The sequence below is a fragment of the Nocardiopsis moroccensis genome (assembly GCF_055763695.1).
In genome coordinates this window covers 4,508,057-4,565,455 of the sequence record NZ_CP199747.1, presented here as the reverse complement: position 1 = coordinate 4,565,455, position 57,399 = coordinate 4,508,057, and the positions used below count along the sequence as shown (strand labels likewise).

The following is a 57,399-nucleotide window of genomic DNA, read 5'->3' as shown; positions in this document are numbered from 1 at the left end:
CACTGTTGCCGAGTACCGGGTGGGGATCGAGCTTGCGGACAGCGCGGCCCGCGCAGCCATGCGGTCGAGGGCGCTCGCGGCCATCACGGAGACCGTGGAGGTACTGGTGTACACGGAGGCGACCGCCGCACATCATGCGGCGTTGATCGCCCACGCGAAACGCAGCGGTGTTCCGCGTGGGGCGTACGACCTCGTCATCGCGGCGCACGCGGTCCAGACGGGCCGTACCGTCGTCAGCCGGGACGCCAAGGCCCGCTTCGGTGAGCTTCCCGGGGTCCTGGCCGTGGATATCGGCTAGCGGGCTCAGTGGGAGAACTAGTAGGAGAAGGGGTCCGGCCCGGCCCATCCGTAGGTGTCGCGCCGGCGGACCTGGTCCAGTTCGTCCTCGGAGATCACCCGGGGCTCGCCGAGCTGACGGGCGCGCAGGTAGGCCGTGCTGAGCCAGTCGAGCAGCCGGAGGTTCTCCAGGGCGTGCTCCAGGCCCCGGCCCAGGACGATCCCGCCGTGGTCGGCGAGCAGCGCGGCGTCCCGGCCCTTGAGGGCCTTGACCGCCTGGTCGGCGATGTCCCCGGTGCCGTAGAGGGTGTACGGGGTGACCGTGATCGCCCCGCCCAGGGCCGCCGCGCGGTGGTGGATCGGGGGGAGTTCGGCCAGCACGCTCGACACCGCCACCGTGTCGGCGGTGAAGGCGTTCACCACGGCGGTGGTCTCGCGCCCGTACTCGGCGGCCCGGCGGTGCACGGCCATGTGCAGGGTGGTCTCGGCGGCGGGATCGCGCCTGCCCTCCAGCATCCGGTCGTCCAGGGACATGACCGGGCAGTCGTGCGGCTGGATCTGGTCCATGGGGACACCGTGGGGGGTGACGACCACCAGGTCGCCGTTGCGGACGCTGACGGTTCCGGCCTCGCCGGGGGCGGAACCCGGGTGCTGTGCGATGGCGCGGGCCGTCAGGCAGACATCCCGGCGTTCCTGTTCAAGCAGCATGCGTTCCTCGGTGGGGTTCGCGGGCGGCGGTCCATGGGTGCGTCTCGGAGGGCGCCGGACGAACCGGCTTAGGTACACCTAAATGTACGTCAAAGACTCGTCCCCGTATTCCCCAGGTGGGTGTGTCCTGCCGTCCACGGGTCCGACCGGAACGTAGGAGTGACGCAGCGGCCCTGGTGATGTGGGCCACGGGGAAGGCGTCCCAAGGTGCGTCATTTTCCCTGATCAGTCAGGGTTGTGGGAGCGTTGTGGCGTATGTGTCCTATGAGACGAGGCAGTTTGTGACTAGCGATCTTGGGCAAAAGGGATCCGTGAATCAGCCCTACGTAACCCTGCCGTCCGTGCCGTACCTGTCCGAGCCGGGATCGGCCGAGGCCACCAGCCTGTACATCGACGGCGAATGGCGAGCGGCGAGCAACGGTCGGGTCCGGGAGATCCTGGACCCCGCCGACGCCTCCGTTCTGACCATCGTGAGCGAGGGCGGTAAGGCCGACGCCGAAGCCGCCATCGCCGCCGCACGACGTGCCTTCGACACCGGTGAGTGGCGCCGTACCGAGGCCGGTGAGCGCGGTCAGATCCTCGGACGGATCGCCGACCTGCTCCAGCGCGACCGCGAGGAGATCGCGGTCATGGAGTCGCTGGACACCGGTAAGACCATCGAGGAGGGCGGGATCGACGTCGACGACGTCACCAACGTCTTCCGCTACTACGCCGGTCTGGCCGACAAGGAGGCGGGCCGACTCGTGTCCGCGCCCGAGGGCGTGCACAGCAAGGTGGTCTACGAACCCGTCGGGGTCTGCGGCATGATCACGCCGTGGAACTACCCGCTGCTCCAGCTCGCCTGGAAGATGGCCCCGGCCATCGCCGCGGGCAACACCATGGTGATCAAACCGAGCGAGGTCACCCCGGTGACCACCGCCAAACTGGTGGAGCTCTCCACCGAGGCGGGCATCCCCGCGGGCGTGGTCAACCTGGTCACGGGCAGCGGGCCCGACGCCGGCGCGCCGCTGTCCGAACACCCCGACGTCGACCTGGTCTCCTTCACCGGCGGACTGGTCACCGGTCGGCGGATCATGGCGGCCGCCTCCGAGACGGTCAAGAAGACCGCCCTGGAACTGGGCGGTAAGAACCCGAACATCATCTTCCCCGACGTGGATCTGGACACGGCCGTGGACTACGCGCTCAACGCCGCGTTCTTCCACTCCGGCCAGGTGTGCTCGGCCGGTGCGCGGCTGATCGTGCACAACGACATCCACGACGCCTTCACCACCGAACTCGCCCGCCGGGCCGAGGCCATCCGTATCGGCCGCGGCCAGGACGAGGGTGTGCGCTGCGGCCCCCTGGTCTCGGCCGAGCACCGGGCCAAGGTCGAGAAGGCGGTGGCGCGCGGTGTCGAGGAGGGCGCCAGGATCATCGCGGGCGGCAAGCGCCCCGATGACGAGGCCCTGAAGGACGGCTACTTCTACCGCCCCACCGTGTTCGTGGACTGCGACCGGTCCATGGACATCGTGCAGGCCGAGGTGTTCGGCCCGGTCGTGACCGTCGAGCGCTTCGAGACCGAGGAACAGGCGATCGAGCTCGGCAACGACACCGACTACGGGCTCTCCGGCGGTGTCTGGACCAACGACACCGCACGCGGCGAGCGCGTGGCCGCGGCCCTGCGCCACGGCACCGTGTGGATCAACGACTACGGGCCCTACATCCCGGGCGCCGAGTGGGGCGGCTTCGGCCACAGCGGGGTCGGTCGCGAACTCGGTCTGGCCGGTCTGGACGAGTACCGCGAGGCCAAGCACATCTACCGGAACCTGGCACCGGAGCCGCAGCGCTGGTTCGGGTGACAGACCAGGCGGTCGCGTGCGGCGGGGCCGTCCGCGATCGCGGAGCCGTCCGGCGGCGCGGGTCCGTCCTCCGCGCCGCCGGGCGCTTTCCCCCGAAGGAACATCCACAACCGAAGACATGACAAACGGATACACACAGAACACACAGGTCGGTTTCCCCCCGACATCCCCCCGAGCAAAACAAAACGAGAGGATTCGGGCTGTGTCCATGAACGAAACCACCTACGACTACGTCATCGTTGGCGGAGGTACGGCGGGTTCGGTGATCGCCAATCGGCTCACCGAGGACCCCGACACCACGGTCTGCGTCATCGAGGGCGGTCCCGACGACCGGGACCTGGAGCACGTGCTCCGGCTCCGCGACTGGCTGAGCGTCCTCGACAGCGACCTGGACTACGGGTACACCACGACCGAGCAGCCCAACGGCAACTCGCACATCCTGCACTCGCGCGCCCGGGTGCTGGGCGGCTGCTCCTCGCACAACACGCTCATCAGCTTCCGGCCGTTCGCCGAGGACCTGGACGAATGGGTCGCGGCGGGCGCCGAGGGCTGGGACAACGCCACCGTGCAGTCCTACGCCGACCGGATCAAGTGCAACATCGTCCCGATCGCCGAGAAGGACCGCAACGAGATGGTCAAGGACTGGGTGTCCGCGGCCTCCGAAGCGGCGGGTGTCCCGGTCATCGAGGACTTCAACGCGCTGACCTCGCACGGCGGCGGCTTCGCCGACGGCGCCGGCTTCCTGTCCATCGCCTACGACCCCTACACCGGATACCGCTCCTCCGCCTCGGTCGCCTACCTGCACCCCGTCATGGACGTGCGGAAGAACCTCACCGTGATGCTGGAGACCTGGGTCGGCCGGATCCTCTTCGAGGGTGAGCGCGCCACCGGCGTCAGCGCCACGACCTCCGACGGCGAGCGGGTCACGGTCAACGCCCGCCAGGAGGTCATCCTCGCCGCGGGCGCCGTCGACAGCCCCCGTCTGCTGATGCTGTCCGGTGTCGGCAACGCGGAGGAACTGGGTTCGGTCGGTATCGAGAGCCGCCACGACCTTCCGGGCGTCGGCGAGAACCTCCAGGACCACCCCGAGTCGATCATCATGTGGGAGACCAACGAACGGGTCCCCGAGAACACCGTGATGAACTCCGACGCGGCCCTGTTCGTGCGGCGCGACGAGAGCGACCCGCGCCCGGACCTGATGTTCCACATCTACCAGATCCCCTTCGACGACAACACGAAGCGGCTGGGCTACGACTCCCCCGAGGACGGTTACGCGGTCTGCATGACCCCGAACATCCCCCGGTCCCGTGCGCGCGGCAAGCTCTACCTCACCAGCAGCGACCCCGCGGTCCAGCCGGCACTGGACTTCCGGTACTTCACCGATCCGGACGGCTACGACGAGAGGACCATCGTGGACGGGCTGAAGATCGCCCGCGAGGTCGCCGAGACCGAACCGTTCAAGTCCTGGCTCAAGCGCGAGGTCGCCCCCGGCCCGAAGGTCCGAACGGACGAGGAACTGTCCGAGTACGGCCGCCGCGCCGCGCACACCGTCTACCACCCGGCGGGCACCTGCAGGATGGGCGCCGCCGACGACGACACCGCCGTGGTCGACCCCCGCCTGCGGGTGCGGGGCCTGAAGGGCCTGCGGGTGGCCGACGCCTCGGTCTTCCCGACCCTGCCCACGCCCAACCCCATGGTGATGGTCCTCGCCCTGGGCGAGCGTGCCGCGGACCTGATCCGTCAGGACCGCGCCGCCGACGATGAGGAGACCCGATGAGTACTCAGGCCACCGAGGCGGCCCCCTCCGAGGCCCCCTCCGACGTGACCTTCTCCGTCCGCAACCTGTGGAAGATCTTCGGCAGGAACGCCGACAAGGTCATCGGCACCGAACTGGAACGGGCCGACCGGGACCGCATCAAGGAGGAGACCGGCTGCACCGTGGCGGTGCGCGACGTCTCCTTCGACGTGCGTCCCGGGGAGATCTTCGTGGTCATGGGCCTTTCCGGCTCCGGAAAGTCCACGCTGATCCGCTGCCTGACCCGCCTGATCGAGCCGACCGCGGGGTCGGTCCTGCTCGACGGGGAGGACATCGAGGCAGCCAGTGACCAGCGGCTGCGCGAGCTCCGCAGGCACAAGATGGCCATGGTCTTCCAGCACTTCGGCCTGCTGCCCAACCGGAAGATCATCGACAACGTCGCCTACGGGCTGGAGGTCCGCGGGATGCCGCGGGCCGAACGCTACGCCCGGGCACGGGAGATGATCGACATGGTCGGCCTCTCCGGCAACGAGAACGCCCGTCCCGGTGAGCTGTCCGGCGGTATGCAGCAGCGCGTGGGCCTGGCCCGCGCGCTGGCCGTCGACCCACAGGTGCTGCTGTTCGACGAACCGTTCAGCGCACTGGACCCGCTGATCCGCAGGGACATGCAGAACGAGGTCGCCCGGCTCCAGCGGGAACTGAACAAGACGGCGGTGTTCATTACCCACGACCTCCAGGAGGCGCTCAAGCTGGGCGACCGCATCGCCATCATGCGCGACGGCGAACTCGTCCAGGTCGGCACCCCGGAGGAGGTCGTGGGACGGCCCGCCAACGCCTACGTCGCCGACTTCACCTCCGACGTCGCCCGCACCACCGTGCTCACCGCGCGCTGGCTGGTCCGCGACGCCTACCCCGACGAGCGCACCGACGGCCCGGTCACCGAGCCGGGCACCGTCCTCGCCGAGGTCCTGCCGATGCTCGCCGCGAGCACCGCCCCGGTCCGGGTCGTGGAGGGCGACACCCTCCTCGGCTACGTCGGCCGTGACGACGTGCTGCGCGCCATCGCCGAGGACCAGCTGGAGGGGGCCGACCAGGTCGCCGCCATCGAGGAGGAGACGGTGGACGAGATCTCCGACGAGGCCACCGACCACGGCGGCCCGGCACCGACGGGGGGCAGAGGGTGACATGGCCACAGTGACCGAATCCGCTGGTGCCACGGGCACCGGCACAGGGTCCTCCAAGGGTTCCGGGGGGTTGCTGCGCAGCACGTGGGTCCAGGCCCTGGCCGTGGTCGCCGTGCTGGTCGCGGGCTACTGGCTGACCCGCTGGGCCGGCGGCCCGTCCTGGGCGGGAAGCTTCCCGACCGGGATAGGCGAGTCCTTCATGGCGTGGCTCGACGGCATCTACGCCTGGATCGTCGCGAACCGCAACGACAGCCCGCTGTTCCTTTACTTCTTCAACTACATCTCGGTGGGGCTGGGATCGGCCGTCGTGCTGATCAACCAGTTCCTGACCTTCCTCACCTGGGCCGGGGTGACCGTCCTGGGCGTGCTCGCCGCGTGGCGGATCGCCGGATGGCGGGTCGCCCTGGTGGTACTCGCCACCTTCGCGGTGTTCGCGCTCACCGGGCTGTGGAACGAGTCGATGACGACGCTGTCGCTCATCATCACCGCGGTCTTCATCTCCCTGCTGTTCGGCATCCCGCTCGGTATCCTCGCCGGCCGCAGCGAAGGGTTCTACCGGGGCGTCCGCCCGGTGCTGGACTTCATGCAGATCATGCCGGCCTTCGCCTACCTGCTGCCGTTCGTGCTGCTGTTCGGCATCGGCAACCCGGCGGCGGCCGTGGTCACGGCGGTCTACGCGCTTCCGCCGGTCGTGCGGATCACCGCGCTGGGCATCCGCGAGGTCAACAAGGGCGCCGTCGAGGCGACGACCTCGCTCGGTTCGACGCCGTGGCAGATCCTCACCAAGGTCCAGCTGCCGATGGCCAAGCGCACCATCCTGCTGGGCGTCAACCAGACCATCATGCTCGCGGTCTCCATGGTCGTGATCGCTTCGGTGATCGGTGCGGGCGGTCTGGGTGACGCGATCTTCCAGGCGCTGACCAAGATCAACGTCGGACAGGCCTTCCAGGCCGGCCTGGCGATCGTCATGCTGGCGATCGCGATGGACCGGGTCACCGGTGCGGTCGGTCACGGTGCGCACACCCCCGACATCCCCGAGAAGTACCGGATGCCGCTGCTGGGCGGCGGGCTGGCCCTGGTGATCCTGGTGGTGGCGCTCGCCCGGCTCGCGGACCTGAGCGGCTGGCCGCGTGATTGGTCGATCGAGCTCGACAAGCCGGTCAACGCCCTCAACGACAGCGTCGAGGCGGCGATCGGCCCGGCCTCCGCGGCACTCGGAACGTGGACGCAGACCTGGGTGCTGGGGCCGCTGAACGGCCTGCTCACCGGTTCGCCCTGGTGGCTGGTGGTGCTGGTGGCCGCCGCGCTCGGCATGGTCTTCGCCGGATGGCGGGCCGCACTGGTCTCCGGGATCTCCTTCCTCGCGATCGGTCTGCTGGGCGTGTGGGACAACGCCATGGACACCCTGTCCCAGGTGTTGGTGGCCACCGTGGTCACCATCGCGCTGGGCGTGCTCATCGGCGTGCTGATGTCGCGCAGCGACGTGTTCGCCACGATCCTGCGGCCGGTCCTGGACTTCATGCAGACGCTGCCGCCGTTCGTCTATCTCATCCCGGCGGTGGCGCTGCTCGGCCTCGGCCCCGTCCCCGCACTGGCGGCCGCGGTCATCTTCGCCCTGCCGGCGGTGATCAGGCTGGTCAACGACGGCATCCGCGGTGTCCCGAAGGGCACCCTGGAGGCGGCCCTGTCCCAGGGGTCCACCAGGTGGCAGCTGCTCACCAAGGTGGAACTCCCGATGGCGCGCGGTTCCCTGCTGCTGGCGGTCAACCAGGGCATCATCCTGGTGCTGTCCATGGTCGTCATGGGCGCGCTGGTCGGCGCCGGTGCGCTGGGCAACGACGTCGTGCTCGGCCTGGCGCAGAACGAGCTGGGCCTGGGCCTGGCATCGGGTCTGGCCATCGTGTTCCTGGGGCTGTTCCTGGACCGTGTGACGCAGGGAAGGAGGGCACCCCGTGCCTAGGCTGCTGAGAAGGCGAAACCTGACCCGGTTGTTCGCCGTGGGACTGGCCCTGGTGATGGTGAGCTCCTGCGCGGTGCGCACCGACCAGATCGCCCGGGACCCCAACACCGTCCGGATGGCCGTCAACAACTGGGTGGGGTTCGAGGCCAGCGCCGAGGTGCTGGCGTACATCCTGCGCGAGGAGATGGACTACGAGGTCCAGTTGGTCCGGGTGGACGAACAGCCCTCCTGGCAGGCCCTGGACCAGGGCGTGCTGGACGTGATCCCGGAGAACTGGGGCCACGAGGACCTGTTCGAGCTGTACGGGCCAGAGGGCAACGGCACCGTCGTGGACGGCGGTCCCAACGGCAACGAGGGTGTGATCGGCTGGTACGTCCCCGCCTACCTGGCGGAGGAGTATCCGGAGATCACCACCCTGGAGGGGCTGAAGGAGAACACCGACCTGTTCCGGACGGCCCAGACCGGGGACAGCGGTGAGTTCCTCGCCGGTGCGCCCGGGTTCGTCAGCCAGGACCAGGGGATGATCAACGCCTTCGACCTGGACCTGGAGATCGTCTACGCGGGCTCGGAGGCCTCGCAGATCACCGAGGTGCGGCGGCGCTACGCCGAGGAGGAGCCGGTGCTCTTCTACTTCTACGACCCGCAGTGGTTCCAGGAGGAGGTCGACCTGGTCAAGGTCGACTTCCCCGACTACTACGAGGGCTGCGACGCCGACCCGGAGTACGTGGACTGCGACTACCCGGTCTATGAGCTGAACAAGATCTTCCGGGCCGGGTTCGTGGAGAACAACGACCACGCCTACCGTTTCCTCGACAACTGGCAGTGGACCAACTCCGACCAGAACGCCGTCGCGCAGATGATCGCCGACGAGCAGCTGCCTCCCTCGGAGGCGGCCGAGATCTGGGTGAACGAGAACCGCGACGTCTGGGAGGAGTGGCTCCCGGAGGGCTACGAGGAGCGCCAGAAGGGGTGATGCTCCTCCGGGACTGATCCCGTAGGAGACAGGACCGACTCCCGGGGGGGTCGGCCGGGGGCGGGGGCCGCAGGGCTCCCGCCCCTGCTTTCGTGGGGCGGCCGGGGCGAGGACCCCTCGTGTGCCCACCCGCGCCCGCAGGGCGGAGCTCCGCGCACCCGACGGGGCACGGTGGACCCCGGGCCGGGGGCAGGAACCGGCCCGGGGCTGATCGACCATCCAGATCCAGACGGATGATCACCGTGCGTTACTCTAGCCCTGTTCGGTGCCGCGCACCCGGGCTTTGTGGTGATCGGGGAGCGGAGCACGGTCCGGGCCGTGGCCCGTGCGCTCTCAGCGGCCTGGACGCTCCGCGTGGAGCCGGCGGTTCACCCAGTACACGTTCACGCAGGACGCCACGAATCCGAGCCCCAGGACGACGACCAGCCAGGTCTCGTCGGTCCAGAGCACGGCGGCCACGGTGCCCAACAGGAGCACCAGTGCCCCGAACAGGGCCAGGACCCGTCGGAACCCGAGCGCGCTCGCAGGCCGGTCGTGGCTCCCGAGCGTCCCCTTCAACCTGCCTCGTCTGGCACGTTCCATGTCCTCACACCTCCCTGCCCCCACTCCTACCCCGGCCCGCCGCGTCCAACAGAACGGGGACGTGAGAAGGGGCGCCCCCTTCGTTCCACGTCCACGGGGTGGTCAGCGGGACGGTGGACGGCCGCCTCCGGAGGCGGCCGAGCGGTTTCAGCGACCGATACCGCTGTCCGTCTCCGGAGCTGCCTGACGTGTCCCGGTCCCGGCGGCCGTGCGCTTCCTGACGGCGCCCCGCGGAGACGGCATGCCCCGCCGGGCCTGTGCCGCGGCCTCCTCGACCCCCTGTTCGGTCCAGTTCTTCGGCGTGAGCACCCTGGGCACGGTACCGGATCCGGGCCCCCGCCTCCCGGCGGTGTCGGGGCTGTGGATGATCAGATCACTGGGGTGGAAGTGAACGGAGATGGCACGGCCGAGTCTGGCGGTGTTGGCGGGGCCGCTGGACTCGAAGACGCCCAGGGACAACGGTCTCCCCAGGGTGCGCTCCCATTTTTCGGCCCAGGAGTTGAGGGCGGGGAAGGCACCTTTCACCGTCCCCTTGTCGAGATATCCGTGCCCTCCCATGAAATCACCGGAGTAGCGTTCGGGATGCTCCTGTTTCCAGAACTCGCTGGCCCTTCTGACCAATGCGGTACTGCTGATGTTGAGGTCGGCGTCGCTGGGTTCGGGGTCCAGGCCCAGTTTCCACATGGCGTCGTAGGGGCGGCGCAGAGGTCTGTCCTCGGCATCGCCGAGCCACTCGCGCAGGCGCTGGCGGGCTTCCGGGAGGTGTTCCAGCTCGGACTCGGTCGGCAGCGTCTTGTGGAGCCCGGAGAAGAAATCGGCCCCGCTCCCCTTGAGCCGGACGTCGACCTGGGACGGTTGCGCCCCGTCGTGTCCGAGGGCCTCCAACATCTCGCCGCGGAAGCGCTGATAGAGCTCGGGCGTCATCCCCATGGGTGCCTCCCCGGTGGCCAGCCACCTGACCTGGACCGGTTGGATACCGAGGAAGTCGAGGTCCCGTTTGGTGACGGTGTATCCGGAGTCGTCGCGCGGCCACCAGTCCGGGAACCTCTCCTTTCCGGCGAGGGCGCGCATCAGGTGCGCGTCGAGCGGGTTACCGGGATCGAGCCGACCGGTGATCTCCATCGGCCGCCACTGCGAATCGGCGGTCCGCAGCATGGCGAGGGGCTGCTGCTCCGCCTCGCCTGCGGCTCCGGGCCCCGGCCCGTTCTCCCGGTCGGCGCTCCGGACAAAACCGATGGTCGCGCTGCGCTTCCACGCCCTTGAGTCGTAGACCCCGTCCAGGGCGACGGGCGAGTCACCGTGGCGCGCGACCCACTCCTGCCGGTCGAAGGAGCCCATACCCGTGGTGGGCAGGGAGAGGATGTCCTTCGCGGACAGGCGGCCGACCAGGACCACGCCCTGGCCACCGTTGCGCTCCACCGACTCCACGGCCGTCCGGCGGTCCGCGAACCAGCTCTCCAGCGGGCGGTGACGGGCCTCGACGGTCGAATCAGCCCCCAGGTCCACCCGGGCGGACCGTGCCGCGCCCTCCGGCCATGACTGTGCCCAGTAGCCGACGAGCTCGGAGATCCCGCGCGCGTCGAGTTTTTCCTGGGTCAGCTCGTACTGGACGCGTACGAGTTCCTGCAGGGCGTCCCTGTTGTAGCCGAGCTCCATGTCCACGTTCGCCCGGGTGGCCGGACTCATCTCCTGCTGCTGTGCGCCCGTGAGGCCGAACACCTCCTTCGTCGCCTCCTGAAGCGCGAGTGCACGGATGTTGTCGCCGCCGTGGGACCAGGCGCCCAGCACCTCGCGCACGGAGATCCGCCTCACCAGGTCCTTCGCCTGGTCGCCGTCCATCGGGTGGACGTTCTCCGGGGAGTGCCGGGGGTCGTCCGGGTCCAGCTCGCCGACATGCAGGACCCTGGCGCCCCTCGACGGGTACCGGCTGCTGTGGGGCACCAGGACGTACTCCCCGTCGCCCAGGCGGTTGTCCATGTCCGACCCCACCACCAGGCCGAACGCCGCGAGGGTGAGTGCGGTCGTGGACAGGCTCGTTCGTTCGGCCACCGCCCGGGCGGCTTCCTACCTGGCCTCCTCCTCTCCGGTGACGCTGCCGTCGTCATTGATCAGTGCCTCGGCTGCTCGCTGGTGCTCGGTTCGTTCTCCCGATTCCTGTGCGGGGGGGCGGGGTGCGGTTCTGCCGGGGCATGGGCGTCGACGTCACGCTGTGGGCATCGGGTTCCGTGGACAACGGTGACTCCGTACCGGTTGTGTGCGCGGCCGGACGGCCGCGCCTGGCCATGACTGCTTCGTACTGTTCGAGGGATTCGGGTCAGGGAAGGGCTGAGGGCCACCGGGTCGCTGGCTCCTGGTGACGGAAGGGGAGGGTTGGCGGGGCTGAGGGGAGGCGGGCGTGGTCGTGGAGCGGGGGATCCCGGGAGCATGCCTCAGCGTTCTCCCGGGCCCGTCGCCCGCCCCGTCGTTCAGCGGTCCCGGAGGAAGTTCTCGGCCTGGAAGCGCAGTGCCTCGGGGGCGACGGCCCAGGCGGGGGTGCGCATGATCTCGCGCAGTTTGACCTTCTTGACCTCCCTGGGAGCGTCCTCGCGCAGTCCCAGGTGCGGCCACAACTGTTCGAGGGTCTCGTGAGGCGGGTCCCAGGAGACGCCGACCGCGCTCTCGGGGGTGCCGTACGGGGCCGGTGGCACGACGAAGACCTCGTCAGCGGTGGCGGCGGGGACGACATCCAGGATGTGGAGTCCGAACTGTTCGGCGAGGCCTCGGAAGAGGACCCGGTGGTTCTCGACCGTTTCTTCCGAAGGAGGTCCCCCCTGCTTGTCGTAGAACAGGGCGAGTATCCAGCCGGACGCCCCGGTGGTGGCCAGGTCCAGGACCAGTTGGTTTCCGCTGGCGGTGGTGAAGGAACGGTGCGCGACGCTCATCGCGGCCCCGGGCCCCTCGGTGCGGGGGGACTCGTCCAGCTGGAGGGAACTGAGCAACTGCTGGTACTGGTCGTCTGTCAGGCTCCCCTGGGAGAGCATCCGGAGCGCGGGCAAGAGCCTCATGGCCGGGGTCTTCCTTCCTCGGTGTTCAGCCGAACGGGACGGTGTTCGGTCTGTGGAGCGGGATGGCGGAGTGTGCGTCTCGGGTCGGGGTCAAGCAGAAGTATGGAACACACACCCGTGCCGGGCCGGCGTCAGTACGGCCCTACAGGTGGTGTTCGTGCGGTTTCCTCCCCTTGGCGCGGCGAGCACGGGCCGACAGGCCCTCCCTGATCTTTTCCCTGCTCGGTTCCGGCCCCGGGCCCGGGTCGCTCACGGCATCGCGCGCATGCTTCCCGTCCATCGTGGAGGCCCGTTCCTTCGCCTCCACGACCTCCGGGGGACCCCCTTTTCACGGAGCTCCGCGCTTTCGCTCTCCCGGCGTTCACGGGAGTCGTACCCGGGCTCGGCGGGGTGTTCGGGCTCATCCTTCCCGCTGTCCCTGCCCTCTTCCTCGCGTTCGGGCTCGTCCTCCCCTTCCTCCTTCTCCCTCTCCTTTCCCTCGTTCGACTTCTCGGCCCGTGACGCCTCGATCTCCTCCAGTTCCTGTTGGACCTGCTCCCGTTCGCGGATCCGCAGATCGTGCTCGTACCTGTCCAATACCTCCTGGTGGATGACGTCGTCGAACCTCTCAGCTTCAGGTTCGTGCTCACGCCAGCTCACGGCGATCTCATAGACCTCGGAGATCTCCTTCGGGGTGGCTTCGTCCCACCACTCGGGATCGTCGACCAGCGAGAGCTTCTCCTGTGCCCGTTCCCAGCTCCGGTCGTAGAGCTCCCGGGCACGTTCGAACTGCTCCTGTCGCTGTCGGGCAGCCTCCCTGGGTGCTCTGGACTTCTCCTTCAGATCGCGGAGCATGGCGCTGACCCTCGCCCCGGTTCGGTACGCGGCGGCGATCTCGCGTCTGATCTGGGAGCCGATCTCCGCTTCGTCCTGGCCCGGTTCACTCATGCGATCGCCTCTTCGTCTCGCAGGTCGGGGAACAGCCCTTCGGGCGGCGCCGTGTAGGGGAGGGGCTGTCCCGCCCGGTTCTCGTCCTGGCTGCCGCCGAAGGGGCCTTCGGGGTCGAACAGGATCTGCATGTGGTAGTCCGCGTGGTCCCGCCACCAGACGCTCATCCCCGTGGCGGGGTCCAGCCTCAGGTTCTCCCAGGAACGCCACAGGCTCTCCAGCCGGGAAATGGCCTCGGCCGAACGCCACCACTCGGCGGCCCATCTGCGGCTGCCGCGCGGACCGACCTTGCGCCGGTAGATCGGCACGATCACCTCGCGCACGAACTCGTCCACCGAACCGAAGTACAGTTCGGGCTCGTCGGCTTCCAGGTCGGCCTCCTCGTAGGGTTCGGACGCGCGGGCCTCGGCGGCGGGAGCCACCGGGCCGGTGCCCCCGGGGACGTCCGGATCCGGCAGTTCGGCGACCAGGTCCGTCATCTCGGCCAGGGCCTGCTCATAGGTCTGTGCGCTCACGAAGCGCCTCCCGGTTCGTGTGCCGCGATGGACTGTTTGATGGCTTCGGCGTGGGTGCCCTGCATCCAGGGCACCGTCTCGATCAGAGTCGGGGGAGCTCCGGAGGCGATGGCCACCGCACGGCCACGGGGCATCGCACCCAGGTCGGCCACGTCCATGGTGGTCTGGTTGGTCAGCTGGTGGGTGGTGGAGCGGCCGCCCGAACCGAGGCTGGCCGAGACCGACTCACGGTCGTAGTCACCGATGAGCTGGGACAGCTCCTGGAGGAATCCGGTCTCGGAGACACCGCCCCCGTAGACCTTGATGTTGGAGGCGGACCAGAGTTTGCGCATGCCCTCCTGCCCCCACACCTGTACGCCCTGGGACCAGGACTGGAGGATCGCCATGAGCACGATGCCGCGGGAGCCGTAGTGGGAGTACTGGTTGGGCAGCTCGGACCACTTGCACACGTTGGCGACCTCGTCGAGCACACCGAGCAGGGGCGTGCGCAGTCGTCCGCCGGGCTGGGTCGTGGCGATCTCCTCGGCTGCCTCGACCACCGCCACCGTCAGGGCGGTCACGAGCGGACCGGCGGTGCCGGCGCCCTCCTTGGAGAGGCTGTAGAGGGTGCCCCCCGAGCGTACGAACTCGAAGGGGTCGAAGTGCGGGCGGTCGTCGTAGTCGCCCTGGGGGTGATCCAGGCGGCGATGCGCCGGTTGGTCAGGCAACTGGCCATCTGCATGGCGGTACCGAACACACCCGCCCGCTGTTTGTCGGGGGCGTTGACGATGCCCGAGAGACCGTCGGCCTGGAGGGGGAAGCCGTGTTCGGCCAGGATGCCGACCCCCGTGTCATCGTCGGGCCGGGTCAGCCACGTGTAGACGTCGGTGACGGGACGCTGGTCCAGCGAGGCCGCCAGCAGGAGGTAGCCGAGCAGGTTGCGGCCCTCGCCGTCGAAGTAGGCGTCGGTCTTGGCGTCCCCGTCGCGTGACCCCGCGGCGAAGTGCTCGGCCATCTGGGAGGCCTTGACCTCGTCCGTGACGTACGACAGGGGGTTCCACCACCAGGTGGGCTCCTCCATGGCGATCCGCTGCGGGTCGAACACCCGCACCGCCTGGCGGGTCGTGCCGGCGCGCACCTCACGGGTCGCGTCGACCACGTCGCGCTTGTTGGACGTGACGAGTACCGCGCCGGGGGCGGCGCAGATGGCGGGGATCGCCCGGGACGTGGTCTTACCCGTACGGGGCCCCCAGATGTCGACGTGCATGTCCTCCCAGGACCCGTAGAGCATCTGGCGTCCGGCCACGGCGCGCCCGATCGGCACCCCGGGGGAGTCCTCGACACCCAGTCGGCGCGCGGTGGCGGAGGCGCCCTCCCTGGTCAGGGCTGCCAGGTCACTGCCGTGTCCCATATAGGTCGCGGCCCTGTCCACGCGGGTGCTCCGCCCCCTGAGCCGTGTGTGCCCCGCCCTGACCGCCCAGGTCAGGAGCAGAGCCAGGATCAGCATCACGACCAGGGCGACGCTCGTGGACGTGGTCCAGCGGGCCCCGCCGCTGAACAGGGCCACCATCAGGCTCACGGGGTTGGCGGACAGTGCCTGGGGCGCGGGGTCGAACACGTTGCCCAGGTGGAGGGCTGCCCAGACGATCGCCGAGACCAGGGCCAGCAGCCCCAGGACGATCGCGGCGGTGAGGATCTCGGGACTCAGTGAACCCGGGCCGCTCTTGCGGCGTTGTGCGCTCCCTGTCACGTGGACTCCTTCTCGGGGGTCTCGGGAGTGTCGTTGATGCGCGAGGTGGTGTGCCACCGCTTGTTGGTGTCGTGGACCGCGGCCTCCGCCCGGGTCAGGGCGATGCGGGTGGGAATTCCGGGGCGGCCGCCGACCTTGATCAGGAACCGGCCCCGCCCCGGGGGCGCGGCTTCACGGCCGGCCACCGCATCCCAGGAAGGAGGGACCTGCCAGCTCTGCAACAGGTTCCGTTCGGCGTTGGACAGGCGTACGGCGCTGGAGAGCTGGGTCATCTCGGCCTCGGGCAACCCGCCGCAGATCACCATCCCGGACCGCTCGACGAAGCCCTTGGCCTTGGCCCGGTCCTCCTCGTTCGGCAGGGCCGTCAGGTCGCTCATGGTGTGCGAGACCATCGCCATGCCGACACCCCGTTGACGGTTGAGCCTGGTCAGCGCGTCCACCCGGTCGACCAGCCCCTTGCCCGCCCGGAGCGCCCGCCACAGCTCGTCCAGGACCACGAAGTAGTGGCGCCGCGGTTCCAGGCCCGCGTCGGCCAGGGCGTGCGAGACGGTCACCGACCCGAAACCGTTCGACCAGCAGGCCAGCAGGACCGCGGCCTGGAGGTCGTTCTCCGAGTCGTCGATGGAGGAGACGTCGAAGACGACGGGCCGGTCGAGTTTCATCGGGTTGGAGGTGGGAGCCGAGAAGATCTCCCCCAGGCGCCCGCCGCCGACGAGCCCGATGAGGGAGGCCTCCAGCCCTTCGGTGATCTCGCGGTAGCGCTCGATCCTGCCGCGGTCCAGCGCCACGGCCCGTACCTCGTCCGGGGCCTCCTGGATCACCGTGAGCAGGTCCTTGAGGACCGGGACACCGGCATGCCGGTCGTCCAGGACCTTCAGGGCCCGGTCCAGGATGGTCTCCTCCCGATCCGTGGGAGGGGCGGACCGCATGATCGTCAGCAGCGCCGAGACCATGGTCAGGCGTCGGCCGTGCGCCTCCGACAGCAGTTGGACGCGAGCCTGGCCGGTCAGGCGGTCCGCTGCCGTACGGGCCTCGCCGGGGTCCAGGATGTTCAACGTGCCCCGACCACGCCCCAGGCTGATGACCTGACCACCCAGCGCGTCGATGAGGTCGACGTAGTCGGGTTTGAGATCGCCCAGGACCAGGGGCTGGACCCCGTATCCGGAGAGTCCCATGGCCATGCGCCGTACGACTGTGGACTTGCCCAGTCCGGGCAGGCCCAGCACGAACGCACTGGGGTTGGAGATCAGGTTGGCCCGCTGGAACCAGCTGATCGGGTCGCAGCACAGGGTGCCGCCACCCTGGAGGTTCTGTCCCAGCGGTACCCCGACCATGGGTGTGCCCGCCCCCACGGCGAACGGCCACAGGCCGCACACCTGCACACTGGTGCCGCGCCACTCGTCGGCGGCGGTGAGCTGGAGGGAGGCACCGCCGCCCCGGCCCGGCCAGCCGCGGGCGCCGGGGCGGCGGGCCCGCGTTCTCTCCTCGGACCCGGACCGTCCCTTCCCGGCCCTCTCCGGTTGTTCCGCTGACGGGGTCCCTGCCCCGTTCCGTTTCCTCTTGGAGGTGAACATGTACTCGTCTCCTAGAACTGGTCGCGCAGCTCCGAGGGCATACGCAGGTGTTTGGGCATGACCAGCCCCAACGGCAGGGAGGCGGCGAACGCCGAGTCCTGGGATCCGTAGGCGGGCCGCAGTCTCAGCCGCGCGGTCGCCGAGAGGTTGTCGATGGCGGCCTTGGCGTCCTCCGAGCGGTCGGCGCCGATGACTGTGGAGGTGACCACCATGCCGAAGTTGACCAGGGCGGCCCCCGGGCCTCCTCGTTGGCCGCCGACTGGGCCTGGCGGGTCGCGAGTACGTCCCGGGCCACGGGCTTGCGGTTGGAGGTGGCACGGAACTGTGCGGCGCGCAGGTCGGCCTCGACGATCGCCGCCGCCCTGGCCGGGTCCAGCGGGCGGTACAGCAGTGCGACCCGTTTGCGTGCGATGTCGGGATGGGGTGCCAACAGCCTCGTCAGCACCGAGGACTGAACATTGCCGCGCGGCGCCGAGGTCATCGTCCAGCTCATGGAGAGCCCGCTGTCGTGCCGGTAGGAGTCCCAGGTAGCCTCGGCCGTCGAGGGGCCGACGTCGTCCCAGGTCATGCTGGTGTCCTTGCCCTCGCTGCGGGCCTCGTCCACCAGGCCCGCGGCCGTGGGGTCGTATGCGGTGCGCACGACCTCGCACAGTTGGGCGGCGGTCAGCGGTCGGGCGGCGCCCGCCCCGGTGGCGGCCAGCGCTCCCGTCAGCGACGGCAGCCGCGCGGCCAGGTCCCGGCCGACCTCGTCGGCCTTGCGCCGCCTGCCGGAGGTGCCCACCGCCCGGAAGGTGACCGCGATGTAGGCGCGTACGCTGCTGGACCCGCGCGGGTAGCTCTCGGAAACCTCCTTCAGCATCTGCTTGGCCAGATCCGGGGCGTCCGGGTCCATGTTGCTCGTGATCTCCCGGCGCAGGCGGCTGCCGGTGTCGGGAGCGGTCTCGATCGTGACCTGTGCCGCCTCCACCCCGGGTTCTTCACCGAGGTTGGCCAGCCACTGGCCCCAACCGGCGACCCAGAGGTCGATCTGTTCGGCGTCGACCAGGGCGGCCCCGTCCGGTTGGGATGCCAGCACCACGGTGTAGTGACTGGTGAAGGGCACGTGCAACAGGGCGAAGTCACGGCCGTAGGAGTCCCGGTACTCACTCAGCCGTGAGGGTGCGGCCAACCCGGGCAGTTGGTGGGTACCCCACACGGTCCGGCCCAGCGGCCCGGAGCGGTACAGGTGGGCTCCGGCGGAGCGGGTGTTGGCCCACCCCAACCGGGCGCCCGCCCGGGCGACCGGGGTCGTGGTCGTCGTCGAGCCGGCTCAGGATGCCGTCCAGGCCGGGCAGCAGACCCTGGACCGGTTGGCCGAGTCCCACCCCGGCCTCGCCGGGACCGCGGTGGTCGCCCTGTGCCAGCGGACCCGCCCCGCGCGGAGCTGGTTCGCCAACCGCAGGCCCCTCCCGGCACTCACCGGTCACAACCGCCTGGTGCAGGTCCCCTTCGACTCCCATCTGCACAAGGGGGGTGTGATCCACCACTCGCGTCTGCGACGCGCCACGCAAGCGGCCTACGCCGCCATAGCCGAAGCGGTCACACACTCAACGGTGCCCGTCCCCTGAGAGCGGCCCCGCGACCCTGCTGCCAGGACGCGGGGTCGGCTCCGGACACCGGACGGATCGCCGCCGGGACACACGAAAGGGGACGCCCCCGGTGGGAGCGTCCCCTCGTCACACTGGTGTCAGGCCTACACGCCGTCCATCAGGGCGGGTAGGGCCGCCTCGTAGGCGGTGCGCAGCTCGTCCAGACCGATCTCCACCGAACCGCCCGGGTGGGTCACCGACAGGCTCTCGCCGCCGACGGAGCCGATCCGGGTGACGGGCACACCGTGCTGGGCGGCCAGCGCCGTGAACGCCTCCTCCTCGCCGGGACCGACCGCGACCAGCGCGCGGGCACCGGACTCGCTGAACAGCGCCGTGAACGCGTCGCCGTCCACCTCCACCCGCAGCCCCCTGCGGCCGCGCAGCGCGGACTCGGCCAGGGCGACGGCCAGGCCGCCGTCGGACAGGTCGTGGGCGGCGACGGCCAGACCCTGTTCGGCGGAGGCGGCCAGCACCTCGCCGAGCGCGGCCTCGGCGGCCAGATCCACCTGCGGCGGGAGTCCGCCCAGGTGGCCGTGGACCACGTCGGCCCAGGCGGAGCCGCCGAACTCGGCGCGGGTCTCGCCCAGCAGGAACACGCGGGCGCCCTCGGTGTCGAAGCCGGAGCGCAGGCGCTTGTTCACGTCGTCGATCACGCCGAGCACACCGATGACCGGGGTCGGGTGGATCGCCACGTCGCCGGTCTGGTTGTAGAAGCTGACGTTGCCGCCGGTCACCGGGGTGCCGAGCTGCTGGCAGGCGTCGGCCAGACCGCGGGTGGTCTCCGCGAACTGCCACATCACCCCGGGGTCCTCCGGCGAGCCGAAGTTGAGACAGTTGGTGACCGCCAGCGGACGGGCACCGGTCGCGGAGACGTTCCGGAAGGCCTCCGCGTAGGCCAACTGGGTGCCCGTGTACGGGTCCAGCCGGGTGAAACGACCGTTGCCGTCGGTGGCCAGGGCCACGCCGCGGTCGGAGTCGTCGGAGATCCGGATCATCCCGGAGTCGTGCGGGGCGGACACGACGGTGTCACCGCGCACGTAGCTGTCGTACTGCTGGGTGACCCAGCTCGGGTCGCCCACGCCGGGGGCGCCCAGCACCTTCAGGAGCTGTTCGCGCAGCTCGGCGTCGCCCTCGGGCCGGGCCAGCTTCGCGGCGTCGTCGGCCTGGAGGGTGTCCTGGGAGGCCGGTCGGGCGTAGGGGCGCTCGTAGACCGGCCCCTCGTCGGAAGCGGTCCGCGGCGGCATGTCCACCACGGTCTCGCCGTGCCAGGTCATCACCAGGCGGCCGCCGCGCTCGGCCTCCTCGGGGGTCACCTCGGTGACCTCGCCGATCTCGGCGGCGAGGATGCCCCACTTGTCGCAGACCGCGAGGAAGGCGTCCATCTTGGCGGGCTCGACGATCGCCATCATGCGCTCCTGCGACTCACTCATGAGGATCTCCTCAGGGGTGAGCCGGTGGTCGCGCAGCGGGACCCGGTCCAGCTGGATGTTCATGCCGCCGGTGCCGCCCGCGGCCAGTTCGGTGGTCGCGCAGGAGACACCGGCCGCACCGAGGTCCTGGATGCCGACCACCATGTCCTCGGCGTACAGCTCCAGACTGCACTCGATGAGCAGCTTCTCCATGAACGGGTCGCCGACCTGGACGCTGGGCCTCTTGGACTCCGATTCCTCGTCGAAGGAGGCGCTGGCCAGGACGGAGGCGCCGCCGATGCCGTCGGGGCCGGTGGTGGAACCGAACAGGACCACCTTGTTGCCCGGGCCGGGCGCCTGGGCGAGCTTGATGTCCTCGTGCTTCAGCACGCCCACGCACAGGGCGTTGACCAGCGGGTTTCCGAGGTAGCTCTGGTCGAAACCGATCTCGCCGCCGATGTTGGGCAGTCCGAGGCAGTTGCCGTAGAAGGAGATGCCGGAGGTCACACCGGGCAGCACGCGCTTGGTGTCGTCGGCGTCGGCGGGGCCGAAGCGCAGAGCGTCCATCACGGCCACGGGGCGGGCGCCCATGGTGAGGATGTCGCGGACGATGCCGCCCACACCGGTGGCCGCACCCTGATGCGGCTCGACGAAGGACGGGCTGTTGTGCGACTCGATCTTGAACGTGACCGCGCGCCCGTCGCCGACGTCCACGACGCCGGCGTTCTCACCCATGCCCACGAGCAGGGCGTCGCTGGCGGGGGCCTTCTCGCCGAACTGGCGCAGGTGCACCTTGGAGGACTTGTAGGAGCAGTGCTCGCTCCACATGACCGAGTAGATGGCCAGCTCGGCCGCGGTCGGACGGCGGCCCAGGATCTCGCGGACCCGCTCGTACTCGTCCTTGGCCATACCCAGTTCGGCGTACGGCTGCGGTGTGTCCGGGCTGTCGGTCGCCTGGGCGACGGTGTCGAGACCGGGTACTTCAGACATGCGGTGGTTCCGTTCGGGTGTCGCGGAGTTGCGCGGAGGTGGAGGCCGAGCCCTGGCTGTGTCCGTCGCCCGGCACCGGTTCAGTAGGCGGGCATGCCCGCGTTGCCGAGCATCAGCACCGGCAGGGCGTCGGCGGCCGGGGCCGAGGAGTCGGCCACCAGGGTCGTGCCGTCGGTGAGGACGGAGTCCGTGAGCGCGATGTCGTCCGCGGATTCCGCGTCCGGTGGGAGCTCCTGCTCCCAGCCGTCGGCCAACAGGTGCTCGTACACCGACCGGATGACCTCTTCGGTCTCGGTGTCGAGCTCCTCGCCGTCCTCACCGGCGACCAGGATCAGGCGGAAGCAGTGCCCCTGGGCGCAGTGCGCCTCACCCTGGTCGACGTAGGACAGACCCGGAGGGGGGCTGCCCAGCGCGCCGACGTCCGGCGGGGGGTCGGGCTGTTCGCCCTGTTGACCCTGTCCGGGCTGTTCCTGCTGGCCCTGGCCGCCGGGGTTGGCGACGGGGGGAGCGTTGAAGGACTGGAAGAGGCCGATGGCCCCGGAGACCACAAGGCCGACCACGACCAGCCCCACGAGTACGTACAGCGTTCTCCGGGAGCGCAGCAGCGCCATCATCGCGAGGATCGTCCCCCTGTCGGGTGAGTCGGGCCGGGGTGTCAGGCGTGCGCCGGGGCGCCGGCCTTCAGATGGCCGAGGACCGAGGTGAAGAAGCCCAGGCCCTCCGTGGAGGGGCCGGTCAGGGCTTCGACCGCGTGCTCCGGGTGCGGCATCAGGCCGACGACGTTGCCGTGCTCGTTGGTGATCCCGGCGATGTCGCGGCGCGATCCGTTGGGGTTGCCGCCGACGTATCGGGCGATGACCCTGTCCTCGGCCTCCAGCCGGTCCAGGGTCTCCTCGTCGGCGACGTAGCTGCCCTCGCCGCTCTTGAGGACGACCAGGACTTCCTGGCCCCCGGTGTAGTCGTTGGTCCACGCGGTCCGGGTGTTCTCCATCCGCAGGACCTGGTCGCGGTTGACGAACCGCAGCGAGGAGTTACGGGTGAGGGCACCGGGAAGCAGGTGGCTCTCGCACAGGATCTGGAAGCCGTTGCAGATGCCCAGGACCGGTAGGTCGCCCGAACGCGCGGCCGGGACCAGCTCGGACATCAGCGGGGCGAACCGGGCGATGGCGCCGCAGCGGAGGTAGTCCCCGTAGGAGAAGCCGCCGGGCAGGACCACGGCGTCGACCCCCTTGAGGTCCGCGTCCGCGTGCCAGAGCGCGACGGGTTCGGCGCCCGCCAGGGAGACCGCGCGAGCGGCGTCCTTGTCGTCAAGGGAGCCTGGGAAGGTGACGACGCCCACACGGGCTGTCATGAGCACACTCCGAGTTTGTTGTTCGACGGGGAGAAGTCGGTGCCTGACCCCGTCACGGGGACGGCGCATCCGCTACTTCCGCAGCGTACCCGCTCACCTGTGCTCGGATACGACGGTCACCCCCTCGGGAGGGGGTCGGCCTGTGTGATCCTCCCAGAAGGGGCCCTGTGGAAGGGGGGCCGGGTGTGCGACCCGACAGGTCGCGTGGTGTGCGTCACGGAGCGAGTGGAAACCGAAGGGCTGGCGGGGACCGAAGGGCTACAGGAGCGCGAACCGTGCCGACGGGTGCTCGCGGTCGAGGTCGTCCTCACTGGCGGGATCGCAGGAGGTGACGCGTTTGCGCAGGATGACGGTGGTGTGGGGTTCGCCTCTGAAGTCGACCTCGTCCATGAGGTACCGCATGAGCAGGATGCCCCTGCCCGATTCCGAATCCAGACCCGGCAGGGGCGCGTGTTCCGAGGTGAAGCGACGGACGAGTGCCGCGGTGTCCGGCGCTCTGCCGGTGTGGGATATCCGCAGTTCGCACCAGCCGGTGGCGAGCTGGGCCTCGACCGAGTAGTCGGTGGCGGGCCCCCCGTGTTCGACCGCGTTGGCGCAGGCCTCGGAGACGGCCAGGAGGATGTCGTCGACACAGCCCTGGCAGATCCCCGACCTGCCGAGGAGGGCGCCGAGTACGTCGCGTGCGACGGAGACCGTGTACGCCTGTCTAGGGAGGGAGATCGAGAAAACGGTGCCCATCCGTGTACCTCTCGTGCTCCTGTCGGTTACCAGCTCGGCACGTTAGGAAGCCTTCCCGAGGCCGCTCCGGGTAAAACGAACAGCCGCGCCCCCTGGGGGACGCGGCTGAACATCTTGGACACTTCCGACATTTGGTGTGTCGGGGCGGAGGGGTCCGGGTACCGCCGGAACCAGGGATGGTCCGGTCCTAGGCCGGGCGGACCTCGAAGTCCTCGATGACGGTGTTGGCCAGCAGGGTCTCGGCCAGGCGGCGGACGTCGGCGAGCTTGGCCTCGTCCACCTCGCCCTCGACCTCGACCTCGAAGCGCTTGCCCTGGCGGACCTGTTCGACCCCTTCGAAGCCGAGGCGGGAGCAGGCGCCGGCGATGGCCTGGCCCTGGGGGTCCAGGATCTCGGGTTTGAGCATGACGTCAACCACGACGCGGGCCACGGGTCCTCCACAGGAAAAACGGGTATGCCACTGCTCCGCCGGTCGAAGGGCACCTCGTCGGGACGCGCCTGGCGGGCGACGCCAGCGTATGACACCCGGGGACGCGTCCGTGTCCCGGCCAGGGGACACGCAGGGGTTTTACTGCATCCTTACCGGGACTGGAGACGGAATCGGTGCGTTCGTGACCCGGATCACGGCAATTGATGTCATCATTGGGAGCGTGATGCTGCGTCTAACAGTGTGGAAGTGATCGTTCGGTCGTCCCGAGGGGGAATCTTGACGACTCTCGAAAAGGATCAAACCTCCACGACCGGTGCCACCCGCGACGAGGAACAGACACTGGACTTCGCCACCGCGGTGACACCGTTCGCAGACCAGCTCTATCCGACGGCCCTGCGGATGACCCGCAACCCGGCCGACGCCGAAGACCTCGTTCAGGAGACGTTCGCGAAGGCCTTCGCCAATTTCCACCAGTTCAGGGCCGGCACCAACCTACGGGCCTGGCTTTACCGGATCCTGACCAACACTTTTATCAACAGTTACCGGAAGAAGCAGCGGGAACCGCGTCAGGAGACCACTGACGAGATCAAGGACTGGCAGCTGGCCGCCGCGGAGGCGCACACCTCGTCCGGGATGCGCTCCGCCGAGACCGAGGTCCTGGACCACCTGCCCGACTCCGACATCAAGCAGGCCCTGGCCCGACTGCCCGAGGAGTTCCAGGAGGTCATCTACCTCGTGGACATCGAGGGCTACGCCTACAAGGAGGTCGCCTCCCGGATGGGGACGCCTCTGGGGACGGTCATGTCCCGACTGCACAGGGCGCGCCGCCAGCTCCGCGAGATGCTCGCCGACTACGGGCGCGAGCGCGGTATGCGCGTTCCCGAGCAGCAGGCCCGGGCCGCGTCCGAATAACCGGACACGACCAGCGGTGGGCGAACGGACCAGAGTCCCCGGACCAGGGGCTCGGAAGGTGTCCGAGAAGGCTCCGGCGAACGGTTTCACACCGCCCGGAGCGAGCGGAGCGAAATTCGCCCGAAGAAGCGGTGGGAAGTGCGTCACCGGCCTCCCGCGGCCCTGACGGGCCGGTGTGGATATACGCGGCGGCGCTGCTACGGGCGACTCATGGATTTCTCACGGAAAACGCACCGACAGTGACTCCTGGTGGATGTCGGTGCCTTTGCCGTGCCCGAAAACGGAATCGGTTCAGACCGTTCCCGGACCCGTTCGCGCAACCGGTTCCGCCGCCGGGCCCGGCTCCGGCATCGGAGTACGGGGCGGCCCCGTACGCCGGGTCCGGAACCACACCACGGCCGTGATCACGATGAGCAGCGCACAGGGCGCCAGCATGACCGGCGAACCCACCCCCGCCGAACGGTCCATCCCCTCGGCGAGGTCGGTGTGCGTGACGACCACGAGCAGGAAGGCGACCGTGTTGTTCACCGCGTGGACGACCACCGCCAGCTCCAGGCCGCCGGTGCGCCACGAGACGAGCGCCAGGGTGGCGCCGAAGACGAAGTAGTAGACGTTCAGCCAGGGGTCGAACGCCGCGTGCGCCACCATGAACAGCAGGCTCGACACCACGACGCCCAGGATGAGGGCTGCCCGCGGTCCCCGCCCCCAGCTCGCGGCGACCCGGAAGGCCAGCCCGCGGAAGCCGTACTCCTCACCGGCCGACTGCAGCGGCGTCAGCAGTATGAGGACGGCGAACATCAGCACGAGGTCGGTGTACGGCCAGTCCGTCTGCTCGTAGGGCGCCAGGAAGGTGAAGGCGGTCATGTAGACCGTCCAGACCGGCAGGATGACCAGGAGCGCCCGGCCGAACACCTCCATGCGGAAGAGCGACAGGACCGAGTGCAGGGAGGCGCCCTTCACGCCGTAGAGCCATCTCTGGACGAGCATGCTCCACGGCAGGAGCAGGGCGATCCCGAGCAGGCCCGCCGCCTGGTTGACCGGGGTGACCTCGAACTCCCCCTCGAACATGTTGCCCCTGCCGAGCGCGGCGTCGATCAGGAAGCCGAGGATCGTGAACCCGAAGGTGAAGACGAGCATCCCGCCCATGAGCAGCGCCAGCGCGGCGATGCCCCGCCAGATCCGGCGCTTGTCCGTGGTGAGGACCTCGTGGTATTCCCGGCCGGAGGGCACCGGACGCGGGCCGCGGCGCCCGCGCTGCGCGACACCCGCCTCGGGCGGGAGGGGAGGGCCAGGAGGAGCTGTCGGTGGGGTCTGCGCGGACGCCGGAGGTCGCTGCTCTTCGTGGTTCATGCCCCGAACCTAGCTTCGGCGCGGGCGGGCCCGGCAGTCCTTGGAATCACCGCTTTTTCCTGCGTTCCGCACGGGCCGACCGATGACAGATGTCATTCTCGGAGATCAGTCCGGGACCGGGAAACGGTAGTCGAAAACGGCCATGTCGGCGCGAATCAGGAACTGCGCCACATCGAGCGGTCCGTCCTCGGTGTGGTAGGTCCGGATCACCTCGAACACCGGAGTGCCCGGCGGAATACGCAGCCGACTCGCCTCTGGTCCAGTGGGCATGCGCGCTCCGATCTCCTCCTGGACCTCCCGCACGGGACTCACACGATCGATGTCGGCGATGTGGCCGCCGGGCCCCTCGCCGTCCACGATTTCTGGGTTGCGATCGGCGGTGGCGAAGCTGAAGTAGCTGTCCGCGGACTGGTTGATGGTCCCGTCGAGCTTCGTGACCCGCTTGCGTACGAAGACCAGATCGCCCTCCACGACGTCAGGCAGCCGCTCCACCACGAAGGGTGGAGCGGGGACCTGCTCCGTCTCGGTCTCCTGCTCGACTTTCTGGCCCTGTTCCGCACCCTCCGCTCGAAGCACGCTCTGCGGTTCGGGACCGCTCCACACGGACCGGCTGTAGCGCTGGAGCCCGTAGCGGCGCACTCTCTGGGGCTCGCGGACGTAGGTGCCGCTGCCTTTCCTGCTGGTCAGAATCCCCTCCTGGCGCAGGAGATCGATTGAGCGGCGGGCCACCATCACGCTGACGTCGTAACGATCGGCGAGTACGTGGAGCGTGGGGAGTTTGTCCCCAGGGGCGAGGTTGCCCCGGCGAATCTGGTTGCGCAGGTCATCGGCGATACGCACCTGCAGGGGACGCGCGTCGGTCGTCTCGTCGCTCATGGCGCTCACTCTAGTGTCACGCATGTTTGTATACAAACTTCTTGCGGGATGGCGGCCAACTGTGCTCTGATGTTTGAAGGCAAGTATGCAAACTTTTCTGTGCGCATGAGAAACCCCGGCGGGTGATGCAACACCCCCGGGGCCAGGCCGACAACCACGCCTCAAACAAGGAGTTGCCGACGTGTCCATTCTCCCTCAGGTGCCCACGCCCGCCTACCCGGGGCGGCGCTGGCAAGCCCGCCAGTATCCCGGAGCACCCTCCACCTGCCCTCGCTTCCGGACGGAACTCCGCTCTGACCTGGCATCCCTCGCCGGGGTCCCCCGCCACCTCCGCGAGGACGTCGAACTCTGCGCGAGCGAGGCGTTCGTCAACGCCGTGACCCATTCCCGATCCCAGCGCCACGGCGGCACGGTGATCCGGATGCTCTCCACTCCGATTGTGATGGGCCGCGAGACCACCCTGCGGCTCTCGGTCATCGACGACGGCCCCCTGGACACCCGCCCGATGTTCCCGCCCGCCCGGCGCTCGGTAGAGGACTGGGAACAGGCCGAGTCCGGGCGCGGCCTCCTGCTTATCCACCGGTTGGCGGAGGAGTGGGGAACCCAGCGCTGGGCCGATCCGGCTTCGCCGACCGTGTTGGGCACGGTGCTGTGGGCCGAGTTCACCTATCCCACCGCCCCCTCCACCACCTGTGTCTGCGGGGGTGCCCGATGACCGCCGAGACCGTGCCCCTCGACCTGCGACGGGTCCTGGACGCGCCCCGAGGCCGACGTTTCAACCGTCCCATGATCCGCCCCGGAATCCGCTCGCAGGCGAACCCCGCCGCCCGCACCGCGCCCGAAGCACTCCCGCCCCTGGTCTCCCTGGGCCGCACCCCGAGGGAGCGCGAACTCCTCGCGCGAATGCCCGACACCCCCGGGCTGCGCCGCCGGTTCGCCCACGGGGACCTGCCCGAGTGGATGCGAAGGGCCGAGTCCTCAGAATCCTGCCGACGTCAGGACGACGCCCCCGACCGCACCCCCGAACCGAAACCCGCCCCCGCTCCGGAGCCGGACCGCGAGCCCGACCAGGACCCCGAGCCCGAACGCCCGGTGTCGATCCCCCGCCCCCGCAGGGAGCGGGTGCCGCCTCCACCGCTCCCGCGTAGGTCGGACCGTCCCCGCCGCCCGGCCGGCCATCGCAAGCCCCGCCGTCGGACCGGCCTCTCCGTAGCCGGCTACGCCCTGGCTGTCACAGCCGGGGCTATGGGTCAGTACCTGGTCGCCTTCCTGAGCTGAGCCGCCACGGCCCACCTACTCAAGTCACTCGGACTGCAACTCCGCGACTGACTGATGCAGGCCGCTGCGCTGTAGACGGGTGAACACGTCCGTGACCGTGCCGGGGGGTCTGCGCCATGAGTCGGCGATCTGCTGCGCGCAGGACCAGACGACCTTTCTGTTCAGGTGGATCTGGTCGAGGACGAAGTCGTCCGGCCTCTTCGCTTCGATGTCCCACTTCGACAGGATCGAGTCAGGAAAGTCGGGGAGATTCTCTGTAACGATCACCTGAGCGCGTGCGCGGATGGCGGCAGCGAGTACGTGTCTGTCATCGGGGTCGGGCAGATCGAGAGTCTCGATCAGCGGCTCGTATCCCGTGACGAGGCAGTCCCGCACCGCGCAGATCATGAGCTCTCTGGTGCGCTGAAGCGCGTCGGTCGACAGACCCGGGCGGTTCTTCTCGAGGTTGCGGAAGGTCTCGTCCAAGATCTGATGTGTCCACCTCGCCTGGACGAGACCTGCCTGCGCCACCCTGATGAGGAGATCCCGGAGGGTGTTGGGGTACAGGACGTTCGCATCGTAGATGACGACGAAGGGCATCTCAGTCCAGGCCCAGTTCCCGGTTCATCGCGGACAGTTCATCGGCTGCCTCGCGGCGGCGCTGGTCGTCTCTGCGCATGTACTCCATGAGAGACGCGGCCCTTACCCGTCGATGGGTGCCGACCTTGCGATATTCGATCTCCTCCGCCTGCAGCAGGCCGATCAGATGAGGTCGTGAGACGTTGAGCATGTCCGCTGCCTGCTGAGTCGTCAGTTCGGCGTGCTCCGGAACGATCGAGACCCCCCGTCCGGCCGCCATGTGGGTGAGGACGCTGATCAGGAGCTCGACCGCGGCCCGCGGGAGCAACAGCTCCCCCCGGCTCTCCTCGACGGTCACAGGGACCGGGGCCAACGCCTCCTGGTGCTCATCCAGGTACCGGCGGATACGGGGTAGTGCGCTTTCGGCTGCTTCGATCTGCTTGGCATCCGGGTGCGAAGTCAACACGGTCATGTTCCCTCCTCGCTCGTTCAAGAGACAGATACCCCATTTATAGTCGCAGTATTCGCAATAAACGAAGCAAACGCAACAGCTTTTGATGTGATTGCCGGTAGCTCTGGGGTGGAGCTGGCAAGTCCTCGTGAGGCAAGGGCCTGACACCTCCCGGGTTCCGGACAGGGCTCTATCCGCCCGTTGCGGACACGTTGCCGCAAAGTAGTTGGAAGGCCTTGTACATGCTAGGAAGCCCTGGTATCCAGCCTGGTCACGCGTCCGGGAGTATGGGTCGCGCAGCGTAAAAGGTGTCGTCGGGGGCTTGCGCTCTCCATGGTGAGTTCTGTCACGATGTGGGGAGGGCTGTCCGCGCCCGCCCGACACCCTGGGTGCGCGTGGACCGTTAAACGGTCGATCAGCGTTCACCCACGCGAAGTCGGCCCCGAGAACCCGAGGAGCGACGTGTCGGAAACCGCCGCGCACGAGGAACCGGAGCTCATCCAGCTCCTGACACCCGAAGGGGAGCTCACACAGCACCCCGACTACCCCCTGGACATCAACGCGGAGGAAATCCGCGCTCTCTACCGGGACCTGGTCCTGGTCCGCCGGGTCGACAGTGAGGCCGTCTCGCTGCAGCGCCAGGGCGAGCTGGGCCTGTGGGCCTCGCTCCTGGGCCAGGAAGCGGCGCAGATCGGCTCCGCCCGCGCGCTCCGCGAAGACGACATGGCCTTTCCCTCCTACCGCGAGCACGGCGTCGCCTGGTGCCGCGGTATCGAACCCAAGGAACTGCTCGGCATGTTCCGCGGGGTCACCAACGGGGGCTGGGACCCGCACGAACACGGCTTCCACCTCTACACGATCGTCATCGGCAGCCAGGCGCTGCACGCCACCGGCTACGCCATGGGCATCCAGCGCGACGGCGCCGTCGGCGAGGACGGCACCGCCGTCATCTCCTACTTCGGCGACGGGGCCACCAGCCAGGGCGACACCAACGAGGCGTTCAACTTCGCCTCGGTGAACAACGCTCCCGTGGTCTTCTTCTGCCAGAACAACCAGTGGGCGATCTCCGAGTCGCTGGACCGCCAGACCCGTGTACCGATCTACCGGCGCGCCGCCGGGTTCGGCTTCCCCGGCGTGCGCGTGGACGGCAACGACGTCCTCGCCTGCCTCGCGGTCTCCCGCGCCGCCCTCGACAACGCGCGGACCGGCAACGGCCCCACACTGGTGGAGGCGTTCACCTACCGGATGGGCGCCCACACCACCAACGACGACCCCACGCGCTACCGTGACGCGGGCGAGCTCGACGAGTGGAAGGCCAAGGACCCGATCCTGCGGGTCCGCCGCTACCTGGAGCAGAACGGCCTCGCCGACGAGGCCTTCTTCGCGCAGATCGACGAGGAGGCCGACAGGGTCGGCGAGCAGGTCCGCACCCAGTGCCGGTCCATGCCCGACCCCGAGCCGCTGGAGATCTTCCACGAGGTCTACGCCGACCCCAACGTCCACATCGACCAGCAGCGGTCCGAGTTCGCCGACTACCTGGCCTCCTTCGAGAGCGCCGGCGCGGAAGGGGGCCGCTAGGCCATGGGAACCAACCTCACTATCGGCAAGGCCATCAACGCGGGCCTGCGCGCCGCCATGGAACACGACCCCAAGGTCCTGATGATGGGCGAGGACGTCGGCAAGCTCGGCGGCGTCTTCCGGGTCACCGACGGCCTGTACAAGGACTTCGGCGCGGACCGGGTCATCGATACCCCCCTCGCGGAGTCCGGCATCGTCGGCACCGCCATCGGCATGGCCATGCGCGGCTACCGGCCCGTGGTGGAGATCCAGTTCGACGGGTTCTTCTTCCCCGCCGCCAACCAGACCTTCACCCAGCTCGCCAAGATGCGCCGCCGTTCGGCGGGCAAGCTCAGCATGCCCATCGTCATGCGCATCCCCTACGGCGGCGGCATCGGCGCGGTGGAGCACCACAGCGAGTCCCCCGAGGCCTACTTCCAGCACACCGCCGGGCTGCGCGTGGTCACCGTGGCCAACCCGGAGGACGCCTACTGGATGATCCAGCAGGCCGTCCGCTCCGACGACCCGGTCATCTTCCTGGAGCCCAAGCGGCGCTACTACGAGAAGGCCGAGGTCGACACCGGGACCTCCCTCGCCGAGGTCACCCCGATGGGCGCGGCCCGGATCGCGCGGCCCGGCACCGACTGCACGCTGCTGGCCTACGGTCCGATGATCAAGACCGCCCTCCAGGCGGCCGAGGCCGACACCGACCACTCCATCGAGGTCATCGACGTGCGCTCGCTCTCGCCGGTCGACTACCCCACCATCACCGAGTCGGTGAAGCGCACCGGCCGTCTCGTCGTGGCGCACGAGGCCACCCTCACCGGCGGCCCCGGCGCGGAGATCGCGGCCCGGGTCACCGAGGAGTGCTTCTACCACCTGGAGTCGCCGGTCATCCGCGTGGCCGCGTTCGACACCCCGTACCCGCAGTCCAGGCTGGAGGAGCACTACCTGCCGGACCTGGACCGCGTCCTGGACGGGGTCGACCGGGCGTTCGCGTACTAGATCGGGGAACCGCAAGACATGGCGATTCACAAGAGCACGCCCGCGGTCGACGGCGTGCAGACGTTCAAGCTGCCCGACGTCGGTGAGGGGCTGGTCGAGGCCGAGCTCCTCACCTGGTACGTCAAACCGGGCGACACCGTCGCGGACGGTCAGATGATCTGTGAGATCGAGACCGCCAAGGCCGTGGTCGAACTGCCCTGCCCGTTCGCGGGCACGGTCAGGGAGCTGCTGGCCGCCGAGGGTGAGACGGTGGAGGTCGGTTCGGCCATCATCACCGTGGACGACGGCACCGGCGGCTCCGGTGGCGGGGACGCCACGGACGGGGCCGCCGCAGGCGGTGCCGAGGAGACCGAGGAGCGGGAGAAGCCCCTCGTGGGCTACGGCGAGAAGGCGACCTCCACCCAGCGCCGCGCCCGCCGCCGACCGGCCCCCTCGGGCCCGGTGTCCGCACCACCGCCCAAGCTCACCGAGCCCGCGCCCGCGAACACCCCCGGCGTCATGGCGGCCCCCGCGGGCCCCGAAGCCGCCTCGGGCCGTCCGCTGGCCAAGCCGCCGGTGCGCAAGCTCGCCAAGGACCTCGGGGTGGACCTGGCGACGGTCACACCCACCGGCAAGGGTGGGATCGTGACCCGCGAGGACGTGCACGCCGCTGCCGGGGTCGAGCAGGCGCCGAGCCCGGCCGCCGCGGCGCCGGAGGCCGCGCCCGCACCGGACCGCACCGCCCGTGAGGTGCGCGTACCGGTCAAGGGCGTGCGCAAGCACACCGCCGCGGCCATGGTGAACAGCGCGTTCACCGCCCCGCACGTCACCGAGTTCCTCCAGGTGGACGTCACCAGGACGATGAAGGCCGTGGCCCGCCTGCGCGAGCGCCCCGACTTCGCCGACGTCAAGGTGTCGCCGCTCCTGCTGGTGGCCAAGGCCCTGCTCATGGCGGTCCGCCGCCACCCGGAGGTCAACGCCTCCTGGGACGAGGAGAACCAGGAGATCGTGGTCAAGAACTACGTGAACCTGGGGATCGCGGCCGCCACCGAACGCGGCCTGGTGGTGCCCAACATCAAGGACGCCGACTCCCAGACCCTTCCGGAGCTGGCGGCGTCCCTGAAGGCCCTGACCGAGACGGCGCGGTCGGGCAGGACCAGCCCGGCCGACATGTCCGGCGGAACCATCACCGTCACCAACGTCGGCGTTTTCGGCGTGGACGCGGGTACGCCGATCATCAACCCGGGTGAGGCCGCCATCCTCGCCTTCGGGCAGATCCGCGACATGCCGTGGGTCCACAAGGGCGAGCTGAAGATCCGGAAGGTGACGACCCTGTCGTTGTCCTTCGACCACCGGCTGGTCGACGGTGAGCTGGGATCGAAGGTGCTGCGCGACATCGGCACCGCCCTGGAGGACCCGGAGCTGACCGCTCTGGCCTGGGGCTAGCCTCCGAAAGTCCCCGGCCCGGCCCTGCACGGGGCCGGGCCCGGGAGGAACACGGGGCCGGTGCGACCCGGATTCGGTCGCACCGGCCCCTTCTGCGCGGGTACCCGCACCGGCTCCTGCTCGTGAGCGGTGCCGGCCGCCGGTCCCCGGGGGGTTCTCCGCCGGCTCCCGGGCGGCGCCCCTCACGTGGACGGGCCCGTCCCCCAAGGGGGTGGGGGGCGGGCCCTGGGGATGAGTGTTCCCGCTACCCGGCCATGACCAACCTTTTACGCCAGGCTTTCCCGGGGCCCGCCCGGGCTCCGTGCCCCCTGCCGGAGGCTCCGTACGCGTCGGCTCCGGTGCTCCTGGCGTCCCGGCGTCGGGACGCCGGCGGCCCTGCGCTCCCGGTACGGGTGCGAACCCCTGAGGGGCCGATCCGCCGAAGTATCTCGGAAAACTCCACATCCAAAAGAACCAACACATTGTTGCTGGAGTCTTAGCTGGTGTTGGAGAAACGAGACAGGGAGTACCCCCCCATGCCAGTACGACAGCCCACCGCAGCGGGACGCCCGCTGGCCCTGGCCGCAGCCGCCACCGCCGCCGCACTGGCCCTGTCGGGCTGCGGCGTCATCCGGGACCTCCGAGCCGACCCGGAGCCGCAGACCCCCGGGACCGAAGAGGTCGAGGCGGAGGAGGTGACCGAGGAGGACCCCCGACCGGAGGTCGAACCCGAGTTCCCCTACACCCGAGAGGGGCCGATCTTCCAGGACACCGGCCAGGACTCCACCCTGCGCTTCGCCATCACCGGGCTGGAGCGCACCGACGAGTACACCGTCCTCCACTACGAGAACACCTACGTGGACGTGTTCGAGGGCACCAACCGGAACCTGTCCATGCCGCGCACCCTCATCGACCCGGTCAGCGGGCGGGCCTTCACCGAACTCCGCGACGAGGACGGCGACCTCTACGGCTCCGTCTCGCCCCGGCCCGGCGGCGAGCTCTACCCCGTCACGGTGGGGGCCACCAACCAGTACCGGCGCTACTACCCGCGCCTGCCCGACGAGGTCAACCAGGTCACCTTCGTCGGCAGCGGGCTGGGCGCCATGACCGGCATCCCCGTCGTGGACGCGGAGGAGGAACGGCCCGATCCCGAGGACCCCAACGGCGCGGAACTGCGCTACGGCAACCCCGAGGAGGGGGAGACCGTCGAGTTCGAGAACCGCCGCCCCGAACCCGGTTGGCAGGAGCGGATCGGTGAGATGGAGAGCTTCGTCGACTCCGACGTCGCCTCCACCACCCGCGACGGGGACACCGAGACGGTCGCCCTGAAGTCCGACGTGATGTTCGACTTCGACTCCGCCGAACTCACCTCCGAGGCCGAGGAGATCGTCCGGGAGGCCGCGGCCTCCCTGGACCGCAACATCGACCCGGACAAGCCCGAGGTCACCGTCATCGGGCACACCGACGGCAGGGGGACCGACGACTACAACCAGACCCTGTCCGAGGAGCGAGCCGAAACCGTTCGCGACATCCTGGCGGAGGAACTCGGCGGCGACCTCACCCTCTCCGTCGAGGGCCGGGGTGCCGGCGAACCCGTAGCCCAGGAGGACGGCCCGAACCCGGAGGAGGCGCGGGCGCGCAACCGGCGCGTGGAGTTCTCCTACCTGGTGGACCGCACGGACCGGGGCGGATCCACCAACGGTCGCGAGGACGGCCTGCTCGGCTCCAGCGAACGGCACGTGTTCCCGCCCGCGCCGTACGTCGAGGACGACACCGCCGAGGTCGTCGCCACCGAGACCGACGGCGACGTCCGACTCGACGTGCACCCGCTGCGCCGCGACGGCGCCTACGCCATCAGCACCGTGACCCTCACCAACACCGGGGACGAGCCGGTCCTGCCCGACATGGGCGGCGGGGAGGCCCTCTCCCCGGGCGGGCCCACCGAGTTCAGTCAGGGCGCCCTGGGCGGCTTCCAGCTGCTGGAGCCCGATACCGACCTGGTCCGTTACGTGACCCTGGTGAACTTCGGCGGGCAGAGCTACGCCGGGTTCGCCGCGGAGGTCCACGAGATGCAGCCGGGCAACGAGTACCAGCTCATCGCGGTGTTCGCCGCCCCGCCCGCCGAGGTGGAGGAGATGACGCTGCGAGCCGGACCCTTCGGTGAGATCGAGGGCGTGGTCTTCGCCGACTGACGGACCGACCGGACCGGTCCTCCCCGGGCTTTCCGGCTCTCCCCGGGCCCCGCCGCACCCCGCGGCGGGGCCCGGCACACGCGGGCCCGCGGACTCAACCCAGCAGGAAGGTGATGGCGAACAGCGCCGGGACGGTGAGGAGAGTCGTCAGCAGGACCACCTCGCGGACCAGGGTCTCGCCGGTTCGGTACTGGGTGGCGTAGTTGAACACGTTCTGCGCGGTGGGCAGGGCGGCCAGGACCACCACCGAGAACAGGTCCGCGCCCGCCAGCCCGAACACCAGTGAGCCCAGGGCCCAGGCCGCCAACGGCTGGCCCGCGGACTTCAGGGCCACGGCGAGCAGCACCGGAACCTGGTCGGGACCGCCGCGCCCCGGAACGGAACTGCCGTGCAGGGAGATCCCGAAGGCCAGCAGCATCGCCGGAACCGCCATACCGCCGACCAGTTCGAACGGTTCCATGAGCGGTGCGGGCGGCACCCAGCCGGAGGCGGAGACCGCGACCCCGGCGACGGACGCGATCACCACGGGGTTGCGCACGGGGGTGCCCAGCGACCGGCGCAGCACCGGCCCGAAGCCGCGTACCCCGCCATTGTTCAGGTCCAGCACGGTCAGCGAGACTGGGGCGAGCACGAGCAGCTGGAAGAGCAGGACCGGAGCGACCAGGGTGGCGTCACCGAGTACGTAAACCGAGATGGGGATGCCGAGGTTGCCCGCGTTGACGTACGAGGACCCCAGCATGCCCACGGTCGTGCGTCCCACGCCCCACCGCCGGAGGATCCCGGCGGTGAGGAAGACCAGAGCGACGGCCACCACGCTCAGGACGCTCACCAGGACCCGGCCGGAGACCAGGATGGACAGATCGGTGCGCGCGAGGATCGTGAACAGCAGGGCGGGACTGGCCACGTAGAACGCCAGCCTGCTCAGGACCTCCCTGGCCTCCGGGCCGAGCAGCGGAATCCGTCCGAGCATGTAGCCGATGACGACGACGCTGGCGATGACTCCGAACCCGACGATGACCCCGGACAACGCGCGCCCTCCGAACAACAGTGCGGCCGAAACCAGCCGAGGCTATCCGAGCGCTGTGGAAAGCGGTACGTCCTTCGTCACACCACGGGCTGTCACCGGGGAGGCGGAGCGGTTCAGGAGCCGGAACCGGGGCCGGAGCTCTGGGACGGCTCCCCGTCCGGTTCCGCACTCGGGTCGGTGGGCGGCTCCTGGGCCCACCGGACAACCAGGGGCCAGCCGTCCATGGAGGCGTCGTGGAAACGCGGGAACGCCTCCTCGGTCTCCGTCACCTCACCGTCCGCCAACCCGACCCGGAACCACTCCTCCTCGGTCTGGAGCAGGAGCGCGTCCCGCTCCGGCGCGGGCGCGTACTGCACGACCGGGCTGGCCTCGTCCTCCAGGATCCGGGTCGCCGTGTGGCCCTGTTCGCCCACCTCCAGCAGGTAGGCGCCCTTCGGACCGTCCTCCCCGACACCGTCGGGGCGCAGGAGCGTGGTGCCGCCGCCCCACACGGGGGCGTCGTCGAAGGTCTGCCACTGCTCCCCGCCGGTGTTGAGGGTGGCGTTGACGACACTGCCGCTGGTCGACCGGACCACCAGGTTGCCCTCGCCGCCGACCACCTGCTCGGTGGGCACACTGTTGCGGATGTGCAGGGCGCCGTCCGGGGTGAGCGTCCAGTCGCTGGGCCGCTGCCCCTCACCCAGGGACAGAGTGCCCTCCTGGTTGGGGGTGCCCGCGGGAGCCTCCAACGGGACGGACATGACCTGGGGCGGCTGCCCCGCTGCCGGTACGGAGGCATACCAGAGGCGGTCGCCGTGGATCACCGGTTCGGACAGGGTCCGGTCCTGTGTGGCGGCGACCGTTTCGACCGGCTGGTAGAAGAACCCCTCGGTCTCCTCGCCCGCGGACTCCCCGGACCCGCCGCTCTGCTCGGCCCCCTGAGGGATCGGTGAGGACCGCCAGGTGCACGGCGTTGGGTTCGGCGGTCACGAAGGCGAAGTACTGCCAGTCCTCGGAGAACTGCCGGTGCACCGGAACCGCGGACGCCATCGGGTCCAGGGACCCGTCCGGAAGGTCGATCCGCTGCACGGGCGCCCCGGTCCCGGGGTCGTGGAAGACCAGTGCCTGCTCGGTCTCCGGGTCGCCCCCCTCGAACCCGCGGTGGACCAGGGCCAGTCCGACCAGGCCTTCCTCGCTGAGCTCGTCGACGGTCTCCGGTGCCCCGTCGGAGGAGCCCGAGGGGGAGTCACACGCCGTGACGGCCAACAGGCACAGGGCCGAGGCCAAGGCGAGGGAGCGCCGCATGGTTCGCCTTTCGGGGGATCGGGGAGAGGACGGACGAGTGGTGCCAGAGGGTTTCCAGAGTGTGGGATCACCGCCGGGGCGTCACGGTTCTCCCGCTTCCTCACGGTATCCGGCAGTAGCTTCCGGACCGGCGGCGGAGCTCAGTCATCGGTGGCGGGCGAGGGGGACGGCGAGGGATCAGGGTCCGCCTCCTCTTCCTCTGCAGCCTCTTCGGCGGCCTCCTCCTCGGCCAGGCGCTCGGCCTCTGCTCGATCCGCCGCACGCGTCGTGCACACCTCGGCGGCGGGCGCGGAACCGCCGTCGACCGCGATTACCGTGAAGCAGTACTCGGCGACGGTGTTCTCGGTGGGAACCTGCGCGGTCACCGCCCCTGGCCCGGTCCGCGCCAGGGTCGCCGGATCATGGCCCTGTCGCCCGCCCAGCACGAAGTACGACCCGGTACCGCCGGTGTGGTCGGTCCAGGTGAGTGTGACCGCGCTGAGAGTGTCCTCCAGAGCGACCTGCGAGGGCGGGTCGACCTCCGGGAGGGGGGAGGGCTCGGCCACGGGCTCGGGTCCGGTCTCCTCCGGGGCCTTCTCGGTCTCGGCCTCGGCCTCCTCGTCCTCGGCGGCGGCGACCACCGGCTCCGAGGCGCTCGTCGCCGCGAACACGCTGGAGGTAGCGGTGACCAGGAGAATCCCGCAGACCGTCACCCCGATGTGCAGGTGTCGGCGCCACCGGGGCTCTCCGGGTTCCGACCGGTGGAGCGGCCCCCACTCCGGCGTGTCACCGTGACTCTCCACCGGTTCGTCAGCGGGGAGGTAGGAGTCCTCGGCACCACCGGTCCAGCCCTTCAACCGGGACCAGGCGCGGAGCGGGGAGATCTCCTCGCCTCGGAGCCGGGCCATCATGATGTCCGCTGTGCTGTTGGGGGTCTCGTCGGGCACGGCACCGTGCCGTTCGCGTTCCTCCGGGGTGGGCAGAGCAAGGTTCGGCGGCCGGAGGCGCCCCGCGTTCTCCAATCGGAGCTGGGGAGTCTCGGACGGAGTGGGCGGGAACCACGAATCGGCGCCCTGGTCGGCGGGCACGGGTGAGCCGGAGGACGGGCTCTGCGGCCCTGTCGGTGGTCGCTGCGGACCACTCACCGGTCGCTGGGGGCCCGAAGGCGGCCTCTGGGAGCCGGTGGGAGGCTGCTGGGGACCGGTCCGAGCCCGTGGCGGTTCCGCAGAAGGCCTCCGGGGCTCGGTTGGTGGCTGCGGAGGCTCCGTGAGAGGGCCCTGCGGACCGGTCGGCGGCCGTTGGGCGCCAGTCAGCGCGGGGTTGCCCCCGGTCGCCCCGGAGATCGTCGTCGCCGGGCGCGAGGTCCTCGCCTGTTCGAAGGCGGCGCTGAACGTCGCAGCGTTCGGGTACCGCTCCTCAGGCTGCTTGGCCAGGGCCCGGTTGAGGACGCCCCGCAGCTTCCGCGACACGTCCTGCCGGGGGACCGGACGCGGAGCTTCGTCGAGCACCCGCTCCGCGTAGGCGTTCGGGTCGAAGGGCGTCCCGTCGGTGGAGGCGAAGGGGGCGTGGCCCACCAGCATCGTCCAGATGGTGGAGGCGAGTTGGTAGACGTCCGAGGCGGGTCCGCGCGGTTCCCCGCGCAGGGCCTCCGGGGGCGCGTGCAGGAAGACCTCGGCCGCCGCGGCCGGAGGAGGCAGCGCCTCACCTGTCGGACGCACCGCACCGAACCCCGTCAGTACCGGGGTGCGGCCCGCGCGCAGTACGTTGCCCGGGGTGACGTCGTTGTGTGTCAACCCGCGGGCGTGCAGGGTCCCCAGCGCGCCCGCGACACTGCGGGCGACCGCCGCGGCCTCCTGGAGCGGTGCTGGGCCCATCCGGGCGAGCATGTCGGCGAAGGAGCCGTCGGCGTAGAACGGAAGCACCACGAACATGTCGCCCTGGGCGGTGGTCCCGGCGTCCAGAAGGGGGACGACCCCGGGCGCACCGCTGAGTCCGCGCAGCTGGTCGAGCTCGGCGCGTCCCGCTTCGGCGGACAGGACCTTGAGCACGACGTCGGCCCCGCTGGTGGTGCGGGTGGCGCGCACGATCCGGGCGCGGCGCCCCTGCCGCAGCAGTTCGGAGGTGTCGTACCCGGGTGCCCAAGGGGCAGGTGCGGAGTCGGACATGGGAGATCGACCCCCTGTTCGTGGTGGAGGTGGGGAGGGCGGGGGCAGGGCCTCAGGGGAGGTACGGCAGCAGGGGTGACCCGAGGTCGGAACTCTGGGGCGGCGGTTGCCGGAACTGCCCGATCCCACGCTCCTCGTTGACCTCCTGCTGCCGGTCGAAGGCTCCGACCAGGGCGATGACCCCGCAGACCAGTGCGGTGAGGATGAGACCGCCGATCACCGCCGGCCACACCCGTTGCCGACGGCGCCAGTAGCGGCTGGAACCGTACAGAAGCGCAGACCTCAGCTGCCGGTGCCGCAGGGCGTCCGCCTGGAGGACGTACTTCTCCTCGTTGGGCGTGTAGTGGAACGCCTCTGGCAGCTGGGGGTCGGGATCGGCCGGGGGTGTCGGCAGGGCCCCGGAGTTCTCGCGGTTTAGATCCATACGGGCTGGTTCCGCCTGATGCCGTGCAGGTCGAGAACTCTGTCCTTGTCTGTGTGGGCTCTGCGCCCGGACTGGGTGTTCTTCCAACCCGCGGCGTTCAACCTCTGGCGGACGATGTCGGTCAAACAGCCCAACACCACCGGGGCGGTCCCGGTGCGGGTGCGCCGGGCGTCCTCTCTGAAGGTCACGTCCCGCACGTAGTGCACCCGGTTCTCCACCGTCCAATGACCGCGAGCGTGGGCCGCCAGCTCCGCAGGTGAGACCTGGTGGGCGTCCAGGTCGGTGACGGCGAAGACGACCTCGCGGCTGCCCTTGGCCTTGCCGTGCTCGCGGCGGTGGCGCTCTATGCGCACTACTTGTCACGCCCCGGGAAAGGCCAGGCCCGGCACGGCGGTGACCTTCACCGACCGGTGTTCTTCGCGTCCGTGGGCGTGGGTGGGGCCCTGGGTGTGGGCCACCGGTATCTGCGGCCAGGGCAGAGCGGACAGCTGGGTGTGCAGCCTGGGCCGGTTGCCCTTGACATAGATCAGGTAGTGGGCGCCACGTTTCAAGAGGTAGGTGGCGTGGTCGGCCACGGTGCGCAGGGCATCGGCGGTGATGATCGCACCCTGGAGCTCGGTGTCGTGGAGTTGGTCGAGCAGGGCGGTGAAGGCGCTGGTTTCGCCCTTTTTATTGCCCAGCTGGGTGCAGGCGGCCACGGCGGCGTCGTGGTGGCGGGCGGCGTGGAAGGAGATCGAGGTCGAAGAGCGGCCTTTGCGCAGGCGGGCGCCGCGCTGGGTCTTGCCGTCCACGGCGTAGGCGGTGTGGCGTAGCCGTGGGGGTGGCATCTGGCATTGGCGGGTGCGGTGGGCGCGGCGGTGTTCGCGTTCGGGTGCCCCGGCGGGGGTGCGGGCCGCACTGTGGGGTGTGGGTGGTGGGCCGGTTCGGGTGTCCAGGGCGGCCAGGCCGGCCCGGGCGAGTTGGGTGGGGTCCAGGCGGGCGAGTACCTCGCGCAGGGTGCGCTCGTCTCCGGATATGGATCTGTCCGGTGAAGGGGCAGGTGGGAAGCCCCAGGCGCAGGAGGATGGGTGGGGGTGCGTTGTGAGCCCATTCGGTGATGGCTGTGGTGGTGTTGTGGCCGGTGGTGGTCAGAGCGCACACGCACAGGGCGAGCAGGGTGGTCAGGGGGTATCGGAGGCCGCGTGGGTGGCGGGGGTCGTCGATGGTGGCCAGGTGGTCCATCAGGTCGGGGGTGAGCGGTTCGGTGGGATCGGTTGTGAGAACGTCTTGGACGCGAGATGATGACACAGCGGGTACGGAGTCTTGCGGATAGTGGTGTCTCGACAACTCCATGATCCTTCAGGCCCGTGCCCGTTTTTGCATGTCAGAACCCGGCTATACCCTCGCGGACGGTTCAGATCCGGCGTTCGTTACTTCCCCGACAAAACGCGAGAACTCCGGGGCCCTGGGTCACGGGGGGAGCCTCGAAGCCCTGGAAGACAACCCTGAGCTTCTCGCACTTATTACCAACGTCGCTCTCAGGGCTAACACTGCTGAGAGAAATGGCGAAAAACTCAGCGACGGCGAGATCGCATTCCTCGAGACCATCCATGAAGAGATCGAAGAGATCGGGGATGGCGGATTCCTAGAATTCGTGGAAAATATCGAAGTTAGTGAACATATCAGTGACTCGCTTCGTGAGGAGATCAAACGAAGCCTGTCCAACGGGACCTTGGCTCTTTCCAATGAGGCCGTCGGTGGCGGCATGGACCTGCTTCCCGAAGATGTTCAGGAAGCCGCGCTAGGGCCGCCGGAGTTGAACCCAGAGGGGAACAAGAATGGCGGAGATTTTCGTCAATTCTTGAGCGACTATGGCGTCTGGGCTTACGACTTTACTACGCTTGCTGATTTTCTCGGCTCCTCCGGTCCAGGCATAAAAGGCGGAACGGAGTTCTCGACCAGTCTTCTGGCAACAACATCGAGCAACGTCGACTATGTGGACGTCCTTGAACGTGAGCCTGACGAAAGTACTTATCAGGACATCCTCGCAGTGGCTGCTCGTAACCCCGAGGCCAACCACATCATGTTGACTGGAGAGGATTTCGGGGGAAACGATTACGAGCACCATGAGAAACATGAGGACATCACTCCGGAGACTTTTCTGGAAAATATCTACACCCATAACTGGCCGGACGACGGCGAGGCTGCCAGCAGGGTGACCGATTGGATCTCTGGTTCTTCCGAAAGTGAACATGGCGTTCAAGAAAAAAACCGCGGCAAGGCTCTTGCAGCTCTGACGGACATACTTGCTGATGAAGATTTCCAGGAAAAAGTTTTTGCTACCGGAGAAAGCGTGGAAGGGGAGGACGGAAATGGGAATGAATTTACCTGGGAAAATGTTTCGGCGGGACATCTAAATCCACATATTGCTGAAAGTTTTTCAGAAATATTTTACATGTATGAAAATGCCTTTGCTCATACTGATGAGATTGAGTCAGAGAATTATGAGTCAGGTTGGAACGCTGACCATGACCGCCCGGACCTCTCTCCTGCCGGACGGATGGCCTTCACTCAGCTGATGCTTGGTGATGAGACCGTGGCTGCGGAGGTGTATGAGCATGTTCTGCGGAATACGGCAAGTGAAATGGAGTTCTATGCAACTAATGAGGGCGAACGGGAGGACAGAAGAATCGTCATGTCAGGCAGTCTGCAAGGGCTTGTGGATGAGGCCCTGAGGAGAGAGTCTGACGGTCGTGTAGAAGCGCATAATGACTACGCAAATTACGTGGACAAGGTAAGCGGGAGCGCTGTTGACGTGATTAGTGGAGCGGCCTCTGATCTTGGTGTACAATCGACGATTGTTGAAATGGCAAAAATTGTTGCCAAGGAAGGGCTTGCAACGCCGGGTGCTGATGACCTGAAGGACCCAACGGCCAGTGGTTCGACTCATGTTACAAAATTGATAGAATTTGCGATTGCCAACCATTCAGAGCGGAATTCGGAATGGATCGAATATGTTTCCGAAAATGATGACTGGGGTGGAATTGTGCAAAGCGAGGGGGGTGATCTCTTTATTCCTATGAATCATGATGATTGGAGTAATGAACATAACGATGGGGTCCTGATTGAATTGTATGGAGATATCAAAAATGAGCCGTGGCCCAATGGTGACCAGACGACCTGGGAGGCGATTACTTTCTATATGGATACCTTCAATGGTCATTCGTCTTCTTGGTTGAATGTGTAGATCTGATCGCTGTCGGGATAATGTTTTTGAGATTCTGGTGTTTTGCGTGAAAGAGTCAATATTATGGTTTGGGATGAGGGTCGGGTCATCCTTGGCTGCCCTGAGTTTTCTACTGGCGGGGTGCTCAATTGGAGGCTCTGAAAGCATGACCTCAGAGCCTGCGCCGGATCTGGAATACCCCGTTTCTGTGAGCGAGGTGGCTTGGGAATGGGGGGCCGGGTCCGATCTGGATTCGTTGGATGTGTTGCCGGTGGTTAGCGGCCTCGTAGTCCTTGATGGAGAAGGTGTGACGGCCCTGGATGGTGACACTGGTGAGGTGCGGTGGGAGTACCGCCCCGGGAACGGAAGAGTGCTCGGGTCGGTCACTTCCGACGGTGGTTACGTGGTGGTCCAGGAACCGGATCCTGAACACGCTGGAGGTTCCCGAATACACGTATTGGATGCGGCTACAGGAGAGAGCGCGCGGGAGGATGCCTTCGATCTGACTGGCCGGGAGTCGAATAGCGGTGGCGGTAGTGCCGAGCGGTGGACCTGGTCATCTCTGGGGAACATCAGTCCGGAACACGAACTCTGGTTCCCTCGCGAGGAGTCAGAAGTGGTTGCTCGACGTTGGGGTGACGGGCAACAGGTGTGGTCGAGTTCAGAGGTTCGGGACTGCGAAGGTGTCGGAGCGGTGGGCTCGATCGCTTTGGTGGATGAGGTGCTACTGGGCGCAGTTACCTGCTACGAGCTGGGCGAGGAAGACTCGGAGGACGATCCTCTTTACAGCACGGACACAGAATTCACTTCGGAGGTGGTGGCTTGGGACGCGTCCGGTGGAGAGGAGCTGTGGCGGTTGGAGGTTCCGGGGGCTTCGCATCCTGTGGATTCACGGAATCGGAGCTTGACCGCGCACATGGGTGGGGTTGTTTCTGTGGACTTCGCTCACAAGGCCACGGGCTTCTGGGTCGATCCGGGCGCGGAAGAACACGGTTGGATCGAAGACGCAGGTGTGGTGGGCGCTTTCGAAGGCGGAGAGCGGTTCGGGGTATGGCGGATTGGCGAGTATCGGGTTGAGGACCGTTCTGGTGAGGTGCTGTACAGCGTGAACGAACCTTCGGAGCAGGGACAGAAGGATCCACTGGCCTTGGCTGAAGGGATGGTTCGTGTGGTCGAGAACGTGGAGGGAGTCTCGGAGGATGTCGTTTTCGCTCGTTTTCGCGGTTCGGATCAGGAAGTTGAAATTTCCACGGATTTCGATGATCGGGTGAGTGTGGAGTTCGGGCGCGGTACCGTGGCGCCGGGAGCGGTAGCGATTCCCTACACCGACAGCGAAGGCGACAGTGGTGTCCTCGGATTGCGCTGAACCGGAGAACGGGGAGTTCTTTCGCTTCCTGGGAGAACGATGAATGGCGACACGGTCCGTGGGTTCGGCACCTCTTCGGATTCTCTGCGGTTCCCGGTCGTGTGTGCGGGGGCGGTCCTGGTGCTTTCGGCCTGCGGGCCCCCGGTCGAGACAGTGCGCGACCAGGCGGTGGTCGAGGGTTCCCGTGCACCTCGGACCGTGACCGAGCTGGCGGCCGTCGGGGGCTTCCTCGCGGGGAGCGGGTGTGAGCCGGAGCAGGAACCTCTTGTCTCGGACTCGGGCGCGGTGGCGGTTCTACCGGACGAGGTGGTGTCCGTGACGGTGGATCCGGTGGCGGAGGCCTGGAGCTATCCGGCGGAGAACATCAAGGATGTGGGCGTGACCGCGGACGGTTCCTCGGTCGTTGTCCGATACGACGAGTCCGTCGGCCCGGTCGACTTCGGCTGGTTGGTGGTGCTCGACGTGGCCAACGGGGACGTTCGGGATTCCTACCGGGAAACGGGCTCGGGGCTGGGGAACATCGGTGTGCTGACCGACGGGTCCAGGGTGCGGGTCGAGGAGGGCGATGCTCTGGTGTCCTATCCGCTGGCCGGGACTGACGTGCAGTGGGAAAGGGATCTCGGTGACGCGTGCGGATCCGATATCCCCGAAGAAGTCGGAGTCACTGCTCTGGGATGGCGGGTGGTTGCTTCGTATGCGTGCCCGGGAGACGGGACGGCCCGCATCGACGTGTTCGGCGGTGAGACCGGGGAGCTCGTTTGGGAGGCCTCCTGGGACAGTGACGCCGTGCCCCAGATCGGCGTCTCGCGCCCCAGGGACGTTCCCGGCGGTTCGTATGAACCTGTGGCGGGGATGTTCGAGGACGGAGCGGCCGGTCGGACACTGGTCCTGAGACTGCACACTGATGGTTACGCTCCCGAGGAGCCTGAACCGTGGAAGTCGGTTCCAGGCGTGGCCGAGTACGTCGAGCAGCCTCTTTCTGACATGGACCGGGTTCCTGAGCGGGTCGTTTTCAGTGACGATCCGAACCTGACGAATGACCTGATGATCGTGCGCTCGGTCCACGCGCTGGTCGCGGACGAGGAGATCCCGTGCTCGGAATCCGATGTGGAGGAGAGCCTCAAGATCGAGGGCGAACTCGTGGAGAGCCCCGCCCAGTGGACGACCGAGATGCCGAGCTGTGTCTCCTTCCTGCTCGATGAGGTCGAGGCCGCTTTCTCCTGACGGGTTCGCTCCCCTGAGGGCTGCCCCCTAACGACCCGACTCCTGCTGTTTCTCCTGTGCTGCGGCGATCCGCTTGCGGCGGCGGGCCTCGCGCACGGAGACGGTGACGATGCGGGTGGCGGCCACCGCGGTGATGACGGCCAGCGGGATGGCCAGGGTCGCGGCGGGCTGGCGGATGGGGCGGAAGGCCGCCCCCTCGGGGGTGACGACCAGGAAGCCCGACGGGCGTACACGAGTGCAGCCCGTGCCTCCCGCGCCGTCACCGCCGAAGAACGGGACGTTCCCGGTGCCGCCGCCCATGATGCTCAGGGAGCTGACCCGGGCCACCGGAACCACCGTGGTGCCCCCGGAGGTCACCGGGGCTCCAAAAGCAGTGGTGGAGCTGGCGGCGGAGCGGGTGTTGTCGAGCAGCGAGTTCAGCGCGGCCATCGCGCCGTGTCGGGCCTTGTTCCTGGGCATGCTGCGGTTCCTCTCCGGCGGCGGATGCGTGATGTCACGCTATAGCGGACCACGCCCGGGGACGGGGAGCGTGTGGCGTCTGGAGTGTTCGCCTCACTCGATGACGTCAAGGATTTCCAGGGTGTCGGGGGCGATGATGTTGACGTTCCCGTCGGCACCGACCCCGGCGATCACCTCGGGGTGGAAGGCGGCGCCCAGGAGCATGGGGTCCTCGTTTCCGGACAGGAGGTCCTCGCCGGTCTCCACGTCCCACAGGTGGGCACGGCGGACGGTGCGGCGGTCGGCCGGGTCCTCCTCCTCGGTGGAGTGGTACCAGGCGATGTGCACCAGTCCGCGTTCGACGTCGGGGGTCAGCGACCTGACGTAGGCGCCGAAGGGGATCGCGGCGTAGTCGTCCAGGGGGAAGGTGCCCAGCTCGGAGTCGTCCTCCAGGTCGTGCCAGACCACTTCGCCGTTCCTGACGTAGAGCACCTGGTTCCGTCCGGGGACGGTCGCCATCGTGCGCGAGGCGACGTTGCGGACGGTCTGGAGAGGATCGCCGGTCTCCACGTCCCAGACGGTGATGGTGTCGCTCCCGGAAGTGGCGAGCCTGGTGTCGTCGAGGAAGGCCAGGGAACTGGTGCTCTCCCCGTCGTTGAAGGTTCGCACCAACTCGCCGGTCTCCACGTCCACCACCCCGATCGAGTCGTCCCGGTCGACCTCGTACCTGGTGGAAGTGCCCAGAGCCAGCCACCGGCCGTCAGGGCTGAAGGCACTGGCCGACACGGACGTGCGTTCCCGGCTTCCGTCCGGGCGAGGCGCAGGCTGGGCGCCCAGGTGGTCCTGGGCGTGTCCGGTGGGGACGTCGTAGGTGGTCGCCAGTCGGTAGGGGGGCCTTTCCTCCCGCTCAGCCTCTTCGACGTCCTCGGCCCGGACGGCCGAGACCCGGCAGCCGACCGGGGAGAACACCGCGTCACGGACCAGGTCCGCCCCCTCCGCGGGGACGGCGAGCAGTTCACCCTCGCGCCAGTCCCACAGACTGAGCCCGTGGTCGTCCCCGGCCAGGGCCAGCACGTCGCCGTCGGGGGAGAACACCGCCTCCCCGGCGTTGAGTTCGCCCTCCCACCCGCCGGGTTCGGAGAAGCCGATCCCGTCCAGGCAGGCCACGTCGCCCGGGCCGGCGTCCGTCGGGTCCGAACCCCCGTCATCGGCGCTCTCCTCGGGCAGCGCGAACAGGCGGTCGTAACCCCAGACGGCGCCGGTGGCCACGACAAGGGTCAGTGCCAGCACCCCGGCGGCCAGACCGATGAACCGACCCCGGCCGCCGGGCGCGGGAGCGGCGGGTTCTGCGGGCAGTGCCCGGCGCATGGCGACGGCCGAGACATCGATCACCGAAGCCAGTTCCGGGGGCCAGGGCGCGGCGGAGGCCGTCCCGCCGAGCATACTGACCAGGTCGACCGCGCTGGGGCGAAGGTTCGCGTTCTCCCGAAGACAGGCGTCGACCGCGCCCCGGAGCTGCAGGGGCACCCGGTCCAGGCCGCGGGGCCCTTCGATCCCGCTGGCCGCGAAGCACAGGACCGCTGCCCAGGAGAACACGTCACCCGCCGGGGAACCGCCGCCCTCGGGCGGATCGAACACACCGCCTGCTCTGTCGTGGGCCTCGTACGAGGGGAGCAGGCCGGGGTCGGCCAGCAGCGCACGGTCGCCGGTCAGTAGAACGCTTTCGGGGGTCAGGGCCCCGTGGGCGCGCTGCGCGGTGTGCAGCGCGGCCAGCCCCTGGGCGGTGGCCAGGGCGAAGGAGTGCAGGGCGGCGGTCGGGAGCGGTCCGTGGTTCCGGACCAGTCCGTCCAGGCCCGGCCCCAGCGGGCGTTCGGTGGCAGCCCATGGGACCGGGGAGTCCAGGTCGGCGTCGAGTACGGCGGCCACGTGCGGGCCGCCCAGTCCGGACGCGCTCCGCACCCGGTGGGCGAAGGTGGACCGCGAGGTCGGGTCCGTGGCCTGGGCGGAACGCAGGATGCGCACCCGGACCGGTGGTCTGCCTGGCACTGCCCCGAGGTAGGAGCGGGTGTGGTGGTCCTCGCCCAGCCGGGCCAGGAGCCGGTAGGAGCCCGCGGAGGGCGGGTCGTGCGGGTGCAGGGGGAGCATGGGTCTCGTCAGTCCGTCCGGCTCACTCGAAGATGTCGATGGGTTCCAGGGATACTGCGTCCCGTATCTGGACCTCGTCCACGTCGGGAGGGAGAGTGGCGATGACGTCGCCGTCCGGGTGCACGTCCAGGAGGGCGAAGGGGAGGCCGTCGTCCTCCGTCTCGGGGGTGACGTCCTCGGCGGTGCGGACGTTCAGTACTCGGTAGCTCAGGGTGGCGCCGCCGTTCTCGTCCGCCTCGGTCATGTAGAAGGCGTAGAGCAGATCGTGTTCGCGGTTCAGCACGACCTTGGCGGTGTCGCCCTCGGGTTGCTCGTCGGCCTCGTAGTAGGTTCCGCCCTCGTCCTGGTTGACGTCGACGACGAGCGGACCCCTGGGGTGCATCGCGACGACGAGGTCCTCGGTGTAGAAGTCCAGCGCGCGGAAACTGGGGAACGGCAGGTTCCGGGCTATGTGCAGTTCCTCCCCGCCGGCGGTGTCCCACACCCGGAGGTCGCCCTGGCCGTCCTGTGCGGCCAGTCGGTCGCCGGAGGGGGAGTAGACGACGCTGTGGCCGCGGGGACTGTCGGTCTCGTAGCGGGTGACGTCCTCGCCGGTGGCCAGGTCCACCGTGTAGACCCCGCCGTTGCTGTCCTGGAAGGTCCGGTCGGCCATGGCCAGGGCTGTCCCGTCGGGGGAGAAGGCCACGGAGCGGACGTCACGCCCCTCCAGGTGGACGGTGTGCTCCCCGGTCTCCAAGGAGTACACGTGGGCGCCGTCCTCCGAGCCGTGGGCGAGGAAGCAGTCGTCGGGGCTGAACTCGATCTCCCGGAAGGGGGTGTCGCCGGACAGTTCGATCGCGGCGAGTTCGGTCCGCTCCCGCCAGTCCCACAGGTGGACGACGTTGTTCTGGAGGTGTACCGCGAGGACCGAGCCGTCGTTGGAGAAGCGGACCGACCCGGCGTCGGAGGGAACCGCTGGTTCGGGGGCTGCGGCCTCGACGTACTCGGGAGCCAGGTGGACGGTGGGGTCGCACTGCTCACGGAGGGAGGTCTCCGGGACTGCGCCCTCTCTCGGTTCCGGTGAACCACTCTCCTGGGCCGACCCGGCGTTCTCCTCGCCGGAGCCGAACGGCCCTGTCACAGCCCATACTCCGGCCCCGGCGATCAGGACCATCGTGGTCGCGGCGGCGCCGACCAGGGCGAGGGTGCGGCCACGGTTGTTTCCTCCGGGGGCCGGCTGGGTCTCCAGGAAGGCCCGGAGGACGGTGCGGTGGTCGTGGGCGAAGCCGTCCAGGACGGCGACGGCGGTCTGCGGCAGCCACGCGCCCGCGGACACTGCGGGCGCCACCGGACCGCCGAGGGCCTGGAGGGCCTGTTCAGCGGTGGGTCTGCGGGCCGGGTCCTTGTCCAGACAGGCCCTGAGGAGGCCGAGCAGGGACGGCGGTACCCCGCCCAGATCCGGTTCCTGGTGGTCGATGCGGTAGATCACGGCCGAAGGGTGGCCGTCACCGAACGGACCCCGCCCGGTGAGGGCGAAAGCCAGGACGGCACCGAGGGCGAACACGTCGGCGGCTGGGCCGGTCTCCTTCCCGCGGGCGGTCTCCGGGGCGGTGTAGCCGGGGGTCCCGGCGAAGGCGGAGGAGTCGCTTGCCGGGGTCTCGTCCATGGCCCGGGATATCCCGAGGTCGATCACCCGGGGGCCGGTCGCGGCGACCAGGACGTTGCCGGGTTTGAGGTCTCGGTGCACCACCCCGGAGGCGTGCAGGTGGGCGAGGGTCCGGGCGATCGCGCGGCCCAGGTACCGGACGGTGGGTTCGGGTAGGGCACCGATCCGTCGGACCATCTCCTGGAGGGAGGGGCCCAGGACGAACTGGGTGGCGAGCCATGGTGAGGGGCCGGTGGTGTCGGCGTCCAGGACCCGGGGGAGGTCGCCGCCGGTCACCTGACCGGCCCGGTGGACCTCGTGTGCGAAGCGCTCGCGGAACTCGGGTTCGTAGGCGAGCTCGGGTCGTACCACTTTGACCGCCACCGGCTGGTCGCCGGGGCCCAGGCCCAGGTGGACGTGGCCCATACCGCCGGAGCCCAGCGGGGCGATGATCCGGTAGGGGCCGATTCGGGCGGGGGTTTCGTTGGTCATGGGGTGCACGGCCGTCTCAGTTGATCTCGTTGACCACGTCGAGGGTTTCGGGCTCGAGGAGGAGCAGGGTGTCGTCGGCGAAGGTGGCGATCACCTCGTCCTCGGGGTGGACGGCGAGGATGTCGACCAGGAGGGTGTCCCCGGAGATCAGCTCCTCCCCGGTGGCCACGTCCCAGGCCCGGCCACCGGACGGGCCTGTGGCGGTGAGGTTCAGCCCGGCGGAGTAGAGGGTCCGGCCGTCCGATGAGAACTCCATCCACAGGTAGTCGCGTTCGGTCTCGATCTCCTGGACGACCTCGTCCGCCTCGTAGTCGTACACGGCGATGTTCTCGTCGGGCAGTTCCACCGCCACGACGGGTCCGGCGGGGGAGAAGGCGTACCGGTTCCAGTGTGCCGCGGGCCAGCCGGGCCCCTCCGGCGACGGGGACTCGTCGCCGAGATTCTCCACGTCGTACATCGTCACCAAGGGTTCGTTGTACTGCTGTCTGACCATCAGGTACTCGCCGTCGGGGGTGAAGTCGGTACCGACGACCGGGCCCGTGTGGTCGGTGGAGAACACGACGGTGTCCTCCTCCCAGTCCCACACGTACAGTCGCGGGTCGCCCGAGTGGAAGACGGCCATGGCGACCAGGGAGCCGTCCGGGCTGATCGAGACGGCTCCGAACTCCTCGATGTCCCCGGGATCCTCCTCGGCCAGGTCGAAGAGGGCGAGGACCTCCTGGTCGGGGCCGAACACGGTTGTGGTGTCGGCGTAGGTACCGGCCATGGTCCCGTCGTCGGCCAGGTCGAAGGTGGAGGGTTTGGGGTCGAACCGATGCCGGAAATCGCCACTCTCCCAGTCCCAGAGGGTCATCGCGTCCGTGGTGTGGACGTACACCCCGGAACCGTCCGGGGTGAAGGCCATGTCGTTGACGAAGGAGTCGAATCCCGTCTCCCCGTCCCACTCCTCGACCGGGTCGTCCTGGCTGCCGGGGGCCTCACTGGCGTCGGCCCCCTGCTCCTCGGCCTCTCCGCCCTTCTCCTGCCCGGCGGCACTGTCGGGGTTCGCGTCGGACCAGGGTCTGAGTACGGCCAGGCCGATGCCCGCCGCGAGGACGAGTGCTGCCGTTCCGGCTCCGGCGGCGATGAGGCCGGTGCGCCGCTTCTTCGGGGGCCGGTGCGCGGCGGCGGCCCAGGAGGAACCCGCGGGGGCGGCGTGGACGACCTGGTGTGCCTGGTGCTGGTGGGCACTGATGGACTGGTTGATCGGGGTGGGGAGCCAGCCGTGTTCTGCGGGTGGCAGGGGTTGGTCGGAGAGGGCGTGGACGATCTGGTCGGCGGTGGGTCGTTCGGCGGGGTCCTTGGCCAGGCAGAGGGTCAGCAGCGGGTGCAGGGCCTCGGGGACCCCGTCCAGGTGCGGGTCCGCGCCGACCACCCGGGGGAGGACCTCAGCGGCCCGGCCGCTGCCGAAGGGGGACCGGCCGGTGGCGGCGAAGACCACCGTCCCGGCGAGGGAGAACACGTCACTGGCCGGACCGACACCCCGGCCCATGACCTGTTCGGGTGAGGCGTAGGCGGGGGTGCCGAAGGCCTGCCCGGTTTTGGTCAGGACGGTTCCTTCGACGGCGCGGGCGATGCCGAAGTCGATCACCTGGGGCCCGCGCGGCGAGAGCAGGACGTTGGAGGGTTTGAGGTCGCGGTGCATGAGGCCGGCGGTGTGGATGGCCTGGAGGGCGTTGGCCAGTCCCATTGCGAGGACCCGCAGTGAGGGTTCGGGGAAGGGGCCGTGTTCCCGGACGGCTTCCTTGAGGGTGGGGCCGGGCACGTACTCGGTCGCCATCCAGGGGGCCGGCGCGTGGGAGTCGGCGTCCACCACGTCCGGGGTGAACGGCCCCGTGACCATCTGCGCGGTACGCACCTCGCGGGCGAAGCGGGCCCGGAACTCCTGGTCCCGGGCAAGGTCCTCCTTGACCACCTTGAGCGCGGCCAGACGGCCCTGCGGGGTGCGGACCAGGTACACCTCACCCATGCCGCCCGCGCCGAGACGGGCGAGGAGCCGGTGGGGGCCGATACCGGTGGGGTCGTCGGACGCGAGGGGAAGCACGGGACCGGGCTCCTAACGGTCGTGAGGCGGATGGGGGCGGGAGGTGTGTGGCGCACGGTGTGACGGTCCGGAGGGGGGATTCGTTCTGGACGGGGGGTCGGCGGGCGGTTCCCGGGGGCGCCCCGTTCCGGTGGACCGTTCGGCCGGTCCGGCGGGGTGTCCCGTACGGGGCGGGTTATCCGGGGAACTCGTGCAGGACCTCGAAGGTCTCGCCGTCCAGGACGAGGAGGCGGTCGTCGCCGGGAGTGGACGGAATGGTCGCGACCACCGTGCCCTCCGGGTGGAAGGCTGCCTGTGAGTAGAGCTGGACCCCCTCTCCGGTCAGCAGGTCCCCGGTGGCGGTGTCCCACACCCGGCCGCCCCGGGAGGCGGCGCCCTCCGCCCCGCCGGCGGCCAACCGGGACCCGTCGGCGGAGAAGTGGATCTCGTACAGGTCGTTGCCGCCGGTGTCGGGGGCCTCGAAGGGGGAGGTCTCCCCGCTTTCCAGGTCGTACAGGGCGATGTCCCGGTTACTGGTCTTGACGGCGAGCAGCGAGGGATCCGTGGGATGGAAGGCCAGGTACTTCAGGTAGTGCGTCCCGGCCTCCTCGCCCGGCACGGCGGGGAAGTCGTCGTTGGGGAACTCCACCACGGCCTCCTCGGTGGACAGGTCCCACACGGTCGACCTCCCGGTGCCCGCGGAGTCGCTGACGGCCAGGAGGGTGGCGTCGGCGTTCAGGTCGGGGTGCCGCGTGTAGCTCTCGGTCGCGAGTTCGAACTCCACCTCCTCCGCATCCAGGTCCCACACCTGTACCAGGGGCTCGTTCTCGGCATCGTTGACCGAGACCGCCACCCGGGTGCCGTCGTCGCTCAGGTCGGGGAGGTTCCAGTCCTGGAGCTCCGGTTCCTCCAGGTAGTGGGTGATCTCGTGGTCGGGATCCCAGACCACCAGGGCGTCGAGGAAGCCGCCCGCGATGGTGCCGTCCGCGGCCACGGTCAGGCTGTTGGGCCGTGCGTCGAAGCGGTGGAGTTCCTCGCCGGTCCGCCAGTCCACCTCGACCAGGTGGTCGGTACCCGTGACGTACAGGCTCTCCCCATCGGGGGCGAACGAGGCCCCCGTGAGGGTGTCGCCGAAGACCTCGGACGGCTCCGCCGGGGCGTCGCCCGCGGCCTCCTCCGCGGCCTCGTCCCGCCCGTCACCGTCGATCTCGGTGGAGGTACCGGCCTCGTCGGTGCCCTCACCGGGCAGGGGGACGGCCGTCAGGAGGCCGAGTGTCCCGGCCATCAGCACGGTGGCGAGAGCGGCGGCGCCGACGATGAGCGCGGTGCGGCCCCGGCCGCCCGGGGGAGGGGTGACCGGGGCGGGGGTACCGGAAACCCCGGGGCCGTCCCCGGCCGGTGTCCCGTCCGACGCCTGGTCCGTGCCCGGGACGTCGGCCGGTGCGGCGGCCGGTGCACCGTCGGCCGCCTCGCGGGATGCCGACCGGTGTGTCTCGATGGACTGGTTGATCGGGGTGGGGAGCCAGCCGTGTTCTGCGGGTGGCAGGGGTTGGGTGGAGAGGGTGCGGACGATCTGGTCGGCGGTGGGTCGTTCGGTGGGGTTCTTGGCCAGGCAGCGGGTCAGCAGCGGGCGCAGGGCTTCGGGGACCCCGTCCAGGTCGGGCTCCCCTTTCACGACCCGGGCCAGGAGTGCGGCGGACTTCCCGGTGCCGAAGGCCGGTCTGCCGGTGGCGGCGAAGACCACCACCCCGGCGAGGGAGAACACGTCGCTGGCCGGGCTGGTCTCGTGGCCCATGACCTGTTCGGGTGAGGCGTAGGCGGGGGTGCCGAAGGCCTGCCCGGTTCTGGTCAGGACGGTGCCCTCGACGGCGCGGGCGATGCCGAAGTCGATTACCTGGGGCCCGCGCGGCGAGAGCAGGACGTTGGAGGGTTTGAGGTCGCGGTGCATGAGGCCGGCGGTGTGGATGGCCTGGAGGGCGTTGGCCAGTCCCATTGCGAGGACCCGCAGTGAGGGTTCGGGGAAGGGGCCGTGTTCCCGGACGGCTTCCTTGAGGGTGGGGCCGGGCACGTACTCGGTCGCCATCCACGGCACGGCGCCCTCGGTGTCGGCGCTGAGCACAGCCGGGGTGAAGGGGCCGCGCACGCGCTGGGCGGTGCGTGCCTCGCGGGCGAAGCGGGCCCGGAACTCGGGGTCGTGTGCGAGCTCTTCCCGGATGACCTTGAGCGCGGCCAGGCCGTCGTCAGGGGTGCGGACGAGGAGCACCTCGCCCATGCCTCCTTCACCGAGCCGGGACAGCACCTGGTGGGGGCCGACGTGTTCCGGGTCGGCGGACGACAGGGGAGGCACGTGTGTTCAGCTCCTCGAGGTGGGGACCGGACACCAGTCTGCCCGGTTTCGCGGGGATTCCGGCCCCGGGCCCGGTTCCGTTCGGCGGGCACCCCGCTCCGCTGTCAGCCCAGCCGCTCGATCACTTCGAAGGTGTCGGGGTCGACCAGGACCAGTTCGTTGTCAGCGACGGTGCTTGCGGCGAGGACCTCGCCGTCCGGGTGCGGGGCGATGGTCCTGTAGGCGCCGATCTCCTCGTTGCCCTCGGCGAGGTTCTCGCCGGACTCCAGGTCCCAGACGTAGTTCTGGTACCGCCACGACCCGGGCCCGGTGCCAACCTGCCAGGTCGCGTACACCCGGTCGTGCGCGGAGTCCACCACGAGTTCGACGAGGAGAGGTTCGTCGTCGGTCTCGAATTCTCCCCGGGTGAAGGAGGCGACCTCGGTGCCGGTGGTGTAGTCGGTGATGACGATCCGGTCCCCGTCGAGGTAGGCGACCTCGGTTCGGCCCGGGACCGCGGCCAGTGTGCTGCTCGAGGACCCCCTGATGACGTGGACCTCCTCCCCGGTGTCCGCCTCCCAGACGTGGATCTCGCTGCTGTCGTTGGTGGCGAGGTGGTCCTCGTCCACGAACACGGTGCCGTACTGCAGGCCCGGGGCCATCGGCTCGCCCGCCTCCCCGGTGGCGGTGTCGATCACCACGGTGCTCTCCACCTGGTGGGTGGTGTTCATGGTCACCGCCAGTCGACTGCCGTCGGGGGAGAAAGCCATGTCTTGGATGGCTCTCGGTTTCAGCATCCAGTGGCCGTCCTCGTCCGGGCCCTCCTGGGGGCCCAGGTGCTCGGTGGTGGTACCACCGGGCAGGTCGTGGGTGTACCCGACGACCACCGGGTGCTCGTGGCCCTCGTACTCGACGGACTCGGTGGCGGCCACCGTGCAGCCGACCGGGGAGAACACCGGGCGGACACCGTAGGCGGAGTTCTCCGTCGGCCGGGCGACCTCCTCGCCCTCGCGCCAGTCCCAGATGGTGAGTCCTGCGGTCGAGGTGACGGCGAGCACGTCCCCGTCGGGGGAGAACCCGGGCTTCCAGAAGTCGGTGTCGTCCGGGACCGGCTGCTCCGGTGCCGGGAACCCCGGCTCGTCCAGGCAACCCGCGTCGGTGATCAGCCCGCCGTCGCTTTCGCCGTCTCCCTCGGCCTGCGGGCCCGGGGGCGCAGCCTCTTCCCCCAGAACGCGGTCGAGTACCACCCCGGCGGTCGCGAGTACCACCAGGGCCAGCGCACCGGTCCCCACCACCAGGAGGCGGCCCCGGCCCCGTCCGGACGCGGCACCCTCCCCGTGCGGCCCGCGGGGGGTGACCGCGGCGGTGCTCAGCATCGAACGCTGTTCGTCGGCGACCGCTTCGATCGCGGCCCGGGTCGGAGGCGGCCAGCCCGGGGGCTCGGCGGGCCCGCCCAGCATCCGCACCAGGTCGTGTGCGCTGGGGCGCAGCCGCGGATCGAGTTTGAGGCAGGTGTCGACCAGCCCGCGCAGCTGCAGGGGGACTCGGGCGAGGCCGTCGGGGCCCTCCACGCCGCTCGCGGCGAAGCACAGGGTGGAGGCCCAGGAGAACACGTCCGCGGCCGGGGCGGCCCCGCCCTCCGGCGCCGTGAAAGCGGGGTGCGGGGCGCACTGTCCGGTGTCGTTGACGGCCCACTCCAGGCCGGGGTCGGCCAGTAGCGCGGTCCGGTCGGACAGCAGCACACCGTCCGGCCACAGCGAACCGTGGGCGCGGCCTGCGGAGTGCAGGTCGACCAGCCCCTGGGCGAGGGCCTGGGCGAGCGGATGCAGGGCGTCCACGGGCAGGGGGCCGTTCCCGCGGACCAGATCGGCCAGGCTGGGACCGAGCGGCCGGGAGAGGGCGGCCCAGGGCACCGCGCCGCGCAGGTCGGCGTCGCGCACCGGGCACACGTGGGCGCTGTCCAGCCCGCGGGCGGACTCCACCCGGTGGGTGAAGGCCGAACGGAAGGCGGGGCTGGTGGCGTACTCCGGCCGGACGACCTTCACCGCCACCGGGTCCTCCACCCCGGCCGCGCCCAGGTAGACGCGCGCGTAGGCGTCCTCGCCGAGGCGGGCGTACAGGCGGTGGGGGCCGACGGAGGGCGGGTCGTGCGGGTGGAGAGGGAGCATGGGCCTTCCCGGTTCGGGAGCGGTCGTGTCGGTGGAGAGCGGCGCCGGGGGCGAGGAGGCGGCGACCGGCGCCGCCCCGGGGTGCCGATCAGTGGAACTGGTCGACGATGCGCAGCTCGACGGCGTCCACGACCCACACACCGCTACCGGAGGCGGGGACGCCGATGATGACCTCGCCCTGTGGGTGGACGCTGATCTCCCACAGGAAGCCCTCGTCGGCCTCGGCTGTCAGCTCCTCGCCGGTGGAGTACTCCCAGACCTTCATGAACCCCCTC

At 69.3% G+C, this 57,399-nt stretch carries 48 protein-coding genes and 3 pseudogenes (2 of these 51 only partly in view); 18 read left to right on the top strand and 33 right to left on the bottom strand.

Features of this window, described 5'->3' with window-relative positions; genetic code table 11:
* Positions 1-298, top strand: the 3' portion of a protein-coding gene (locus tag ACUKCB_RS20100) for a type II toxin-antitoxin system VapC family toxin (protein WP_473037145.1). It extends 104 nt beyond the left edge of the window; 298 of the gene's 402 nt are visible here — the last part of the coding sequence; its start codon lies off the left edge, out of view; the stop codon is at positions 296-298.
* Positions 299-315: 17 nt separating this feature from the next.
* Here ACUKCB_RS20100 and ACUKCB_RS20095 read toward each other — a convergent pair whose 3' ends face one another.
* Positions 316-984 (bottom strand): class II aldolase/adducin family protein, encoded by a 669-nt coding sequence (locus ACUKCB_RS20095; RefSeq protein ID WP_473037144.1) that lies wholly within the window; start codon positions 982-984, stop codon positions 316-318.
* Between the two features lie 311 nt (positions 985-1,295).
* On the opposite strand from ACUKCB_RS20095, the gene ACUKCB_RS20090 reads away from it, so the two are divergent.
* From ACUKCB_RS20090 to ACUKCB_RS20070, 5 genes are all read left to right on the top strand, one after another.
* Positions 1,296-2,822 (top strand): aldehyde dehydrogenase family protein, encoded by a 1,527-nt coding sequence (locus tag ACUKCB_RS20090; RefSeq protein WP_473037143.1) that lies wholly within the window; start codon positions 1,296-1,298, stop codon positions 2,820-2,822.
* Between the two features lie 202 nt (positions 2,823-3,024).
* Entirely contained in the window at positions 3,025-4,599 is a 1,575-nt protein-coding gene (locus ACUKCB_RS20085; protein ID WP_473037142.1) for a GMC family oxidoreductase, read from the top strand.
* A complete protein-coding gene (locus tag ACUKCB_RS20080) occupies positions 4,596-5,762 on the top strand; it encodes a quaternary amine ABC transporter ATP-binding protein (RefSeq protein WP_473037141.1) in 1,167 nt (388 codons plus the stop codon). The genes ACUKCB_RS20085 and ACUKCB_RS20080 overlap by 4 nt, the downstream gene beginning before the upstream one ends.
* Before the next feature lies 1 nt (position 5,763).
* The gene (locus ACUKCB_RS20075; RefSeq protein WP_473037140.1) at positions 5,764-7,722 is read left to right on the top strand and encodes an ABC transporter permease; all 1,959 of its coding nucleotides are present in this window, start codon (positions 5,764-5,766) and stop codon (positions 7,720-7,722) included.
* A 55-nt stretch (positions 7,723-7,777) separates the two neighbouring features.
* Entirely contained in the window at positions 7,778-8,695 is a 918-nt protein-coding gene (locus ACUKCB_RS20070) for a glycine betaine ABC transporter substrate-binding protein (protein ID WP_473041077.1), read from the top strand.
* Positions 8,696-9,028: 333 nt separating this feature from the next.
* Here ACUKCB_RS20070 and ACUKCB_RS20065 read toward each other — a convergent pair whose 3' ends face one another.
* The 9 genes and pseudogenes from ACUKCB_RS20065 to ACUKCB_RS20025 all read right to left on the bottom strand — a co-directional run bounded on the left by ACUKCB_RS20065 (position 9,029) and on the right by ACUKCB_RS20025 (position 18,327).
* Positions 9,029-9,277: a hypothetical protein gene (locus tag ACUKCB_RS20065; protein ID WP_473037139.1), complete on the bottom strand. Its 249-nt coding sequence runs from the start codon at positions 9,275-9,277 to the stop codon at positions 9,029-9,031.
* Between the two features lie 147 nt (positions 9,278-9,424).
* A complete protein-coding gene (locus ACUKCB_RS20060) occupies positions 9,425-11,326 on the bottom strand; it encodes a hypothetical protein (RefSeq protein WP_473037138.1) in 1,902 nt (633 codons plus the stop codon).
* A gap of 416 nt (positions 11,327-11,742) precedes the next feature.
* Positions 11,743-12,321: a hypothetical protein gene (locus tag ACUKCB_RS20055; protein ID WP_473037137.1), complete on the bottom strand. Its 579-nt coding sequence runs from the start codon at positions 12,319-12,321 to the stop codon at positions 11,743-11,745.
* A 249-nt stretch (positions 12,322-12,570) separates the two neighbouring features.
* On the bottom strand, positions 12,571-13,248 hold the full coding sequence (locus ACUKCB_RS20050; protein WP_473037136.1) for a hypothetical protein: 678 nt from the start codon (positions 13,246-13,248) through the stop codon (positions 12,571-12,573).
* On the bottom strand, positions 13,245-13,763 hold the full coding sequence (locus tag ACUKCB_RS20045) for a DUF4913 domain-containing protein (RefSeq protein WP_473037135.1): 519 nt from the start codon (positions 13,761-13,763) through the stop codon (positions 13,245-13,247). The genes ACUKCB_RS20050 and ACUKCB_RS20045 overlap by 4 nt, the downstream gene beginning before the upstream one ends.
* Entirely contained in the window at positions 13,760-14,323 is a 564-nt protein-coding gene (locus tag ACUKCB_RS20040; protein ID WP_473037134.1) for a type IV secretory system conjugative DNA transfer family protein, read from the bottom strand. The genes ACUKCB_RS20045 and ACUKCB_RS20040 overlap by 4 nt, the downstream gene beginning before the upstream one ends.
* Positions 14,320-15,492 (bottom strand): type IV secretory system conjugative DNA transfer family protein, encoded by a 1,173-nt coding sequence (locus tag ACUKCB_RS20035; protein WP_473037133.1) that lies wholly within the window; start codon positions 15,490-15,492, stop codon positions 14,320-14,322. The genes ACUKCB_RS20040 and ACUKCB_RS20035 overlap by 4 nt, the downstream gene beginning before the upstream one ends.
* The gene (locus ACUKCB_RS20030) at positions 15,489-17,066 is read right to left on the bottom strand and encodes an ATP/GTP-binding protein (RefSeq protein WP_473037132.1); all 1,578 of its coding nucleotides are present in this window, start codon (positions 17,064-17,066) and stop codon (positions 15,489-15,491) included. Before ACUKCB_RS20030 ends, ACUKCB_RS20035 begins: the two co-directional genes overlap by 4 nt.
* A gap of 11 nt (positions 17,067-17,077) precedes the next feature.
* Positions 17,078-18,327, bottom strand: a pseudogene (locus ACUKCB_RS20025) (SCO6880 family protein).
* Here ACUKCB_RS20025 and ACUKCB_RS20020 point away from each other — a divergent pair.
* A complete protein-coding gene (locus ACUKCB_RS20020; RefSeq protein WP_473037131.1) occupies positions 18,314-18,673 on the top strand; it encodes a hypothetical protein in 360 nt (119 codons plus the stop codon). The pseudogene ACUKCB_RS20025 and the gene ACUKCB_RS20020 overlap by 14 nt on opposite strands.
* Before the next feature lie 125 nt (positions 18,674-18,798).
* Here ACUKCB_RS20020 and purL read toward each other — a convergent pair whose 3' ends face one another.
* The 5 genes from purL to purS form a co-directional block, all read right to left on the bottom strand.
* Positions 18,799-21,093, bottom strand: a complete 2,295-nt coding sequence (gene purL, locus ACUKCB_RS20015; protein WP_473037130.1) for a phosphoribosylformylglycinamidine synthase subunit PurL — start codon at positions 21,091-21,093, stop codon at positions 18,799-18,801.
* An 80-nt stretch (positions 21,094-21,173) separates the two neighbouring features.
* Complete coding sequence (locus ACUKCB_RS20010; protein ID WP_473037129.1) at positions 21,174-21,707, bottom strand: hypothetical protein; 534 nt, start codon at positions 21,705-21,707, stop codon at positions 21,174-21,176.
* A gap of 41 nt (positions 21,708-21,748) precedes the next feature.
* Positions 21,749-22,444 (bottom strand): phosphoribosylformylglycinamidine synthase subunit PurQ, encoded by a 696-nt coding sequence (gene purQ / locus ACUKCB_RS20005; protein WP_473041076.1) that lies wholly within the window; start codon positions 22,442-22,444, stop codon positions 21,749-21,751.
* A 258-nt stretch (positions 22,445-22,702) separates the two neighbouring features.
* Positions 22,703-23,182, bottom strand: a complete 480-nt coding sequence (locus tag ACUKCB_RS20000; RefSeq protein ID WP_473037128.1) for an ATP-binding protein — start codon at positions 23,180-23,182, stop codon at positions 22,703-22,705.
* Positions 23,183-23,369: 187 nt separating this feature from the next.
* Complete coding sequence (purS, locus tag ACUKCB_RS19995; protein WP_014910038.1) at positions 23,370-23,612, bottom strand: phosphoribosylformylglycinamidine synthase subunit PurS; 243 nt, start codon at positions 23,610-23,612, stop codon at positions 23,370-23,372.
* 276 nt (positions 23,613-23,888) lie between these two features.
* On the opposite strand from purS, the gene ACUKCB_RS19990 reads away from it, so the two are divergent.
* Entirely contained in the window at positions 23,889-24,524 is a 636-nt protein-coding gene (locus tag ACUKCB_RS19990; RefSeq protein WP_473037127.1) for a sigma-70 family RNA polymerase sigma factor, read from the top strand.
* A gap of 291 nt (positions 24,525-24,815) precedes the next feature.
* Here ACUKCB_RS19990 and ACUKCB_RS19985 read toward each other — a convergent pair whose 3' ends face one another.
* A complete protein-coding gene (locus ACUKCB_RS19985; RefSeq protein ID WP_473037126.1) occupies positions 24,816-25,874 on the bottom strand; it encodes a lysostaphin resistance A-like protein in 1,059 nt (352 codons plus the stop codon).
* 105 nt (positions 25,875-25,979) lie between these two features.
* Positions 25,980-26,750 carry a GntR family transcriptional regulator gene (locus ACUKCB_RS19980; protein ID WP_473037125.1) on the bottom strand — a complete coding sequence of 257 codons (771 nt, stop codon included), beginning with the start codon at positions 26,748-26,750 and terminating at the stop codon, positions 25,980-25,982.
* A gap of 181 nt (positions 26,751-26,931) precedes the next feature.
* On the opposite strand from ACUKCB_RS19980, the gene ACUKCB_RS19975 reads away from it, so the two are divergent.
* Entirely contained in the window at positions 26,932-27,465 is a 534-nt protein-coding gene (locus ACUKCB_RS19975) for an ATP-binding protein (protein WP_473037124.1), read from the top strand.
* Positions 27,462-28,028, top strand: coding sequence for a hypothetical protein (locus ACUKCB_RS19970; protein WP_473037123.1), 567 nt, complete (start codon positions 27,462-27,464; stop codon positions 28,026-28,028). The genes ACUKCB_RS19975 and ACUKCB_RS19970 overlap by 4 nt, the downstream gene beginning before the upstream one ends.
* Positions 28,029-28,052: 24 nt before the next feature.
* Here ACUKCB_RS19970 and ACUKCB_RS19965 read toward each other — a convergent pair whose 3' ends face one another.
* Positions 28,053-28,607: a PIN domain-containing protein gene (locus ACUKCB_RS19965; RefSeq protein WP_473037122.1), complete on the bottom strand. Its 555-nt coding sequence runs from the start codon at positions 28,605-28,607 to the stop codon at positions 28,053-28,055.
* 1 nt (position 28,608) lies between these two features.
* Complete coding sequence (locus tag ACUKCB_RS19960; protein ID WP_473037121.1) at positions 28,609-29,058, bottom strand: helix-turn-helix domain-containing protein; 450 nt, start codon at positions 29,056-29,058, stop codon at positions 28,609-28,611.
* 441 nt (positions 29,059-29,499) lie between these two features.
* On the opposite strand from ACUKCB_RS19960, the gene pdhA reads away from it, so the two are divergent.
* The 4 genes from pdhA to ACUKCB_RS19940 all read left to right on the top strand — a co-directional run bounded on the left by pdhA (position 29,500) and on the right by ACUKCB_RS19940 (position 35,195).
* The gene (gene pdhA, locus ACUKCB_RS19955) at positions 29,500-30,615 is read left to right on the top strand and encodes a pyruvate dehydrogenase (acetyl-transferring) E1 component subunit alpha (protein WP_473037120.1); all 1,116 of its coding nucleotides are present in this window, start codon (positions 29,500-29,502) and stop codon (positions 30,613-30,615) included.
* Between the two features lie 3 nt (positions 30,616-30,618).
* Positions 30,619-31,599, top strand: coding sequence for an alpha-ketoacid dehydrogenase subunit beta (locus ACUKCB_RS19950; protein WP_473037118.1), 981 nt, complete (start codon positions 30,619-30,621; stop codon positions 31,597-31,599).
* An 18-nt stretch (positions 31,600-31,617) separates the two neighbouring features.
* Complete coding sequence (locus tag ACUKCB_RS19945) at positions 31,618-33,024, top strand: dihydrolipoamide acetyltransferase family protein (protein WP_473037117.1); 1,407 nt, start codon at positions 31,618-31,620, stop codon at positions 33,022-33,024.
* Positions 33,025-33,539: 515 nt separating this feature from the next.
* Complete coding sequence (locus ACUKCB_RS19940) at positions 33,540-35,195, top strand: OmpA family protein (protein ID WP_473037116.1); 1,656 nt, start codon at positions 33,540-33,542, stop codon at positions 35,193-35,195.
* 94 nt (positions 35,196-35,289) lie between these two features.
* Here the strand turns inward: ACUKCB_RS19940 and ACUKCB_RS19935 are convergent, their stop codons facing one another.
* The 7 genes and pseudogenes from ACUKCB_RS19935 to ACUKCB_RS19905 all read right to left on the bottom strand — a co-directional run.
* Positions 35,290-36,222 carry an AEC family transporter gene (locus tag ACUKCB_RS19935; RefSeq protein ID WP_473037115.1) on the bottom strand — a complete coding sequence of 311 codons (933 nt, stop codon included), beginning with the start codon at positions 36,220-36,222 and terminating at the stop codon, positions 35,290-35,292.
* Between the two features lie 113 nt (positions 36,223-36,335).
* Positions 36,336-37,025 (bottom strand): hypothetical protein, encoded by a 690-nt coding sequence (locus ACUKCB_RS19930; protein ID WP_473037114.1) that lies wholly within the window; start codon positions 37,023-37,025, stop codon positions 36,336-36,338.
* 621 nt (positions 37,026-37,646) lie between these two features.
* Entirely contained in the window at positions 37,647-39,650 is a 2,004-nt protein-coding gene (locus tag ACUKCB_RS19925) for a serine/threonine protein kinase (RefSeq protein ID WP_473037113.1), read from the bottom strand.
* Positions 39,651-39,702: 52 nt separating this feature from the next.
* Positions 39,703-40,074 (bottom strand): hypothetical protein, encoded by a 372-nt coding sequence (locus tag ACUKCB_RS19920; RefSeq protein ID WP_473037112.1) that lies wholly within the window; start codon positions 40,072-40,074, stop codon positions 39,703-39,705.
* A complete protein-coding gene (locus ACUKCB_RS19915) occupies positions 40,065-40,427 on the bottom strand; it encodes a transposase (RefSeq protein ID WP_473037111.1) in 363 nt (120 codons plus the stop codon). Before ACUKCB_RS19915 ends, ACUKCB_RS19920 begins: the two co-directional genes overlap by 10 nt.
* A 6-nt stretch (positions 40,428-40,433) precedes the next feature.
* Complete coding sequence (locus ACUKCB_RS19910) at positions 40,434-40,901, bottom strand: ISAs1 family transposase (protein WP_473041165.1); 468 nt, start codon at positions 40,899-40,901, stop codon at positions 40,434-40,436.
* Between the two features lie 229 nt (positions 40,902-41,130).
* Positions 41,131-41,295 (bottom strand): annotated as a pseudogene (locus ACUKCB_RS19905) (transposase family protein); the annotation flags it as partial.
* Between the two features lie 109 nt (positions 41,296-41,404).
* Here ACUKCB_RS19905 and ACUKCB_RS19900 point away from each other — a divergent pair.
* From ACUKCB_RS19900 to ACUKCB_RS19885, 4 genes and pseudogenes are all read left to right on the top strand, one after another.
* Positions 41,405-43,300 (top strand): TPR repeat domain-containing protein, encoded by a 1,896-nt coding sequence (locus tag ACUKCB_RS19900; RefSeq protein ID WP_473037110.1) that lies wholly within the window; start codon positions 41,405-41,407, stop codon positions 43,298-43,300.
* A pseudogene (locus ACUKCB_RS19895) lies at positions 43,293-43,928 on the top strand (hypothetical protein); the annotation flags it as partial. The gene ACUKCB_RS19900 and the pseudogene ACUKCB_RS19895, both read left to right, overlap by 8 nt.
* A 45-nt stretch (positions 43,929-43,973) precedes the next feature.
* Positions 43,974-44,645 (top strand): hypothetical protein, encoded by a 672-nt coding sequence (locus tag ACUKCB_RS19890; RefSeq protein WP_473041164.1) that lies wholly within the window; start codon positions 43,974-43,976, stop codon positions 44,643-44,645.
* Positions 44,646-44,843: 198 nt separating this feature from the next.
* Entirely contained in the window at positions 44,844-45,869 is a 1,026-nt protein-coding gene (locus ACUKCB_RS19885; RefSeq protein WP_473037109.1) for a hypothetical protein, read from the top strand.
* A gap of 27 nt (positions 45,870-45,896) precedes the next feature.
* On the opposite strand, the gene ACUKCB_RS19880 is transcribed toward ACUKCB_RS19885, so the two are convergent.
* From ACUKCB_RS19880 to ACUKCB_RS19850, 7 genes are all read right to left on the bottom strand, one after another.
* On the bottom strand, positions 45,897-46,328 hold the full coding sequence (locus ACUKCB_RS19880; protein WP_473037108.1) for a GerW family sporulation protein: 432 nt from the start codon (positions 46,326-46,328) through the stop codon (positions 45,897-45,899).
* 93 nt (positions 46,329-46,421) lie between these two features.
* Positions 46,422-48,452 (bottom strand): protein kinase family protein, encoded by a 2,031-nt coding sequence (locus tag ACUKCB_RS19875; protein WP_473037107.1) that lies wholly within the window; start codon positions 48,450-48,452, stop codon positions 46,422-46,424.
* A gap of 22 nt (positions 48,453-48,474) precedes the next feature.
* Positions 48,475-50,568 carry a protein kinase domain-containing protein gene (locus ACUKCB_RS19870; RefSeq protein ID WP_473037106.1) on the bottom strand — a complete coding sequence of 698 codons (2,094 nt, stop codon included), beginning with the start codon at positions 50,566-50,568 and terminating at the stop codon, positions 48,475-48,477.
* A 16-nt stretch (positions 50,569-50,584) separates the two neighbouring features.
* A complete protein-coding gene (locus ACUKCB_RS19865) occupies positions 50,585-52,651 on the bottom strand; it encodes a protein kinase domain-containing protein (protein ID WP_473037104.1) in 2,067 nt (688 codons plus the stop codon).
* Positions 52,652-52,826: 175 nt separating this feature from the next.
* The gene (locus ACUKCB_RS19860; protein ID WP_473037103.1) at positions 52,827-54,977 is read right to left on the bottom strand and encodes a WD40 repeat domain-containing serine/threonine protein kinase; all 2,151 of its coding nucleotides are present in this window, start codon (positions 54,975-54,977) and stop codon (positions 52,827-52,829) included.
* Positions 54,978-55,081: 104 nt separating this feature from the next.
* Positions 55,082-57,124 carry a tyrosine protein kinase gene (locus ACUKCB_RS19855; protein ID WP_473037102.1) on the bottom strand — a complete coding sequence of 681 codons (2,043 nt, stop codon included), beginning with the start codon at positions 57,122-57,124 and terminating at the stop codon, positions 55,082-55,084.
* Between the two features lie 88 nt (positions 57,125-57,212).
* Positions 57,213-57,399, bottom strand: the end of a protein-coding gene (locus ACUKCB_RS19850; RefSeq protein ID WP_473037101.1) for a protein kinase domain-containing protein. Its footprint extends 1,877 nt past the window's final position; the window shows 187 of its 2,064 coding nt (coding positions 1,878-2,064); its start codon lies off the right edge, out of view — the gene reads right to left on this strand; the stop codon is at positions 57,213-57,215.

Excerpts from the sequence above, each read along its gene's own strand:
- ACUKCB_RS20095 (WP_473037144.1), bottom strand. The coding sequence starts at position 984 with ATGCTGCTTGAACAGGAACGCCGGGATGTCTGCCTGACGGCCCGCGCC.
- ACUKCB_RS20080 (WP_473037141.1), top strand. The coding sequence starts at position 4,596 with ATGAGTACTCAGGCCACCGAGGCGGCCCCCTCCGAGGCCCCCTCCGAC.
- ACUKCB_RS20075 (WP_473037140.1), top strand. The coding sequence starts at position 5,764 with ATGGCCACAGTGACCGAATCCGCTGGTGCCACGGGCACCGGCACAGGG.
- ACUKCB_RS20070 (WP_473041077.1), top strand. The coding sequence starts at position 7,778 with ATGGTGAGCTCCTGCGCGGTGCGCACCGACCAGATCGCCCGGGACCCC.
- ACUKCB_RS20065 (WP_473037139.1), bottom strand. The coding sequence starts at position 9,277 with ATGGAACGTGCCAGACGAGGCAGGTTGAAGGGGACGCTCGGGAGCCAC.
- ACUKCB_RS20055 (WP_473037137.1), bottom strand. The coding sequence starts at position 12,321 with ATGAGGCTCTTGCCCGCGCTCCGGATGCTCTCCCAGGGGAGCCTGACA.
- ACUKCB_RS20050 (WP_473037136.1), bottom strand. The coding sequence starts at position 13,248 with ATGAGTGAACCGGGCCAGGACGAAGCGGAGATCGGCTCCCAGATCAGA.
- ACUKCB_RS20030 (WP_473037132.1), bottom strand. The coding sequence starts at position 17,066 with ATGTTCACCTCCAAGAGGAAACGGAACGGGGCAGGGACCCCGTCAGCG.
- purL (WP_473037130.1), bottom strand. The coding sequence starts at position 21,093 with ATGTCTGAAGTACCCGGTCTCGACACCGTCGCCCAGGCGACCGACAGC.
- ACUKCB_RS20010 (WP_473037129.1), bottom strand. The coding sequence starts at position 21,707 with ATGATGGCGCTGCTGCGCTCCCGGAGAACGCTGTACGTACTCGTGGGG.
- purQ (WP_473041076.1), bottom strand. The coding sequence starts at position 22,444 with ATGACAGCCCGTGTGGGCGTCGTCACCTTCCCAGGCTCCCTTGACGAC.
- ACUKCB_RS20000 (WP_473037128.1), bottom strand. The coding sequence starts at position 23,182 with ATGGGCACCGTTTTCTCGATCTCCCTCCCTAGACAGGCGTACACGGTC.
- ACUKCB_RS19985 (WP_473037126.1), bottom strand. The coding sequence starts at position 25,874 with ATGAACCACGAAGAGCAGCGACCTCCGGCGTCCGCGCAGACCCCACCG.
- ACUKCB_RS19980 (WP_473037125.1), bottom strand. The coding sequence starts at position 26,750 with ATGAGCGACGAGACGACCGACGCGCGTCCCCTGCAGGTGCGTATCGCC.
- ACUKCB_RS19970 (WP_473037123.1), top strand. The coding sequence starts at position 27,462 with ATGACCGCCGAGACCGTGCCCCTCGACCTGCGACGGGTCCTGGACGCG.
- ACUKCB_RS19965 (WP_473037122.1), bottom strand. The coding sequence starts at position 28,607 with ATGCCCTTCGTCGTCATCTACGATGCGAACGTCCTGTACCCCAACACC.
- ACUKCB_RS19960 (WP_473037121.1), bottom strand. The coding sequence starts at position 29,058 with ATGACCGTGTTGACTTCGCACCCGGATGCCAAGCAGATCGAAGCAGCC.
- ACUKCB_RS19950 (WP_473037118.1), top strand. The coding sequence starts at position 30,619 with ATGGGAACCAACCTCACTATCGGCAAGGCCATCAACGCGGGCCTGCGC.
- ACUKCB_RS19945 (WP_473037117.1), top strand. The coding sequence starts at position 31,618 with ATGGCGATTCACAAGAGCACGCCCGCGGTCGACGGCGTGCAGACGTTC.
- ACUKCB_RS19940 (WP_473037116.1), top strand. The coding sequence starts at position 33,540 with ATGCCAGTACGACAGCCCACCGCAGCGGGACGCCCGCTGGCCCTGGCC.
- ACUKCB_RS19925 (WP_473037113.1), bottom strand. The coding sequence starts at position 39,650 with ATGTCCGACTCCGCACCTGCCCCTTGGGCACCCGGGTACGACACCTCC.
- ACUKCB_RS19920 (WP_473037112.1), bottom strand. The coding sequence starts at position 40,074 with ATGGATCTAAACCGCGAGAACTCCGGGGCCCTGCCGACACCCCCGGCC.
- ACUKCB_RS19910 (WP_473041165.1), bottom strand. The coding sequence starts at position 40,901 with ATGCCACCCCCACGGCTACGCCACACCGCCTACGCCGTGGACGGCAAG.
- ACUKCB_RS19900 (WP_473037110.1), top strand. The coding sequence starts at position 41,405 with ATGATCCTTCAGGCCCGTGCCCGTTTTTGCATGTCAGAACCCGGCTAT.
- ACUKCB_RS19880 (WP_473037108.1), bottom strand. The coding sequence starts at position 46,328 with ATGCCCAGGAACAAGGCCCGACACGGCGCGATGGCCGCGCTGAACTCG.
- ACUKCB_RS19875 (WP_473037107.1), bottom strand. The coding sequence starts at position 48,452 with ATGCTCCCCCTGCACCCGCACGACCCGCCCTCCGCGGGCTCCTACCGG.
- ACUKCB_RS19870 (WP_473037106.1), bottom strand. The coding sequence starts at position 50,568 with ATGACCAACGAAACCCCCGCCCGAATCGGCCCCTACCGGATCATCGCC.
- ACUKCB_RS19855 (WP_473037102.1), bottom strand. The coding sequence starts at position 57,124 with ATGCTCCCTCTCCACCCGCACGACCCGCCCTCCGTCGGCCCCCACCGC.